Source organism: Stenotrophomonas sp. TWI377, assembly GCF_039674525.1.
In the GTDB taxonomy this organism is placed as follows: Bacteria; Pseudomonadota; Gammaproteobacteria; order Xanthomonadales; family Xanthomonadaceae; genus Stenotrophomonas.
In genome coordinates this window covers 112577-170247 of sequence record NZ_JBDJNT010000003.1, presented here as the reverse complement: position 1 = coordinate 170247, position 57671 = coordinate 112577, and the positions used below count along the sequence as shown (strand labels likewise).

Sequence of the window (57671 nt, the reverse complement as noted above, 5' to 3'; positions counted from 1 at the left end):
CGGCCAAGGCCAGCGCCAGCAACCAGCGCCGTCGGCGCGGACGCAGGGCGGGGGAGGAAAACGATGTCACTGCACGGCGCGCAATCGGGTCTGGCATGGTCGGTCTCCGATCAGGTGGGCGCATGCCGCCGGGATGGCGGCATGCGTGCAGCAGGTCCGGGCGCCGGTGAGAGAGGCCGGCAACGACATGGGGGACGGACAGCACCGGGCGCTGGGGCCAGGTGGTGATAACGTTGTCATGTAATCCCGGCGCAATCCGTGAACCAGCGCATGGTTCGGGTGTGAACGCACCTTGCCGCCTCCCAGGCAGGCCGATCCCCAGGGCCGGGCCGCGGCGGCCGACTTGGGTACAATAGTGGGCCCCGTTCCCAACCACGGTTCCCCGGACATGATGGTCCTCGAGGGCGCATCCGCCCTTTCGCCGTTCCGCCGCGAACGTCTTGAATCCCGCCTGCAGTCCCTGGCAGCCGATCTGCGCATCACCGGTGCCTGGCATGTCTACTTCATCCAGACCGAGGGCGATGCGGCCCCGGACCCGGTGATCCTGAGCCGGATCCTGGAGGCCCAGCCGACCCTGGCCGGGCGTGAGGACGGGGCGGTATCGCGCTTCGTGGTGCCGCGATTGGGCACGCTGTCGCCGTGGTCGAGCAAGGCCACCGAGCTGGTCCGCGGTGCCGGGCAACCGATCCGCCGGGTCGAACGTGGCCTGCGCATCGATCTGGCCGGCTGGCCGGCCGACGCGGCCGCGCAGGAAGCGGTGATCCGCGCGCTGCACGACCCGATGACCCAGTCCGTGCTGGCCGAGACCGCCCAGGCGCAGGCGCTGTTCAGCGCCCCGGCGCGCGGTGAGCTGGAACGGATCGCCCTGGAGGATCTGGAGGCAGCCAACAGCCGCCTCGGCCTGGCCATGGCCCAGGACGAGATCGACTACCTGCGCCAGCGCTTCGGCGAACTGGGCCGCAAGCCGTCGGACGTGGAACTGATGATGTTCGCGCAGGCCAACTCCGAGCACTGCCGCCACAAGATCTTCAATGCCAGCTGGACCATCGACGGTGCCGACCAGTCGCACTCGCTGTTCCGCATGATCAAGAACACCCACCAGCAGACCCCGCAGCACACGTTGAGCGCCTACAGCGACAACGCCGCGGTGGTCGCCGGTTTCCCGGCCGCGCGCTACCGCCCGGACCCGGCCACCGGTCAGTACCGCAGCGAAGCCGTGGTCGATTCGGCGTTCTGCATCAAGGTGGAAACACATAACCACCCGACCGCGATCGCCCCGTTCCCGGGTGCGGCCACCGGTGCCGGCGGTGAAATCCGCGATGAAGGTGCGACCGGACGCGGCGGCAAGCCCAAGGCCGGCCTGACCGGTTTCTCGGTCTCGCACCTGCGCATCCCGACCCTGCCGCAGCCGTGGGAGGCCCCGCGCGCGCTGAACCCGCGCATGGCGCCGGCGCTGGACATCATGCTGGACGGCCCGCTCGGCGGCGCCGCGTTCAACAACGAGTTCGGCCGCCCGAACCTGCTTGGCTACTTCCGCAGCTTCGAACTGCCCGAAGGCGAGGGCCTGACCCGCGCCTACGACAAGCCGATCATGCTGGCCGGTGGCCTCGGCGCGATCGACCAGAACCAGGTCGAGAAGCTGCGCCTGCAGCCCGGCGACGCCGTCATCGTGCTGGGTGGCCCGGCGATGCTGATCGGTCTGGGCGGCGGCGCCGCCAGCTCGGTGGCCTCCGGTGAAAGCGCCGAAGACCTCGATTTCGCCAGCGTGCAGCGCGACAACCCGGAAATGGAGCGTCGTTGCCAGGAAGTGATCGACCGCTGCGTCGCGCTCGGCCTGGACAACCCGATCCGCTGGTTCCATGACGTGGGCGCCGGTGGCCTGTCCAACGCGATTCCCGAGTTGCTGCATGACTCCGGCGTGGGCGGTGTGATCGATCTGGGCAAGGTGCCCGCCGATGACCCGTCGCTGTCGCCGATGCAGTTGTGGTGCAACGAATCGCAGGAACGCTACGTGCTCGGTGTGCCGCAGGCGCGCCTGGCCGAGTTCGCCGCGCTGTGCGCGCGCGAACGTTGCCCGTTCGCCGCCGTTGGCGTCGCAACCGCTGAAGAGCGGCTCGTCGTGGCGTACGGCGCCACCGTGGGCAATACCCCGGTGGATGCCCCGATCGATCTGCCGATGGACGTGCTGTTCGGCAAGGCGCCGAAGATGCACCGCGACACCGTGCACCCGTCGGCGCCGCGCTGGCCGGCGCTGAAGACCGCGGGGCTGGACCTGCACGAAGCGGGTCTGCGCGTGCTGGCCCATCCCTCGGTGGCCTCGAAGAACTTCCTGGTCACCATCGGTGACCGCAGCGTCGGTGGCCTGACCGCACGCGAACAGATGATCGGCCCGTGGCAGCTGCCGCTGGCCAACGTCGCCATCACCTTGGCCGGTTTCGACACCGTGGCCGGTGAAGCGATGTCGATCGGCGAGCGCACTCCGCTGGCGCTGCTGGATGCGGCCGCGTCGGCGCGCATGGCGGTCGGTGAAGCGATCACCAACCTGTGTGCGGCGCCGGTGGATGCACTGGAAACGGTGAAGCTGTCGGCCAACTGGATGGCCGCGGCGGGCCATCACGGCGAAGACGCGCTGCTGTATGACGCGGTGCGTGCGGTCGGCATGGAGCTGTGCCCGCAGCTGGACCTGAGCATTCCGGTCGGCAAGGACTCGCTCTCCATGCAGGCGCAGTGGCAGGACAACGGGCAGGCGCACAAGTCGGTGTCGCCGGTGTCGCTGGTGATCTCGGCGTTCGCGCCGGTTGCCGATGCGACCGGCCAGCTGACCCCGCTGCTGGACCGTGACGCCGACAGCGAGCTGTGGCTGATCGGCCTGGGCGCTGGCAAGCAGCGTCTGGGCGGCTCGATCCTGGCCCAGGTGCACGCCGACCATTCCGCGCTGCCGGCCTTCGCCGGTGCCGTGCCGGATCTGGACGATGCACAGCGCCTGCGCGCGTTCTTCGAACTGATCCGCGATGCGCGCCAGGCCGGCCTGCTGTTGGCATACCACGACCGCAGCGATGGCGGTGCGTTTGCCGCGCTGTGCGAGATGGCCTTCGCCTCGCGCCTGGGCCTGGACATCACCCTGGATGCCTGGGGCGATGATCCGTTCCGCAGCCTGTTCAATGAAGAGCTGGGTGCGGTGGTGCAGATCGCCAAGGAAGACCGCGCCGCGTTTGCTGATCTGGTCGAACGCCATGCACTGACCGAATGCGCGCAGCGCATCGCGCGTCCGACCACCGCCCCGGTGGTGCGTGTCTCGCTGCAGGGCGAAAGCCTGGTCGAGTGGCGCTGGGAAGCGCTGTTCGATGCCTGGTGGTCGGTCACCCACGCCATGCAGAAGCTGCGCGACAACCCGGACAACGCCGACCAGGAGCGTGCGATCGCGCGCAACTTCAACGCGCCGGGCCTGAAGCCCAAGCTGACCTTCGATATCAACGAAGATGTGGCGTCGCCTTTCATCAACACCGGCGCACGTCCGCGCGTGGCGGTGCTGCGCGAGCAGGGCGTCAACGGCCAGATTGAAATGGCGAACGTCTTCGAACGTGCCGGCTTCAGTTCGTTCGACGTGCATATGAGCGATCTGATCGAAGGCCGTGTTGCACTGTCCGATTTCACCGGTCTGGTGGCCTGTGGTGGCTTCAGCTACGGCGACGTGCTCGGTGCCGGCCGCGGCTGGGCCACCTCGGTGCTGGAGCGCGGCGCGCTGCGCGATGCCTTCGCGGCTTTCTTCGCCCGCGAGGACAGCTTCGCGCTGGGCGTGTGCAACGGCTGCCAGATGATGAGCCAGCTGAAGGACATCATTCCCGGTGCCGAGCACTGGCCGCAGTTCCGTCGCAACCGCAGCGAGCAGTTCGAAGCGCGCACCGCGTTGCTGGAAGTGGTGGAATCGCCGTCGATCCTGCTGCGTGGCATGGCCGGTTCACGCCTGCCGGTCGCGGTGGCGCATGGCGAAGGCCAGGCGGTGTTCGCCAACGCAATCGACCAGGCCGCGGCGCGCGTGTCGCTGCGTTACATCGATGGCGATGGCAACGTGGCCACCCAGTACCCGCTGAATCCGAATGGCTCGCCCGACGGCATCACCGGCCTGACCACCACCGATGGCCGCACCACGATCATGATGCCGCACCCGGAACGCACCCCGCGTGCGATCAACCACAGCTGGCATCCGGAGGACTGGAACGGTGATTCACCGTGGCTGCGGATGTTCCGCAACGCAAGAGTATGGTGCGGCTGATACTGCGCAACGCATCAAAATCGATGCAGTGAAAATCGCGTGAAGAAACCGCCGGCCTGTCCGGCGGTTTTCTTTTATGCGGTGCACAAACTCATCGGGAGCAATGAGTTACACGGCGTTACAACGTGAAAATCCGTTATATCGTTTGCTCACATGCAGCTAACAAAAATGCGCAATAACGCGGCGTTTTTGTGACGCGCGACACGGTCATATCAAAATCAACGTCAAAGTCTTGACGTCATTGAAACTGTACGTTAACACTGCATCCTCATTTCGACAGCGTTCAGTTCCACAGTAACCGCATGGATGGCGAGCACGCTGTAGGTATCTGCCAGCCATTGCGCACAACGCAGTAAATCAAGCGAAAAAACGCCCCCAGGGGACGTTGGACCACGCGGTCCGGCGTTGGCGTCGCTTTGCCTAAAACCAGCCTAATCAGGAGCCGCATCGATGAATCGGATTTATCGCAAGGTCTGGAACAAAGCACTGGGGCAGATGGTCGTCGCCTCGGAATTGGCCAGCAGCCAGTCCTCGGGTGTCGTCATCGATCAACGCCGAACCGCTGGCGGACGCAACACCGCACTGCTCTCGGCCGCCATCGCGCTGACGCTTGGATTGGGCGTGGCAGGCGCCACGCAGACAGCGCACGCGCAGTCGGTGGAAGTGGGCGGGAATGCGAACTGCGTGGTCTTGAACAGCAAGGTCATCGACAGCTGCGTGGTCGATGGCAACGCCACGGCCTCGGGCACCAACGCGGTCGCCATCGGCAGCAACAGCACCGCCTCCGGCGCCAACAGCGTGGCGCTCGGCGCCGGCTCGAAAACCAACCGCGCCAACACCGTGTCGGTCGGTGATGCCGGCAAGGAGCGCCAGGTCACCAACGTCGCCGCCGGCACCGCCGCTACGGATGCGGTGAACAAGGCGCAGCTGGACAAGGTTGCGGTCGCCGCCGAAGGCGCGACCCGCTATTTCAAGGCCGATGGTGACGGCACCGACGCCGATGCGGCGAAGATCGATGGCGAGGGTGCACTGGCCGCAGGTGCCAGCGCCAACGCCGATGGCGACGGCGCAACGGCCCTGGGCAACAGCAGTCAGGCCATCGGCAATGCCACCACTGCCGTTGGCAGCCAGGCACTCGCGGTTGGCCTCGGCGCAAGTTCGTTCGGCCAGGGCAGCATGGCCTTCGGTGATGCCAGCATCGCGCTCGGCCAGAGCGCCGCAGCGTTTGGTCTGGGCGATGTCGCCCTGGGCGCATCAGCGGTAGCGGCCAGTGAAAACGGTGCGGCAACGGCGATCGGTGGTCTGGCCGAAGCCAGCGCCGATGGTGCGACCGCGATCGGTGGTGGTGCACTGGCCATCGGGCCGGGCAGCACCTCGCTGGGCCGCGGTGCGGCCAGCGCGGGCGAAGCCTCGGTGGCGGTGGGTGCGTTCAGCGTCGCGGTCGCGGATTTCAGCGCGACGCTCGGCGCGAATTCGGCCGCGGTTGCAGTGGGTAGCGTGGCACTCGGTGCCGGCTCGTATGCCGATCGCGTCGACACGGTGTCGGTCGGCAATGCGGACAACGGCCTGCGTCGCCAGATCACCAACCTGGCCGATGGCACCGAAGACAGCGATGCGGTGAACAAGGCGCAGCTCGACGCCGTTGGCGCGGTTGCCGCCAACACAGACAAGTATTTCCAGGCCACCGGCAGCAGCGACAGCGATGCCGGTGCGTTTGCAGCAGGCGATAACGCGACCGCGATCGGCGAGGCGTCCAACGCGCTGGCCAACGGCGCGACCGCGCTCGGCAGCGGCGCCACCGTCACCGCGCAGAACGCGACGGCCGTCGGCTACAACGCCAGCGCTACCGGTCAGAACAGCGCAGCCTTCGGCACCAACGCGCAGGCCAACGGACCGGGCAGCGTGGCCGTGGGCGGGGCAGCGGTGGATGCCGATGGCAACCCGCTGATCACCAATGGGGGCGTGCCGGTCGATACCGGTGCAACCAGCGCCGGCGTGGGCGGCACGGCAGTGGGCGCGAGTGCGGAAGCCGCAGGCTTCGCGTCGTCGTCGTACGGCGTGGGTGCTTACGCATCCGGTGCACAGGCCTCGGCGTTCGGCGCGGTCTCCAATGCCACCGGCGACTACGCGACGGCGGTCGGTACGCAGAGCGTGGCGACCGGCAACAGCAGTACCGCCATTGGCGGTCCGGCGGATCTGCTGCCGGGGTTGGGCTTCTTCGTGCAGACCCAGGCCAGTGGCGAAGCCGCTACGGCGGTGGGTGCCGGCGCGATCGCCAGTGGTGATTACGCCGTGGCCAACGGCACGTTGAGCGAAGCCTCGGGCACGGAAGCCACGGCAGTGGGCTACTTTGCCTACGCGCCGGGCGAGGGCGCCACCGCACTCGGCGCGGAGACCTGGGCCAGCGGTGAGCTGAGCACCGCCGTCGGTTTCTACAGCACTGCGCGAGGCGCGAACAGCGTCGCGCTGGGTGCCAACTCCACCGCCATCCGGGACAACACGGTCTCGGTGGGTGACGTCGGCAATGAGCGCCAGATCACCAGCGTCGCGGCCGGTACCGAAGCCACAGACGCGGTCAACAAGGCGCAGCTCGATGCGGTTGCGACGTCGGCCTCGGCGACCTCGGCGCAGTTCAAGGCGAACGGTGCGGCCAGCGGTGCGGTCGGTGCATTCGCCGATGGCGAGGATGCGCTGGCGGCCGGTGAGGCCAGCAATGCGCTGGGCGCCGGGGCAACGGCGGTCGGTGGTGGTGCGACGGCGGTCGGCGATGACACCGTCGCGCTGGGCCGCAACAGCAGCGCCACCGGCAACGGCAGCGTGGCCATTGGTGGCCTCGGCCAGGCGTATGACGAGTACAACCAGCCGCTGGTGGATGACCAGGGCAATGCGATCCTGATCGGTGCCACCGCGGCGCCGGACAGCGTGGCGGTCGGTGCCGGTGCACAGGCCACCGGCACCACCAGCAACGCGTTCGGCAGTGGCGCACAGGCCACCGGCAGCAACAGCCTGGCCAGTGGCTACAAGGCACGCGCCACCGGCGATTACAGTGTGGCGCAGGGCGACAACGCCTTCGCCAGCGGTGAAGAAACCACGGCAACCGGCGCATATGCGTGGGCCACTGCGGATGGCGCCACCGCCTTCGGTTCCAGTGCGTGGGCCACCGAAGCCAACGCCACGGCGGTGGGTCAGTCGGCGTGGGCCAGCGGTACCGGATCCACCTCGATCGGCTACAACAGCTGGGCGCGCGGCAGCAGTTCCACCGCGCTTGGCCGCGGTGCCTTCGGCTACGGCGACAACAGCGTCGCCGTCGGCTTCCAGGCGCTCGGCAACAGCATCAACAGCATCGCCATCGGCACCAACGTGGTGGCCGGCGGTGAAAGCGCGATCGGTATCGGTGCGGGCAGCAATGCCAGCGCGTCCAATACCGTGGCGCTCGGCGCCGGTTCCGTCGCCGACCGTGCCTACACCGTCTCGGTTGGCAACGATGGCCGGCAGCGCCAGATCACCCAGGTTGCCGCCGGTACCGAGGGCAGCGATGCCGTCAATCTGGATCAGCTGACCGCCGCGACGGACCAGTTCCAGGCCAGCGGTGACGGTGTTGCCGTCGCAGGTGGCGAGGAGAGCGTGGCCGCTGGTGCGAACGCGGCGACCGATGGCGACTACGCGACGGCCATCGGCTCGAGCAGCTTCGCGGCCGGCAGCGGCGCATCGGCGATCGGTAGCGGTGCCTTCGCTCTGGCCGACAACGCCAGTGCAGTGGGCTTCAATGCCGTCGCCAGCGGTGCCAATGCAACCGCAACCGGTGCCAACGCGCAGTCGACCGCCGAGTACGCGACGGCGACGGGTGCAGAGAGTCTGGCCTCCGGCGAGCAGAGCACCGCGACGGGTGCGGCCAGCGTCGCCTCCGGCGCCGGCAGTCTGGCCGGTGGTGCGCTGTCCGATGCAACCGGTGAGGAATCGGTGGCGTTGGGTTACTTCAGCAGCGCCAGCGGTGATGGTGCGACCGCCGTCGGTGCGGAAAGCGTGGTCAGCGGGACGCTCTCGGCCGGTTACGGGTTCGCCTCCGAAGCGACCGCCAGCTACACCACCGCGATCGGCGGCTATGCCGTGGCCTCGGCCTTCAACGCGACCGCGCTGGGCAGCTTCGCCCAGGCGACCGGCTCCAACAGCGTGGCCCTCGGCGGCGATGCCGAAGCCTCCGGTGCCTACAGCACCGCGACCGGCCAGGGCAGCCTGGCCAGCGGTACCAACAGCGTGGCCGTCGGTGGTGCGCTGTTCGGCCTGCTGCCTACGGAAGCCTCGGGCAATTACTCCACGGCTGTCGGCGGCGGTGCATGGTCACCGGGCGTGAACAGCACCGCGCTCGGCAATGCGGCCACGTCCAGCGGTGCGAACAGCGTGGCGCTCGGTGCGGACTCGATCGCCGATCGCGATGACAGCGTCTCGGTCGGCAGTGCCGACGCGCAGCGCCAGATCACCAACGTCGCGGCCGGTACCGATGGCACCGATGCGGTGAACGTGAATCAGTTGAATGCAGTAGCCGATGCGGCTGCGACGACCAGCAAGTACTTCCAGGCCAGCGGCAGCGATGACAGCGACGCTGGTGCCTACGTGGAAGGCGAGAATGCGCTGGCTGCCGGTGAGGCTTCCAATGCCATCGGCAACGGCGCCAGCGCGCTGGGCAGTGGCGCCACCGCCATCGCCGACAACGCCACCGCAATTGGCTTCAACGCGTTGGCAAGCGCCGCAGGTGCCGCAGCAGTGGGCAGTGACGCGCAGGCCACCGGCGAAGACAGCGTCGCCATCGGCAATGGCGCCAGCGCCAGCGAGATCGGCGCCACTGCCACCGGTGCAGGCGCGCAGGCCGCAGGGGCCTACGCCACGGCCACCGGCAGCCAGTCCACGGCGAGCGGCCAGCAGGCGACCGCCAATGGCTTCCGCGCCAATGCGTCCGAAGCCGGCGCCTCGGCCTTCGGCAGCTACAGCGAAGCGACCGGCCAGCTCTCTTCCGCACTGGGCTATGGCGCGGTGGCCTCCAACGCTTACGCCGTCGCGGTCGGTGCGGCCTCGACCGCGTCCGGCTCGGGTGCGGTGGCGGTCGGTGAATACTCCGAAGCCACCGGCGATGAGAGCGTGGCGATCGGTGGCACGACCTTCTTCGGTCTGCTGCCGTCGCGTGCCTCGGGAACCGGTGCCTCGGCGTTCGGTGCAGGTGCCTGGGCGACCGATGACTACGCCACCGCGATCGGCTGGAACGCGTGGGCCGATGCAGGCAATGCCACCGCGCTGGGCGCCAGTGCCAGCGCAGAGGGCGTGAACAGCGTCGCGCTGGGTGCCGGGTCCGTCGCTGACCGCGACAATGCCGTCTCCGTCGGCACGGCCACCGCACAACGCCAGATCACCAACGTCGCCGCCGGTACCGAAGGCACTGACGCAGTGAATGTCGATCAGCTCAATGCGGTCGCCGATGTGGCCGAAACCACCAGCCGCTTCTTCCAGGCGTCGGGCAGCGGCAATGGCGACGACGTCGGCAGCTATGTCGACGGGGCGTATGCCACCGCCGCGGGTGAGGCCGCCAACGCGTTCGGCACCGGGGCCTCGGCCTATGGCAGCGGTTCGCTGGCCTCCGGCCGCAATGCCTCGGCATCGGGCTTCAACGCCTCGGCCACGGCCGACTCAGCGACCGCCATCGGTGGTGCGCTGTATTACGAAGATGAGAACGGCAACGTGCTGCTCGACAAGGCCACCAGCGCCAGCGCCGTCGGTGCCACCGCACTCGGTGCGGGGGCGCAGGCCGAAGGAAGCTTCAGCACCGCCACCGGTGCCGGTGCCACGGCGGCCGGGCTGCAGTCCGCGGCCTTCGGCTACAGCGCCGAAGCAGGCAGTGACTACAGCACGGCGGTCGGTACCTTCAGCGCGGCCAGTGGGGTACGCACCACGGCGCTGGGCTATGGGGCCGAGGCCAGTGGTGATTACGCCTCCGCACTGGGCTGGGGCAGTGCCGCGTCGGGCAGCTACGCCAATGCGATCGGCTACGCATCGCAGGCCAGTGGCGACAACAGCGTCGCGGCCGGTTCCAACGCCTGGGCCACCGCCGCACGCACCACCGCGGTGGGGCAGTTGGCATGGGCAACCTCGCAGGGCGCGACGGCCATCGGCCAGGACAGCTACGCCTACAGCGGCCTGAACGCCACGGCGGTCGGTACCAGTTCGTCGGCCAGTGGCGCAGGCAGCGTCGCGCTCGGCGCCGGTGCCCGCACCAGCGAGGCCAATGTGGTCTCGGTCGGCGGCGGCAATGGCACCACCGGCCCGGCCACGCGCCGCATCACCAATGTCGGTGACGCGATCAATGCGAGTGACGCGGTGACCAAGTCGCAGCTCGATTCGGTCGCAGCCACCGCCGATGCGGTCGGCAAGCACTTCCAGGCCAGCGGCAGCGGGGTGGCCACGGCCAGCGGCAGTGATGCACTCGCCGCCGGTTCCGGTGCCACCGCCAGTGCGACACGCAGCAGTGCGCTGGGTACCGCGGCCGTCGCCTCGGCGACCGGGGCCACCGCGGTCGGTGCCGATGCCTCGGCACGCGGTGCCAACAGCACCGTGCTGGGCCGGCAGGCCTCGACCAATGCGACCAATGGCGTGGCGATCGGCAACGGTGCATTCGCCAGCAACGGGGCCAACAGCATCGCGATCGGTTCAGCGGCAGGTGTCTCCGGTGCCAACGCGGTGGCGCTGGGGTCCGGTTCGCGCGCGGTCGAAGCCAATGTGGTGTCGGTCGGTGGCGGCAACGGCACGGATGGCCCGGCCACGCGCCGCATCGTCAACGTCGGAGCTGGCCGCATTGCCGCGGGCAGCACCGATGCCGTGACCGGCGGCCAGCTCAACACCACCAACCAGCGCGTCGGCGCGGTGGAAACCCAGGTGGGTGATATCGACACCCGCATCGGCTCGGTCGAGAACGTCACCGCCAATGCGCTGACCTACGATGACAGCAGCCGCGACACGCTGACCCTGTCGGGTCTGCAGGGCACCACGCTGGACAACGTCGGCAGCGGTTCGATCGCGTCCGGCAGCCGCCAGGCGATCAACGGTGGGCAGTTGTTCCAATCGCTCACCGATGTCGCCACCTTCCTCGGTGGCGGTGCCAGCGTGGGCATGCAGGGCGTGTTCGTTGCGCCGAACTATGTGATCCAGGGCGCGACGTACAGCAACGTGGGCGATGCACTGGGCGCGCTCGACCGCAAGGTCAGCGATCTCGATCAGCGCGTGGCCGGTGGCAGCAGTAGCGGTGCACGGGCACGTACCGCCGCGCTCGCTACGGCCAGCGTCGCACCGGAGGCCAGTGTGATGAGCGCCACCAGCGACGACGCCATCGCGTCGGTGCAGGGCACGCCCACCGCCGCCAGCGTGGGCGGCAGCCAGCCGCTCAGCGCACCGGCCGCGGCACCGGCGGCAGTCAATGCGGTGGTGATGGGCGACGGTGCCGTGGCCAGCGGGGCCTCGGCCACGGCCATCGGCCAGGGCGCGACCGCCTCGGCCGCCAACTCGGTGGCACTGGGCCAGGGCTCGGTCGCCGATCGGGCCGATACGGTCTCGGTCGGCAGCGTCGGCAACGAACGCCAGGTCGCCAACGTGGCGGCTGGCACGCAGGCCACCGATGCGGTCAACAAGGGCCAGCTGGACGGCGGCATCGCGACCGCCAACAGCTATACCGACCAGCGCTTCACCTCGATGGCCGACAGCTTCGACATCTACAAGGGCGAGATCGACCAGCGCCTGCGTCACCAGGACCGTCGCATTGATCGCCAGGGGGCGATGAGCGCGGCCATGCTCAACATGGCCACCAGCGCCGCCGGCGTGCGTACCCAGAACCGCGTCGGTGTCGGCGTCGGTTTCCAGGGCGGCGAATCGGCGCTGTCGCTGGGCTACCAGCGCGCGCTCAGCGAGCGCGCCACGGTGACCCTGGGCGGTGCCTTCAGCAGTGATGACAGCTCGGTCGGCGTGGGCGCCGGCTTTGGCTGGTAAGCCGTTGGTTTCAATGCGGGGCCGTGCGCGGCCCCGTTGCAACGCAATGCAAGGCCTGAGGGGGCGGGTCACGGGAACCCTGGCCAGGGCCGGCCAGGGAGCTCGCATGGAGTGTTGGCCTGAACAGTCGTTTGATCCATGACCTTGAAGAGGACGTCAACGTGACCAGTAAGCAGAACCTTCGCATCAATGTGCTGGCAGCCGCCGTGCTGTCGTTGTCCGCAGGCGCCAGCGCCTATGCAGCGGGCCTGCCGGCCAAGGAGCCGGTGCGCCAGCCGGCTGCCGCCCAGGGCGCAGAGCGCATCATCGTCAAGTACCGCGCCGGCACCGCTGCGGCCACGGATCGTTCGGCCAAGCTGACGGCCGTGCAGTCGGCGGTCGCCCGCGCCAGTGTCGGTGGCTCCGCCGCCGGCCGTGCCAGTGCCGTGAACCCGCAGATCGTGCGCAAGCTCGGTGTCGGTGCCGATCTGATCCGCCTGCAGGGCCGCTTGAGCCCGGCCGAACTGCAGAAGGTGCTGGCCGAGATCAAGGCCGATCCCTCCGTGCAGTACGCCGAAGTGGACGTGAAGCTGCAGCGCACCGATGTGCGCCCGCGCCACGCGACCCCGCAGCTGGTGCCGAACGATCCGTACTACGCGCAGTACCAGTGGCATCTGAACAGCGCTACCGGCGGCATCAATGCGCCGGCAGCGTGGGACATCGCCCAGGGCGAAGGCGTGGTGGTGGCGGTGCTCGATACCGGCATCCTGCCGCAGCACCCGGATTTCTCCGGCAATCTGCTGGCCGGTTACGACTTCATCAGCGATGCGGAAACCTCGCGCCGACCGACCGACGAGCGCGTGCCGGGTGCGCTGGATTACGGTGATTGGGTAGAAAACGACAACGAGTGCTATGCCGGCTCGCTGGCCGATGACAGCTCCTGGCACGGTACCCACGTCGCGGGCACCATCGCCGAGTCCACCAACAACGGTGTGGGCATGGCGGGCGTTGCGTACAAGGCGCGCGTCCTGCCGGTCCGCGTCCTCGGCAAGTGCGGTGGCTACCTGTCCGACATCGCCGATGCGATCACCTGGGCCTCCGGTGGTACGGTGGCCGGGATCCCGGCCAACGCCAATCCGGCCGAGGTCATCAACATGAGCCTGGGCGGCGGCGGCGCGTGTGATGCGCTGTACCAGGATGCGATCAATGGCGCCGTGTCGCGCGGCACCACCGTGGTGGTCGCCGCCGGCAACTCGGCCTCCAACGCGTCCAATTTCCGTCCGGCCAGCTGCGCCAACGTGGTGGCGGTCGGCGCCACCCGCATCACCGGTGGGATCGCCTACTACTCCAACTTCGGCACCGTGGTGGACCTGTCCGGCCCGGGCGGCGGTGGCAGCGTGGACGGCAATCCGGGCGGCTACGTGTGGCAGTCCGGTTACAACGGCCTGACCACGCCGACCTCCGGTGCCTACAGCTACGTGGGCATGGCCGGCACCTCGATGGCCTCCCCGCATGTCGCGGCGGTGGCAGCGCTGGTGCAGGGCGCGGTCGCGGCGGCCGGCAAGGATCCACTCACTCCGGCTGCGCTGGAAGCCCTGCTCAAGCAGACCGCACGGGCCTTCCCGGTCACCATCCCGACCGCCACCCCGATCGGCACCGGCATCGTCGATGCCAAGGCCGCCCTGGACAAGGCGCTGGAAGAAGAGTGCACCGAGAACTGCGGCCCGGTGGCCACGCCGCTGACCAACAAGGTCGCCGTCGGTGGCCTGAGCGGCGCCGGTGGCAGCGAAGTGCTGTACAGCTTCGAGGCGCAGGCCGGCAAGGTGCTGAGCCTGCTCACCTACGGTGGCAGCGGCAATGTGTCGGTGTACGTGAGCCAGGGCAAGGAGCCGACCGCGACCGCGTTCGATGCCAAGTCCACGCGTCCGGGCAACAGTGAAACCGTGCGCTTCACCGCGCCGGTGGCCGGCACGTATTACATCAAGGTGGTCGGTGAGTCCGCGTTCAGCGGTGTGAGCATCCTCGCCAACCAGTAAGACCGGTAAAACCCCAACGGGAGTCCGTCATGTGACGGGCTCCCGTTTTTACATCTGGACCGTGTGCAATCCCGCGTACGATCGCGGTGAACTGCTAAAGTCGCAGCGGTTGCCAGGAGAAAGTGCTTGAACGCGGTTGCCCAGGATCCCACTGCAGAAGCCACCGCCGAATCCCGCATCGTCGGGGTATTGCTGGAGAAAGGTCGGCTCAAGGACAGCGACCTGGCCCGCGCGCGTCCGCTGCACCGTGAGTCCGGCGGCAGCCTGCTCGGTCTGCTGGTGCGGCTGGGGCTGGTCTCCGAGCGGGACCATGCACAGACCTGTGCCGAGGTGCTCGGCCTGCCGTTGCTCGACGCCAAGGCCGTGCCGGAAGCGCCACCCGAAGCGCTGCTCGATGGCTTGCCGCTGACGCTGCGTTTCCTCAAACAATTCCATGTCTGTCCGCTGGTCCTCCAGGACGGCGTGCTCGACCTGTGGCTGTCCGATCCGCAGGACCCGTATGCGGCCGATGCGGTGCAGTTGGCGATGGGCCTGCCGGTGCGCCTGCACGTGGGCCTGCGCTCGGAGATCGACGATCTGATCGAGCGCTGGTTTGGCCAGGGCCGCAGCGCGATGGGCGCGATCATCGAGACCGCCGACGGGGAGGGCGCTGCGGTCGACGACATCGAACACCTGCGCGATCTGGCTTCCGAAGCGCCGGTGATCCGGCTGGTCAACCTGGTCATCCAGCGGGCGGTGGAACTGCGCGCCTCGGATATCCATATCGAACCGTTCGAGAATCGCCTGAAAGTGCGTTACCGCGTGGATGGCGTGCTGATCGAAGGGGAAAGCCCGCCGGTCAATCTCACGGCCGCGGTGATCAGCCGTATCAAGATCATGGCGCGGCTCAACATCGCCGAACGTCGCCTGCCGCAGGACGGCCGCATCATGTTGCGCGTGCAGGGCAAGGAGCTCGATCTGCGTGTCAGCAGCGTGCCCACCGCGCATGGCGAAAGCGTGGTGATGCGCCTGCTCGACCGCGATACGGTGGTGTTCGATTTCCATCGGCTGGGTTTCACCGAGGCATTCCTGCCGCAGTTCCGCAAGGTGCTCGAGCAGCCGCATGGCATCCTGCTGGTGACCGGCCCCACCGGCTCGGGCAAGACCACCACGCTGTACACCGCGCTGAGCCAGCTCAATACCGCCGACGTCAAGATCATCACTGTCGAAGATCCGGTCGAATACCAGATCGAAGGCATCAACCAGATCCAGGCCAAACCGCAGATCGGGTTGGATTTCGCCAATGCGCTGCGCAGCATCGTGCGCCAGGATCCGGACATCATCATGATTGGCGAAATGCGCGATCTGGAAACCGCCCGCATCGCGATCCAGTCCGCGCTCACCGGCCACCTGGTGCTCTCCACCCTGCACACCAACAATGCCGCCGGCGGCATCACCCGCCTGCTGGACATGGGCGTGGAAGATTATCTGCTGACCTCCACGATCAACGGCATCCTCGCCCAGCGCCTGGTGCGCCGGCTGGAGCCGCAGCATGCGCAGCGCTACCGTGCCTCACCGGAAGAGATCGACAAATTCGGCCTGCGCCGCCTGCAGCCGGAGGGGGAGATTTTCCTCTACCGTGCACAGCCCTCGGCGATCGCGCCCACCGGGTATCTCGGCCGCACCACCATCGTCGAGTTCCTGGTGATGAACGATGCGCTGCGCAGCGCGGTGATGCGTCGCGCCGGCATGGGCGAGATCGAACAGATCGCGCGCGCGGCCGGCATGCGCACCATGTATGAGGATGGCCTGTCCAAGGCCCTGCAGGGCCATACCACGCTGGAAGAAGTACTGCGCGTGACGGAGGAATCCTGATGCGTGCATGCGGTCGGCACCCGGTGGGCGGCTGAGCATGGCCCAGTACCGCTACAAGGCGCTCAACGCGCATGGCGAACTGTTCGAGGGCCAGATGGACGCGGCCAGCGAAGCCGAGGTGGCCGCGCGCCTGCAGGACCAGGGTCACATGCCGATGGAGGCGCGCTTGGCCAGCGAAGGTGTCGCGGGGGCGTCATCCTGGGCGGCGCTGCTGCGTCGCAAACCGTTCGACGGCGGTGGGCTGGTGCAGTTCACCCAGCAACTGGCGACGCTGCTCGGTGCCGGGCAGCCACTGGACCGTGCGCTCAGCATCCTGCTGGAACTGCCTGAAGACGAGCGCACGCGCCGGGTGGTCACCGACATCCGCGACATCGTGCGCGGCGGTGCGCCGCTCTCCACCGCGCTGGAGCGCCAGCACGGGCTGTTCTCGCGGCTGTACATCAACATGGTGCGCGCCGGTGAAGCCGGTGGCAGCCTGCACGACACCCTGCAGCGGCTGTCGGATTATCTGGAGCGCAGCGCTGAGCTGAAAGGCCGCGTCATCAACGCGCTGATCTACCCGGCGATCCTGCTGGCGGTGGTCGGCGGTGCGCTGCTGTTCCTGCTGGGCTACGTGGTGCCGCAGTTCGCGCTGATGTACGAAAGCCTCGATGTCGCGCTGCCGTGGTTCACCCAGTGGGTGCTCACCGCCGGCCTGGTCGTGCGCGAAGGCTGGATCATCATGATCGTGGTACCGGCCGTGATCGCGCTGGTGGTGGAGCGGCGGCTGCGGCAACCGGCCACGCGCCTGGCCATGGATGGCTGGCTGCTGCAACGCAACGGCATCGGCCCGCTGCTGGCCAAGCTGGAAACCGCGCGCCTGGCCCGCACCCTGGGCACGTTGCTGCGCAACGGCGTGCCGCTGCTGTCCGGCCTGGGCATCGCGCGCAACGTGCTGAGCAACCGCGCGCTGGCCGCCGATGTCGATGCAGCCAGTGACGAGGTCAAGAACGGCAACGGCCTGTCGGCATCGTTGGCGCGCGGCAAACGCTTTCCGCGGTTGGCGCTGCAGATGATCCAGGTCGGCGAGGAATCCGGCGCGCTGGATACGATGCTGCTCAAGACCGCCGATACGTTCGAACAGGAAAGCGCGCGCGCGATCGACCGGTTGCTGTCGGCGCTGGTGCCGGTGATCACCCTGGTGCTGGCTTCGGTGGTCGGCCTGGTGATCGTGGCCGTGCTGGTGCCGTTGTACGACCTGACCAATGCCATCGGCTGACCGGCCGCTGGTGAATACCCCAACGATTCGATGCAAGGAGCCTGCCATATGCAACGCCGTCGCCTGACCCGCTTTTCTTCCGCGCGCCACCAGTCCGGCATGAGCCTGCTGGAGATCATCATCGTGATCGTGCTGATCGGTGCGGTGCTGACCCTGGTCGGCAGCCGCGTGCTCGGCGGCGCCGATCGTGGCAAGGCCAACATCGCCAAGGCACAGGTGCAGACCATGGCCGGCAAGATCGACAACTATCAGCTCGATACCGGCAAGCTGCCGGCCAAACTGGATGATCTGGTCACCCAGCCCAGCGGCAGCGCGGGTTGGCTCGGGCCGTACGCCAAGCCGGCCGACCTCAATGACCCGTGGGGTCATGCGTTGGAGTACCGCGTGCCGGGCGAAAGCCAGCCGTACGACCTGATCAGCCTGGGCAAGGACGGCAAGGTCGGTGGCAGCAGTTACGACGCGGACATCCGGTACGAGTAATCGGCAGTGGGAGCGCTGTGGCCCCTGCCGAGCAGACCGCCGCATCGCGTGCCCACGGGCACCCGTGCGCGCGGTCTGTCGTTGCTGGAGATGCTGCTGGTCGTGGCGCTGATCGCCATCATCGGTGTGGTGACCGCCACCGCGATGAACGGTGGCATCGACGGCATGCGCCTGCGCAACGCCGGCAAGGAAATCGCCACCCAGCTGCGCTACACGCGCACGCAGGCCATCGCCACCGGCCAGACCCAGCGCTTCGTGATCGACCCGCGTGCCAGGACGTGGCAGGCCGCCAATGGGCGCCACGGGCAGATTCCCGCCGCGCTGGACGTCCAGTTCCGCGGGGCGAGCCAGCTCAGCACCGCGCCGGGGCAGGGCAGCATCGCCTTCTTCGCCGACGGCGCGGCCAGTGGCGGCAGCATCGACCTGAGCACGCGCGGCGCGGTGTGGGAGATCCACGTCGGCTGGATCACCGGCGAAGTCCGTGCCGGTCCGCGCCGGGAGGGCGGATGAAGCGTCAGCGCGGCTATTCATTGCTGGAGGTGATCATCGCCTTCGCGCTGCTGGCGTTGGCGTTGACCCTGCTGCTGGGCAGCCTGTCCGGTGCGGCGCGTCAGGTCGGTCAGGCCGACGTGCGCAGCCGGGCCACGCTGTATGCGCAGTCGCTGCTGGCCAGTACCGGCGTGGAGGCTCCGCTGCAGGAGGGCAGCACACAGGGCGAGTGGGAGCAGGGCAAGTACCGTTGGCGATTGCAGGTGGAACCGTACGCGGAGCCACGCACGACCACCGCGCCGGTGGCCACCGATGTTGGCGGCCCGACCCTGGCGCAGATCACCCTGCAGGTGCGCTGGGGCGAAGGCAACGGCGAGCAGTTGCAATGGCGCAGCCTGCGCGTGTTGCCGCCGGTACCGGGCACCCCGCGATGACGCTGCGCGCGCGCCGTGCCCGCGGCTTCACCCTGATCGAAATCCTGCTGGCGACCGCGCTGCTGGTCGGCGGCCTGGCGCTGGCCTTCGCCACCGTGCGCTCGGCCATGGCGATCAGCCAGCGCGGCGAGCGCATGGCCGCCCAGAACGAGCGCATGCGCGCGGTCGAAGGCTTTCTGCGGCGTCGCCTGTCGACCGCGCTGGTCATCGCGACCTCGCCGCCGGATCCCACCCGCGACCCGGTGTACTTCGTTGGCGAGCCGCAGCGGATGCTGTTTGTCTCCGATCTGCCTGGCTACCTCGGCCGGGGCGGGCCGTATGCGCATGAGCTGCAGGTCCGTCGTGCGGGTGGGCAGGAGCAGCTGGAGGTCGGGCTGACCCTGCTGCAGAACGGCGAGGCGATCGAAGAAGATCCACCGCGGCCGCCGGAAATGCTGGCCGATCAGCTGCGCGACGTGCGCTTCCGCTATCGCGGTACCGATCCGCGCACCGGCCAGCTGACCGAATGGCTGGACCGCTGGGAGGACACCCGCCGCCTGCCGCTGCTGGTCTCGATCGAGATCGCGCCGCTGCAGGGGCCGGCGTGGCCACCGATGATCGCGGCGCTCCCGCCACCGCGCGGAGATCGCCGATGAGGCCGGCGCGCGGTGCCGCGCTGGTGCTGGTGCTGTGGTTGATCGCGCTGCTCACGGCGGTGATCGGCGCATTCGCGCTTAGCGCACGCGTGGAGCACATGCAGCAGCGCGTGATTGGCGATGATGCCATCGGCCAGGAATACGCGCGCGCGGGGCTCGAATATGCCCTGCATCGTCTGCAGCCCCGCGCCAGTCAGCCGGCATGGGTGGCCGATGGCCGCCGCTACCGGTGGAGCTTCGATGACCGCCGGATCGATCTGGCGATCCTGGATGAGAACGGCAAAGTGAACCTGAATCTGGCCGATGCCAGCTTCCTCACCGCCTTCCTTCGTGCAATGGGAGAGGAACCTGGCCGCGCCCAGCAGCTGGCCGGTGCCATCGTCGATTGGCGCGACGCCGACAGCCTCAAACAGCCTGGCGGTGGCGCGGAGACGCCGGATTACGTCGCGGCCGGCCTGCCGTATGGCGCACGCAACGCGCGCTTCGAGACCGTGGGCGAGCTGCAGCGCGTGCTGGGCATGGAGGCGGACCTGTATGCGCGGATCGAGCCGATGCTGACGCTGTACAGCCGCCAGGCGCGGCCCGATCCGCGCTTCGCGGCTGGCCCGGTGTTGACCGCGCTGGGGCTGGACGCCGAACGCCTGCTGGCCGAGCGCGAGCGTGCGGCGGCGGCAGATGACGCGGGATTACCGACCGCACCGCTTGCAGGTGGCAGCGGCACCTATAGTATCGAGAGTCGCGCCACGGACGAACGCGGCCGGATATCGGTACTGCGCGCCGTGGTGAGGATGGGGTCGGCAGGCACGCCGGGAACGGCATACACAGTACTTCGCTGGGAACAGGGAATGGCAGCAAGATGACGGCATGGCGTGACAGTCTGGTGCGGGCCCGCGGGCGCTTGTCGCCTGGCGTGGGCAGCAGCCTGCGCTGGTGGCGGCAATCGTTGCTGGCCTGGCTGCCGGTGCGGTGGCAATGGGCGATGGGCTGGTCGCGCTCGCGGCTGCTGTTGCAGCGCGATGGTGAGGTGTTGCGCCTGCAGCGCCAGACGGGCGAGCAGATCGAGGCGATCGCCGAACTGCCCTGGCCGGTATCGCCGGCCACCCTGGATAACGTGCTGGACGCGCGCCTGCGCAGCTTGCCGCGGCATTGGTTGCTGCCCGCCGGCAGCGTGTTGCGGCGCCCGCTGCGGCTGCCCGCAGCGGCCGCGGAGCGGCTGCGCGATGTGGTCGGTTTTGAAATTGATCGGCAGACGCCCTTCGATGCCAGCCAGGTCAGCTACGACGTGCGCGAGCTGGGCGCGCTGCCGGATGGCCAGTTGCAGGTCGAGCTGGTGGTGATCCCGCGCGTGCAGCTGGAGCAGTGGGCGCAGCAGGCCGGGCCGTGGGCGCAGGCCGTGGCCGGCGTCGATGCGGTGGATGCCACTGGCCAGCCGCTGGACGTCAATCTGCTGCCGGTCGCGCAGCGGCAGCCGTATCGCGACCCGATGGCGCGCTGGAACTGGCTGCTGGCCGTGGGCGCGGTCGTGCTGCTTGCGCTGGCCGGCCATCAGTTGATCGACAATCGCCAGGCCGCGGCAGACCAGTTGCGTGAGCAGGTCGATGCCGCCGCGCGTGATGCGCGGCGGGTTGCCGCCGAACGGCAGCAACTGCAGAGTCTGGTGGAGGGCGCCGCGTTCCTGGAGGGCAAGCGTGCCGAGCATGCGAGCACCGTGGAGATATGGAATGAACTTACCCGCCTGCTGCCCGATGGCACCTATCTGGAAAAAATGTCGATCGAGGGCACCACGCTGCAGTTGATCGGGCTCAGCCGCGAAGCCTCGCAACTGGTGCCGCTGCTGCAGGACTCGCCGCTGTGGCGCAAGGTCAACCTGACCGGCGTGCTGCAGGCCGATGGGGCGACCAGCGGCCGCGACCGTTTCACGCTGACTGCCGAGCTGCAGCCGTTGCCCGGCGCGATGCCGCCTGCCAAGGAGGTTGCCGATGGCAGCACAACCGACGCGCCGTGATCGCTGGCTGGCGCTGGGCCTGCTGCTGGCGGTGATCGCGGTGGCCTACCTGCTGCTGGTGCATCCGTGGTTGACCCGCCCGCTGCTGGCGATCCATGCCGACATCGCAACGGTGCAGGAGCGTCAGCAGCGTGTGCAGGCGCAGCTGGCGCAGCGCGGCCAGATCGCTACCCAACTGAGCGAGGTGCAGACGGCGCTCGAGGGCCGCCCCGGCTTCCTGCGCGAAGCCACGGCCGAATCGGCGGCTGCCGCGCTCTCCAGCCGCCTGCAGGATGCGGTGGCCTCCGCCAGCCCGGGCAATCGCAGCTGCACGATCAGCAATCGCACGCCACTGCCGGATGCCAGTCGCGAACCGGCCTTCCCGCGCGTGGCCCTGCAGGTGCGCCTGCGGTGCGGCGTGCCGGAGATGGCCGCGGTGCTGCACACGCTGGAGACCGGCACGCCGCGCCTGTTCGTGGACAACCTCAATCTGCTGGCGCAGCGCTTCCAGCAATCGCCAAGTGAAACCGGCACCGGCCTGGACGTGTCGTTCGAACTGGTCGGCTATCTGCGCCCGGGCGCCGCGCTGGAGCCTGGTGCGCCGGTGCCGCCCCCCCTTCCGCTGCCGGCGGGACAGGACGCTGGGCAGAACGCTGACCCAGGTGCGGCCCTGCCCAGCGATGCGGCCGAGCCCGCGCCGGCACCGGACGCTGCCGAGGAGGTCGAGCATGAAGCTTGAAGCAGCCGGCCTGCGCACCTGGTGGCTGGGGGGCATCGCGCTGTGGGCACTGGCGATCTGGATCGCCACGCTGTTCGGGCTGGGCAGCCGTATCGCGCCGGCCACGGATGGCGATATCGGCCCCGGGCCGTTGCCGCAGCTGGCACCGGCCGCACCGGAGCGCATGGCCTCGGCCAGCACGTACGCACAGATCGGTGCGCGGCCGCTGTTCGCCGAAGACCGGCAGCCGCGCCCGTATCTGCTCGGCGGCACCGAGCAGGGCACCGCCAGCAGCGTTTCGCTGACCGGCGTACTGCTCACGCCTGACTTCGCCATGGCCATCCTGACCACCGATCAGCGCCAGTCGCTGCGGTTGCGCTTGAACGGTGAGGCGGTGAACGGTTGGCAGCTGCTGGCGCTGGAACCACGCCGGGCCACGGTCAGCGGGCCGGGTGGCACCCAGACGCTGGAACTGCCGGTGTTCAACGGGCAGGGCGGCGAGCCCCCCACCGTGCTGGGCGCCACGCCGCTCACGAGCGTTCCTCCGGCCGGTACCGGCGCCCGACCGATCAACGGCGCGGCGGCGCCGATGCCCGCGCCCCCACCGGCCGCAGCCCCTGCGGCGCAGGCAGGGACGCCCTCGAATGCGGCGGCCCCCGCGCAGAACGCGCAGGGCCCCAGCGAAGACCAGATGAAGGCGATCCGCGAACGCATCCAGGCGCGCCGCCAGCAATTGCAGCAACAACAGCAACAGCAGTCGCAGCAACCGCCCGCGGGCGACTCCGGCCACAACCCTTAGAGTGACAGCATGACCCTGCGCCTTTTCCCCGTGTCTTTCCTTGTCGCCCTGCTGGTGGGCTGCACCACCGTGCCCGCGCCGGAGGTGCGCCGCGATGCGGTCCTCGACAGCCACCAGGTGGTCGCCGGTGATGGATCCCACGCAGGCGTCGATGCCGAGCCACTGGGAACCAGCAGTGCACCGCAGGCGGTGATCCGCCGCGGCACCGGCACGATGATCAACCGCAGCGCCGCCGCGGCGCCGCAGCCGTCGCTGGGCAATGCCTCTACCGGCAATGCGACCTTCAACTTCGAAGGCGAATCGGTGCACGCCGTGGTCAAGGCGATCCTCGGCGACTTCCTCGGCCAGAACTATGTGATCGCGCCGGGCGTGCAGGGCACCGTGACCCTGGCCACGCCCAAGCCGGTCTCCTCGGCGCAGGCCTTGAACCTGCTGGAAATGGTGCTGGGCTGGAACAACGCACGCATGGTCTACAGCGCAGGCCGCTACAACATCGTGGCCGCCGACCAGGCGCTGGCGGGCACCGTATCCCCCAGCACCGCCTCGCCGGCCAATGCGCGTGGCTTCGAAGTGCGCGTGGTGCCACTGCAGTACATCTCCGCCACCGAGATGAAGAAAGTGCTGGAGCCGTACGCGCGCCCGAACGCGATCGTCAACGTCGACAACGGCCGCAACGTGATCACCCTCGGCGGTACCCGCAGCGAACTGGAGAACTACCTGCGCACGGTCGAGATTTTTGACGTGGACTGGCTCTCGGGCATGTCCGTGGGCGTGTTCCCGATCCAGTCCGGCAAGGCCGAGCAGGTCGCCGCCGATCTGGAGAAGGTGTTCGGCGAGGAAAGTAAAACTCCCAGCGCCGGCATGTTCCGCTTCCTGCCGCTGGAGAATGCCAACGCGGTGCTGGTGATCACCCCGCAGGCGCGCTATCTCGACCAGATCCAGCAGTGGCTGGACCGCATCGATACCGCCGGTGGCAGCGCGCGGCTGTTCTCCTATGAGCTGCGCTACGTCAAGGCCAAGGACCTGGCCGAGCGTCTGGCCGAGGCCTTCGCCAATGAGAACGGCCGCGGCGGCCGCGGCAGCAGTTCGCTGGCGCCGGGCGCGTCGCCGATGGACATCGGCAGCCGCGATGGCAACAGCAACAGCAATTTCTCCAACACCGGCAGCAGCAACGGCAGCAGCCGCGGTGGGCTGGGCGAGGGCACGATGAGCCTGCCGCAGCGCCAGTCCGGCAACGCCAGCTTCAGCCTGGAGGTGCAGGGCGATACGGTCGGTGTCTCGGCAGTGGAGGAAACCAACACGTTGCTGGTGCGCTCCACCCCGCAGGCGTGGCGCTCGATCCGCGAGGTGATCGAAAAGCTCGACGTGATGCCGATGCAGGTCCACATCGAAGCGCAGGTGGCCGAGGTCGCGCTGACCGGCGATCTCAGCTACGGCGTGAACTGGTTCTTCGAGCAGGCCGTGGCCACCGGCAAGACCGAGAGCGGCATCGACCTGCCCAGCGCGCTTGGCCGTTCGATCTGGGGCAGCATTTCCGGCTCGGTCGGCAGTGACGGGGTCGGCTGGACCTTCCTCGGCAAGAACGCCGCCGCGGTGGTCAGCGCGCTGGACAAGGTCAGCAACCTGCGTCTGCTGCAGACCCCGTCGCTGTTCGTGCGCAACAACGCCGAAGCCACCCTCAACGTGGGCACCCAGATCCCGATCAACTCGGTGTCGGTCAATACCGGCGTGGGCGGCGACAACACCTACAGCCAGGTCCAGTACCTGGATACCGGCGTGATCCTCAAAGTGCGCCCGCGCATCACCCGCGATGGCGTGGTGTTCCTGGACATCGTGCAGGAGGTCAGTTCGGCCGGCGCGATCCCGAGCGGCTGCGACCCCACCCGCACCACCTGCAACCCGCCGATCAATACCCGCAAGATTTCCACCGAAGCGGCGGTGCAGAGCGGTGACACCATCATGCTCGCCGGCCTGATCACCGATTCCGGCGAAGACGGCTCCAGTGGCGTTCCGGGCCTGAGCAAGCTGCCGGTGATCGGTGCGCTGTTTGGCCGGAAGACGTTGAAGTCCGAACGCTCCGAAGTGATCGTGCTGCTGACCCCGACCATCGTGCGCAACGCACAGGAGTCGCGGAACCTGACCGACGAGTACAGCAGCCGCTTCCGTGCGATGGAGCCGTTTCCCGAGCGCAAGGGCAAGCGCTGAGCGATGCCAGGCCCCTGCTGTCACCGCAGGGGCCGATCTTGTTACGCTGGCCGCGCCCAAGGGAGCCTGCGATGACACAGCGACACGGCGAAGACGGCAGCACGCAGAGGTCGGCATGAGCACGGTCATCCTGTTGCCGATCGGGGTCGACGATGCCGCGCTGGACCGCTGCCTGGCCGCGCTCGATGCCGGCACCGCGCCCGGTACCGCGATCTGGTTGGCCGACGATGGCCAGGCCGGCCCGCGCGCCCAGGCCGTGATCGAACACTGGTTGGCACAGACGCCGCTGCAGGCCGAGTACACCCGCCGTGCCCGGGCGATCGGCGAAGTCGCCCATCTGGATGAAATGCTCGCCGCGTGTACCGGCGCCGACGTGGTGGTGCTCGCCCCGGATGCGATCCCGGCACCGGGCTGGCTGCAGCAGCTGGAGGCCTGCCTGGCCCGCGATGCCTCGATCGGCTCGGCCACGCCGTGGTGCAATGCCGGTGAGACGGCCGCCTGGCCGCGCCTGGGCGAGATCAATCCGCTGCCGGACGATCTGGACCTGGCGCCGTTGGCCCAGGCCTGCGCGGCGATGCCGCCACTGCATCCCGAGTTGCCTTCGGCGGTGACCCACGCTGTGTTGTTGCGCGGCAATGCCCGGCGCAAGGCCGGCGAGCTGGACATGCACAGCTACGCGTCGTGGAACGCGGCGCTGATCGACCTCAGCCTGCGCATGGCCGGGCTCGGCTGGCGCAACGCGCTGTGCGAGACCGCCTTCGTCGCCCGCGTGGCCGAAGGCGTGACCGGCGAGGGCGACATGGAGGCGTTGGCGACGCGCTGGCCGGCCTGGCCGCCGCGGCTGGCCGGCTTTCTGATGGCTGATCCGTTGCAGCAGGCACGCCACGACCTGCAGCAACACCACCGGCAGGCGATAATGCCCAAGGCGCAGGGCGATCTGTTCGCGCCGCCTGTCATTGCCGCCCCGGAGCCGCCCGTTTGAGCCCTGCCATCGCCGCCATCATCGTCAGCTACCAGAGCGCCAGCACGCTGGACGCCTGCCTGCTGCGCCTGCGCGAGGCGCGCGACATCGCTGAAATCCGCGTGGTCGACAACGATTCCACCGACGGCACCCTGGAGATCGTGCAGCGCCATGCCAGCGCCGATCCGCGGGTGCGCTTCATCGCCAATCCGGACAACCCCGGATTTGCGGCGGCCAACAACCAGGGCGTGGCCGACAGCCAGGCACCCTGGCTGGCCTTCATCAACCCGGACCTGATGGTCGGTCCCGATACCCTGGCCCTGCTGCGCGAACGCGCGCTGCCGCTGGGTGACTGCCTGCTGGGCGTGGAACAGGTCGACGAAGACGGCCGCCCGGACGATGCGGTGCGCCGCCGAGACCCGGATTTCGCCGCGATGCTGCGCAACCCCGGGCAGGGCGGCAAGCTGGCGATCCCGGTTGACCGCAGCCAGCCGCTGCAGGTCGTGCCGGCCCTGTCCGGCGCCCTGCTGTTGATGCCGCGCGCGCTGTTCGACCGGATCGGCGGCTGGGATGCGGGCTATCGCCTGCACGCCGAGGATCTGGACCTGTGCCGGCGCGCACGCGAGGCCGGCGCGGTGATCGCGATCGCCAACGACCTGCAGGTCACCCATGTACGCGGTGTCTCCAGCCGCTCACGGCCGTTCTTCGTGGAATGGCACAAGCACCGGGGGCTGTGGCGCTACTTCCGGAAATTCGAGGCGCCGCAACGCGCCTGGCCGGTGCGCTGTGCCGTGTGGGGCGCGATCTGGGCGCATGCGCTGGCGCAGGTGCCGCGTCTGCTCCGCCGCCGGTAGAGGCTCGCGCACTCGCTTCGGCACCGGGGCGATACCTGCCGTGAACGCATTCCACGCTGCGGGCACCGGCCGTTGGTCGTACCCGGTGGCGGGCGCATAATCCCCAGCATGATCATCCAGTCCCTGCTCGACACCGACCTGTACAAATTCACCATGATGCAGGCGGTGCTGCATCAGTACCCCGGCGCGCAGGTGCAGTACCGGTTCAAGTGCCGGACCCCGGGCATCGACCTGGCGCAGTTCATCGACCAGATCAACGCCGAGATCGACCACCTGTGCAGCTTGCGATTCAGTGCCGAAGAGCTGGACTACGTGCGCGGCCTGCGCTTCGTCAAACCGGATTTCGCCGATTTCCTCGGCCTGTTCCACCTGGACCGCAAGTACATCGCGCTGCGCCCCTCGACCACCGTACCCGGTGAGATCGATCTGGACATCACCGGGCCGTGGCTGCACACCATCCTGTTCGAAGTTCCGCTGCTGGCGATCATCAACGAGGTCTGGTTCCGCAACACCACCGACTCGGATTTCAGCGAGGGCGAGCGCCGCCTGCAGGCCAAGACCGCGCTGCTGCGCGATACCCCCGGCTTCGAGCTGTGCCGGATCGCCGACTACGGCAGCCGCCGCCGTTACTCGCGCGAGTGGCACGGGCGGATGCTGCCCATGCTGCGCGACGCGCTCGGCGCGCAGTTCGTGGGCACCAGCAACGTGCATTTCGCCCGGCTGTACGGCATGACCCCGCACGGCACGATGGCCCATGAGTACCTGCAGGCGTTCCAGGCGCTCGGCCCGCGCCTGCGCGATTCGCAGGTGGCGGCGCTGGAATCCTGGGCGCGCGAGTACCGCGGCGACCTGGGCATCGCGCTGTCGGACGTCGTCGGGCTGGACGCCTTCCTGCGCGACTTCGACATGTACTTCTGCAAGCTGTTCGACGGCGTCCGCCATGATTCCGGCGACCCCTTCACCTGGGGCGACCGCATGCTGGCCCACTTTGAGAGCCGCCGGGTGGACCCACGCAGCAAGGTGCTGGTTTTCAGCGACGGGTTGAACATCGAAAAGGTGATGCAGCTGTTCGATTACTTCCGCGGCCGCTGCCAGGTGGCCTTCGGGGTCGGCACACACCTGACCAATGACCTGGGCCCGACCCCGCTCAACATCGTCATCAAGATGGTCCGCTGCAACGGCCAGCCGGTCGCCAAGCTGAGCGATTCTCCCGGCAAGAGCATGTGTGATGACCCGGGGTATCTGGCGTATCTGCGCCAGGTGTTCGAGTTGCCGGCCGAGGGTTGAGCGTTGCGGCCGGGCGGTGGATACGCCGCGGCGTCACACTTTTTCGCCCGCCCTGCCGGGGAGGGGCGACGCCACGGGGTGCCGTCACGGCCGCCCGGGACCTCGGGCATTCCACGTTTCCGTTCAGCCCACTGGCCGCGGGTGACGCGGCGCGTCAGGAAGCGACGCAGCGCGCTCGCTATGCAGGAAAGCCAGATGTGCCACAATATTGTGAGGCGTAGTTCACACTTTTGACCGACATCGATGCCGGTAATTGCCCGTATACCGCCTCTGCATCGTGGTTCGTCTAGGCTTTCCAGATGAATTCATCAGCATTGCTTGATTACTACCGTGCCCATTCGTGCTCTCCTCAGTGGCGCGGCTTCCTGCTTGCGCTCTGCGAAGAGTTCGACAGTGCGTTGCCCGATGCCGAGCTGTCCCGGCTGATGGCGCGTATCGGTGAGCGCTTCGGCCGTGACCATGCGCTGCCGGCGGTGGCGACGCTGGAGGAACTGCAGCATGCGGCCAACGCCGTGTGGTCGTCGACGGAGTGGGGGCTGGTCGTATTCGAGGAAGCGCCCGAACAGGTGCGCATCCATCACGCCGCCTCGCCGTTGTCGGCGGTGCTCGGCGCCCGCGCCGGGTGGGACACCGGGTTTCTCGAAGGTGTGTACCGGCAGTGGTTCCGCGCCGCCGGGATGATGTCGGTGCTGGATGTGCGCTATCTGCAGAGCGATCATCCTGATGTAGCCACGTACACGCTGTCGCGTGTGTTCTGAATCCCTCCCCCTTTCGATGGTGCCATGAGCAAGCTTCAGCAACCTGCCGATTCAGAGAGCCACGACGACGTGGCCGGTCTCTTCAACCGTCTGGGGGACCGCGATGACACGCGTGCTTACCGGGATTTCTCTCATAGCCAGTCCCGCGTCAGCGCGGTGGCCAAGCCGCGCGACGAGGCGCCGCCGCCGATTCCGGCCGTGGTCCTGCCGCCGGTGGCCAGTGCCGCAGCGGTGATCGCGCCGGCCCAGGCTGCACCGGTGGAGACACCGGCCAGTGCCGCACCGGCACAGAAAACACCGTTGGAACAGGTGTTCCAGCGCCTGGCGGGCGCGCGCAGCGCGACGCCGGGGCACAGCCCGTTGAGCCGGTTGCGCCAGGGTTGAAACGTAGCCGGTGATCGTCCGTCACGCCCTTTCGGGGCGGGGCGACGGGCCGGCTGATGCAAGGGGATGCCGCTGCCTGCGGCCGTGTTGGGGAACATCATGAGCAAGTCTTCCACCCCGAGAGGGGATGCCGTTCTGGCCCGTCTGGCGCTGCTTGCGCTGGCGGTCGGCGGCGCCATGCTGCTGGCCTTCGTGGTCACCGTTCCGATGGAGATCGGCCAGCAGTTCCTGTTCTCGGCGGTGGTGTTCCTGATCGCCCTGTGCCTGCGCAACCGCGAGAACCGGTTGATCCCGCTGATACTGATGGGCCTGTCGCTGGTGATGTCCACGCGCTACATGTACTGGCGTCTGACCGACACCATGGGCATGAGCAGCTTCGTCGATCTGACCCTGGGTCTGGGCCTGGTCGCCGCCGAGGTCTACTCGTTCATCGTGCTGGTGCTGGGCTACTTCCAGGTGGCGTGGCCGCTGCACCGCAAGCCGATGCCGCTGCCCGAAGATCAGTCGCTGTGGCCCAGCGTGGATGTGTTCATCCCCACCTACAACGAACCGCTCTCGGTGGTGCGCACCACGGTGCTGGCGGCGACGGTACTGGACTGGCCGGCCGACAAGCTCAACATCTACCTGCTCGATGACGGCCGCCGTGAGGAATTCCGTGAATTCTGCGACGAGGTCGGGGTGCAGTACATCACCCGGACCAACAACAGCCACGCCAAGGCCGGCAACATCAATGCGGCGCTGAAGAAGACCACCGGCGAATACGTGGCCATCTTCGACTGCGACCACATGCCGACCCGCTCGTTCCTGCAGATGTCGATGGGCTGGTTCCTGCACGACGAAAAGATGGCGGTGGTGCAGACCCCGCACTATTTCTTCTCTGCCGATCCGTTCGAACGCAACCTGGGCAACTTCGGCCGCGTGCCCAACGAAGGCGAGCTGTTCTACGGCCTGCTGCAGGATGGCAACGACCAGTGGAACGCGACCTTCTTCTGCGGCTCCTGCGCGGTGATCAAGCGCGGCCCGCTGGAGGAAGTCGGCGGGGTGGCGATCGAGACCGTCACCGAGGATGCGCACACCGCCATCCGCCTGCACCGCGCCGGTTACCGCAGCGCCTACATCCCGGTGCCGCAGGCCGCTGGCCTGGCCACCGAAAGCCTCTCGGCGCACGTCGGCCAGCGCATCCGCTGGGCCCGTGGCATGGCGCAGATCCTGCGGGTGGACAACCCGATGTTCGGCAAGGGCCTGAGCTTCGTGCAGCGGCTCTGCTACACCAACGCGATGCTGCACTTCTTCTATGGCCTGCCACGGATCATCTTCCTGACCGCGCCGCTGGCCTTCCTGTTCTTCGGCGCCCATGTCATCCACGCCTCGGCGCTGATGATCCTGGCCTACGCGCTGCCGCACATCGTGATGGCCAACCTGACCAACCTGCGTGTGCAGGGCAAGCATCGCCATCTGCTGTGGAACGAGGTGTACGAGACCACGCTGGCCTGGTACATCCTGCGCCCGACCCTGATGGCGGTGATCAACCCCAAGCTGGGCAAGTTCAACGTCACCGCCAAGGGCGGCCTGGTCCAGCGCAGCTACTTCGATGCGCAGATCGCCCGCCCGTACCTGTTGCTGCTGCTGTTGAACCTGGCCGGCGTGATCGCCGGCATCGTGCGGATGGTGATGGCCGAGACCAGCGGCGAGGTCAATACGATCTGGTTGAACCTGGGCTGGACCGTCTACAACATGATCATGCTTGGCGCGGTCATCGCCACCTCCAGCGAACAGCGCCAGATCCGCCGCGCGCACCGCGTGCCGCTGAACATGCGCGCCGTGCTGCATCTGCCTGATGGCCAGGCGCTGCCGTGCCGCACGCTGAACTTCTCCACCGGTGGCATGGCGATCCGCCTGGACCAGGTGCAGCCGGTACAGCCGGGCACCCGCGTCGAGGTCGAGCTGGCCCATCGCCAGCGCAGCCAGCGGTTGCCGGCCGAAGTGCGGCATGACCGCGACGACCAGGGCATCAGCATCCAGTTCGGTGAGCTCACCCTGGAACAGGAGCGCTGGCTGGTCACCTCCACCTTCGCCCGCGCCGATATCTGGGTAAAGCTGTGGGGTCGCCATGACCGCGATACCTTCCTGCGTTCCACCACCGACGTCCTCAAGGCCAGCATGCGCGGCTTCCACCGCCTGGGAAGTTTCGTTCTTGCGGGAGGCCGCAAGGATGGCCCCACCCCGCCGCGCACCGGAGATTCCGCATGACCCGTCGTGACCGTTCCCTGTTCCGCCCGGTGCGCGTGCCGCGTCCGTCCGCCGCAGCGGTGGCGTTCACCCTGACCCTGCTGTGTGGCGCGGTCTACGCGCAGGATCCTGCGGTACCCGCAACGGCCACGCCCGTCGCTGCACCCGCCGATGCCGCCCCGGCAGTGCCGGTGCCGCCTGCCGCGCCAGCGGCTGGTTCGCGGCAGAGCCGCGCCACGCTCAAGCAGCTCGGCATCGATTACGAGATCACCCTGCGCGGCATCCAGGGCACCGCTGGCGTGCCGTTCTCGATCCGCAACGATCAGGTCGTCGATCGCGCCTCGCTGCACCTCAAGTACAGCTATTCCCCGGCGCTGCTGCCCGACCTGTCGCACCTGAAGGTGACCGTCAATGACGTCACCGTGGCGACCCTGCCGACGCCGGTCGACCAGGCCGGGCGGATGATCGAGCGCGATATCGATATCGATCCGCGCATGATCATCGACTACAACCGGATCAACCTGCAGTTGATCGGCCACTACACGCGCGAGTGCGAGGATCCCGACCACACCAGCCTGTGGGCCAATATCGACCGCGCCAGCTACCTGGAGCTGGGCTGGGCGCCGCTGCAGCTGACCAATGACCTGTCGCTGCTGCCGGTGCCGTTCTTCGATGCGCGCGATACCAACCGGCTGGAGCTGCCGTTCGTGTTCACCGGGCAGCCGGGGCAGGGCCTGCTGCAGTCGGCCGGTATCGTCTCCTCCTGGTTTGGCGCGCTGGCCGGCTACCGCGGCGCGTTGTTCCCCGCTTCGATCGATACCGTCCCGCTGGAGGGCAACGCGGTGGTCGTGGCGACCCCGCGCAACCCGCCCGCCGGCCTGGTCCTGCCCGACATCAGTGGGCCGACCCTGGCTGTGATCGCCAACCCCAACGATGCCAACGGCAAGCTGCTGCTGGTGCTCGGCCGCGACGATGGCGAACTGCGCATCGCCGCCACCGCATTGACCCTGGGCGCGCCGCTGTCCGGCCCGACCGCGAGCATTGGCGACTTCAAGGAGATCGCGCCGCGCAAGCCGTACGATGCACCGAACTGGATCCCGAGTGACCGCCCGGTACGCGTTTCCGAGCTGGTCCAGCAGACCAGCGAGTTGAACGTCGTCGGCTACCATCCGGACCTGATCCGGATCGGCCTGCAGTTGCCGCCGGATCTGTTCGTGTGGCGTCGCGACGGCATTCCGTTGGACCTGCGCTACCGCTACACGCTGCCCGAAGGCGCGGACAAGTCCGCGCTGAACATCAGCATCAACGATGCCTTCGTCACCACGCTGCCGTTGAACGGTCGCCCGGCACCGCGCTCGGTGTCGGACATGCTGTGGAACAAGCTCAAGGCGCCGGGCGCGATGCCGATCCAGCAGAAGGTGATGCTGCCGACCGGACCGTTCTCGTCCAACAGCCAGCTGCGCTTCCACTTCTTCTTCGATCGCCCGCAGGCGGCCGAGTGCAAGAACACCTTCCCGGATGTTTCCGCGGCGATCGATGGGGATACCAGCATCGATCTGAGCGGCTTCGACCACTACATGGCGATGCCCAACCTGGCCGCCTTCGGCAATGCCGGCTATCCGTTCACGCGGCTGGCCGACCTCTCCGAGACCGTGCTGGTGCTGCCGGACAACCCCAATGCCGATGACGTCGGCAACGTGTTGACCCTGCTTGGCCGCATGGGTGCCTCGACCGGTTACCCGGCGCTGCGCAACCGCATCATCGCCGCGCGCCAGGTCGGCGAGCATGCCGACCAGGATCTGGTGGTGCTCGGTTCGCGCCGCAGCCAGCCGCTGTTCGGCGAATGGGCCGCGCACCTGCCGATCGGCGAGGCGGGGCAGTCGCGCCGCGTGCAGCTCTCGGACTGGGTGTTCGAACGCATGCCCTCGTTCCTGTCGCCGGATGCCCGCCGCACCGATCTGCCGACCACCGCCGAAGTCTCGGTGCGTCCGGATGCGGGCGACGTCGTGCTGATGGGCTTCGAATCGCCGTTGCGCAAGGGCCGCAGCGTGGTGGCGGTGATGGCCGACGACCCCGCCCAGGTCAACCGCCTGTTCGAAGCGTGGTTCGATCCGGACCGCCTGCGTGATTTCCAGGGCAGCGTGGTGCTGCTGCAGAAAGACAAGGTGCGCAGCCTGGCCGGTAACCAGAGTTACTACGTCGGCCACCTGCCGCCGCTGACCTGGCTGCGTTGGTACTTCTCGCAGAGCCCGCTGCTGCTGGCCGCCTTCGTGGGCCTGGGCTGCCTGTTGCTGGCGCTGATCGCGCGCTGGCTGCTCAAGCGCAACGCCAAGGCACGTATCGGGATGTCCGGCTGAGCATGCGCGACACGTCCGACCCCGCGCCGGCGCCGCCGCGCCGTCGCTTCCTGCAGGCGCTGGCGGCCGCCGGTGTTGCCGCCGCGCTGCCGCTCGATGCCCTCGCGCAGGCCTGTGGTACGCCGTGGCGTGAGTGGCGGGCGTTCGTCGATCGGCATATCGAGGCCGATGGCCGCGTGGTCGACCATCTCAATACCGATCTGCGCAGTACGTCCGAATCGCAGTCCTACGGACTGTTCTTCGCACTGGTGGACAACGATCCGATCCTGTTCGATCGGATCCTGGCCTGGACCCGCCGCCACCTCTGCCGAGGCCGCGCGGATCTCAATCTGCCGGCATGGCTGTGGGGCCGGGCCGCTGATGGCCAGTTCCGCGTGCTCGACAACAACACCGCCTCCGATGGTGAGGTGTGGATCGCCTACGCGTTGCTTGAAGCCGGCCGCTTGTGGAAGCGCCCCGGCCTGGTCGAGGCCGGCCGGCAGACGCTGGCGCTGATGCGCACGGCCGAAGTCGTCGAGTTGCCGGGCTTCGGGCCGATGCTGCTGCCGGGCAACCGCGGCTTCGTGCAGGCCGACCGCTGGACGCTCAACCCCAGTTACCTGCCGCTGTTCGTCCTGCGCCGCTTCGCCGCCGTCGATGCACGCGGTCCGTGGGCGCGGCTGGCCGAGCGCAGCGTGGCGATGGTGCGCGCCAGTGCACCGGTCGGCTTCGCGCCGGACTGGATCGCCTGGAACGGCAAGGCCTTCGTGGTCGACCCGGCCAAGGGCGCGACCGGCAGCTACGATGCCATCCGCTGCTATCTCTGGGCGGGCATGACCGACCCGGCCGATCCGCTGCGACGCACCCTGCTCGATGGCCTGTCCGGCCCGGTATCGCTGCTGCGCGCGCAGGCCGGCTTCGCCGAGAAAATCGAGACGCGTCGTGGCGTTGGCACCGGCGCACCGTCGCCGGGCTTTGCCGCAGCGCTGCTGCCGTATCTCAGTGCCCTCGGCCAGCCCGCGCTGGCCAAGGTGCAGCTGGCGCGGATTCCCGCGGCCGGCACCCTCAACTATTACGATCGTGCCCTGGTGCTGTTCGGCAAGGGCTGGATGGATCGCCGCTACCGTTTTTCTGCCGATGGGCGACTGCTGCCCGCGTGGAGTTCGCCATGTTCCGCAAGACCCTGACACCCCTTTGCCTGGTCGGCCTGTGCGTGTTGACCGTGCCGGCCTTTGCGCAGAACGCGTCATCGACGCAGCAACTGGTCAGCCAGGGCAACTACTGGCAGGACCAGGGCCGCGAGGACCTGGCGGCCGATGCGTGGCGCAAGCTGCTGGCGACCGATCCCAACCAGGCCGATGCGCTGCTCGGCCTGGGCCTGATCGACCTCAACCAGGGCCGCCGTGCCGAAGCGCAGAAGCGTCTGCAGCAGCTGCAGGCACGTCATCCCTCCTCGGCGCAGACCACGCGCCTGCGCATGGCGCTCGGCGGCGGTGGAGGTGGCAACCAGCTGCAGACCGCCCGTCGCGCGGCGGCAGCCGGTCGCTATGTCGAAGCGGTGCGCGCCTATGACGAAGCGTTCGGTGCCGGCGGCCCGCCCAATGATCTGGCGCTGGAGTACTACCAGGTGCTCGCCGGTACGCCCGAAGGCTGGACGCGTGCCCGCGACGGCCTGCGCCGTATCGCCACCGGCAACAACAACCCGGCCAAGCTCGCGCTGGCCCAGGTGCTGACCTATCGCGAGCCGACCCGGCGCGAAGGTATCGCCCAGCTGCGCGCACTGAGCCAGGCCAACGATACCGCCGGTCCTGCGCGCGCGGCCTGGCGCCAGGCGTTGCTGTGGCTCAACGCCACCAACGCCGATGCGCCGCTGTACCAGGCCTTCCTGGAGGTGGTGCCGAACGATCGCGAGGTGGCCGCCAAGCAGGCGCAGCTGCGTGAGCAGGCCATCGCCAACCGTCCCGCGCCGCAGGACCCGAACCAGCGCCTGCTCGGCGAGGGCTTCCGCGCGTTGGACAGCAACAACCTGCCCCAGGCCGAAGCCCGCTTCGCGCAGGTGCTGCGCGCGCGGCCGCGTGATGCCGAGGCGCTCGGCGGGCTGGGCTCGGTGCGCCTGCGCCAGGAGCGCTTTGGTGAAGCCAATGAACTGCTGCGCCCGGCCGCCGCGATCAACGGCAAGTGGCGCAGTGCCGCCGATGCCGCGCGCTACTGGCTGACCCTGCAGGAGGTGCGTCGCCAGCCCAGCGGCGATGCCATCACCCGCGTGCAGCAGGTCATCGCGCTGCAGCCCAAGGAGCCCGCCGGCTACGTCGCGCTGGCCGACCTGCAGAGCGGCAGTGATCCGGTCGCGGCCGAACGCAGCTACCGCAAGGCACTGGAACTGGAGGCCGGCAACGCCGGTGCGCTGCAGGGCCTGGTCGGTCTGCTGGGTCGCCTGGGCCGCGCCGATGAAGCGGCCGCGTTGTTCGACCGGCTGACCCCGGCCCAGCAGGAAAGCGCCGGTGGCCAGTCCGTCCTGCGTGCCAACCTGGCCCGCGCCCGCGCACAGCAGGCGCTGGCCGAGGGCAGTATCGAGATGGCGCAGATCGAATTGGAAGATGCGCTGCTGGTACAGCCGCGCGATCCGTGGCTGCGGCTGGAACTGGCGCGCCTGTACAAGCGTGCCGGCCGCCCCGACCAGGCCAACGGCGTGATCGAGGGGCTGCGCGCGCTGGATGACAGCTCGGCGACCTCGTTGTATGCCCAGGCGCTGTTCGCCCAGGAAAACAGTGACTGGCCGCGCGCGTATGCGTTGCTCGAACGCATTCCCACCGCCTCGCGTGATTCGGAAATGACCGCGCTGCACGACACCGCGTGGGTGCAGGTGCAGGCCGCCCAGGCGCGCTCACTCATGCAGCGCCAGCGCAGCGGCGAAGCGCAGTTGCTGCTGGCCCGCGCCGAAGCTGCACTCGGCGACCGGGTCAAGAATCCGTCCATCGTGGCCGCGTTGGCCGGTGCCTACGCCGACATCGGCAGCCAGCAGCGCGCCCTCGTGCTCGCGCAGCGCCTGATTGAAGGCGGTTCGCCCAGCGTCGACAACCGTCTGGAATATGCCTCGGTGCTGCTGCGCGCCGGTCGCGACGGCGAAGTCGCCGCGATCCTGCGCCAGCTCGCCGACGTGCCGCTCTCGGCGAGCCAGCAGACCCGTTTGAACGATCTGCGCAGCGGCTACGTGTTGCGCCAGGTCGATGCGCTGCGCGAACTCGGCAATCTTGAAGGCGCGTACGCGGTGTTGGCCCCGGCGCTGGCCGAGCGCCCGCAGGATCCGCGCAACATCGCTGCGCTGGCACGCCTGTATGCCGCTGCGGGCGACAACGGCCAGGCCCTGGCGCTGTATCAGCAGCAGTTGCAGCTGGCCCCGGGCGATCTGGATGCGATGGTCGCCGCCGCCGGCAGTGCTGCGGCGATGCGCGACATGGATCTGGCCGAACAGTATCTGGAGCGCGCGCTGAAGCAGGCGCCGGAATCGCCGGATGTGTTGGCGGCCGCAGGCCGTGTGTACCGCGCCGCCGGCAAGAACCGCCGCGCTGAAAGCTACTTCCGCGCGTCGCTGGCGGCTGCCGCAAAGGGCAGTGGCCAGCTCGACAACGGCTACCCGCAGGCGAGCACGGCGATGCTGGCAAGCGGTGGCAGCTTCAATCCGTTCGCCGGCCTCAACCGTGGCGGTGGCACCCGTACCGCAGCGCTGCGCGATGGGGGGCTGCCATTGCCGGCGGCGACCGCCCGTCTGGCCGCCGAACCGCTGCCGATGGACGCCGGTCCGTCGATGGGCCTGAGCCTGGGCCCGGCGAGCGTCACCCCGGTGATCGATGCCGATGGTCTGCCGGAACCGGTCATGGCCACGGCCGCGGCCAGTGGCGGTGTCGGCCTGCCGTTGCCGGTGCCCGGCTCGCGCCAGGTGCCCAGCCAGGCAAGTGTGCCGCGCGCCTCGCGCAACACCGCGCTTGGCCCGCTGCCGGCGGCCACCACCGGCAACGGCGTGCTCGATGAACTGCGCGCACTCAAGGCCGAAAACAGCAGCAGCCTGGCGGTCGGTGCGGCGTACCGCACCCGCGCCGGCGAAGCCGGCATGGGCCAGCTCGATGACCTGCAGGTGCCGCTGGAAGGGCAGTTTGCGGTCGGCGATGGCAAGCTCAAGGTGGCCATCACCCCGACCGTGCTCGATGCCGGCCGCCCCGATCCGGAATACACCAGTGCCAGCCGCTTCGGCGGTGGCCCGCAGGCCGCCCTCGCGGGCGCCCTGGCCGCTGACCGCACGCCGGTGGATGATCTGGTCGGTTCGTCGCTGTACCAGACCCTGTTGACCCGTGGCGAGAGCATCGTCACCCGCAATCTCATCTACGAACGCGCACTGGACAATGGCCGCTACCAGGAGCTGTTCAACCAGACCGACAGCGCGCTGACCCAGGCCGAGCGCGTCGCCGCGACCCGCGAACTGCTGTTCGCCGATCCACTGCCCAGCTACATCCTCAGCCGCGATCTGGCCAACACACCGATCAGCGATATCGCCACGCAGGTACTGGGCAACGCCAGTCTCGTGCGCGGGTTGAGCGCGGCCGAGCAGGCCCAGCTCAAGACGCTGGCACAGGGCGGCGGTGGCTCGCAGACCCCGCAGGCATTCCAGGACACCTTGTATGCGATGGTGGCCAACGCGGCAGGCTCGCGCCGGATGAGCTCGCAGGACGCCAGCGGTGCCGGCGTCTCGGTGGGGTACGAGCGCGGTGGTTTCCGCGCCGACGTCGGCAGCACGCCGCTGGGCTTCGATGACACCCAGATCGTCGGCGGCATCGGCTACCGCGGTCAGATCGGCGATGCGCTGACCTGGTCCGGCGAAGCCTCGCGCCGCGCGGTGACCGACAGCCTGCTGTCCTTCGCCGGTGTGGAAGACGGGCGCAACGGGCTGCGCTGGGGCGGGGTGACCGCCAGCGGCGCCAAGCTCGCCGCGACCGTCGACAACGGACAGTTGGGCGGCTACGCCAGCGCGTCCTGGCACCGCCTGGAAGGCGAGAACGTGGCCGACAACGACCGCCAGGAAGTCGGCGTGGGCGTATATGTGCACGCGCTGGAAACCGACAACCAATCGCTGACCGCTGGCCTGAACCTCACGGCGATGCAGTACGACCGCAACCTGAGCGGCTTCACCTACGGCCACGGCGGCTACTTCAGCCCGCAGCGCTATGTGGATGTCGGCTTCCCGGTGCACTGGAACGGCCGTACCGCCAGCGGCCGCGTGGCGTGGCAGCTGGATACCAGCGTCGGCGTACAGCACTTCAAGGAAGACGCTGCGCCCTACTTCCCGACCGACCCGGCGATGCAGCAGGCTGCCTACGAGGCCGCCTCGATGGCCGCGCTGCTGGGCCTGACCACGGAGTATGTCGATCCGGTCTACACCGGCCAGACCAAGAGCGGTGTGTCCTACAACCTCAGCGCCGCGGCCGAATGGCAGCTGTCTTCGCAGTTGTTCCTGGGCGGGCGCATGGAGTTCAACAACGCGCGTGACTACCGGCAGTTCGGCACCAGCCTGTACCTGCGCTTCCTGCTCGACCGCCTCGGCGCCGGGCTGGGCAAGCAGCCGCAGCCGCTGCGCTCGCCGTACGCCTCGGGTGAATGATCGCCGTCATGCGCAGACGACCGGCCCGCTGCCAGGCTTTACCTGGCCGCGGGCGTCCCGCAGGCTTGGCTGGTTCCTGCTGCGAAGAGGCTGATGTCCCGTGACTGATTCCCCATCGTTCCACCCGATGCGCCGCCGCCTGCTGCAGGCGCTGGCCGTGACCCCGCTGCTGGCCTGCTCGGCCAACGGCCCGGCGCGTGGCCCCGGCCCGTGGACGGCATGGCAGGTGATGCGTGCTTCCAGCGTGACCCCGGACGGCCGCATGGTCGACCACAACAACGCCGACCAGCGCTCGACCTCCGAGGGCCAGTCCTACGCGCTGTTCTTCGCGCTGGTGGACAACGATCAGCCGCTGTTCGACCGCCTGCTGCGCTGGACCGAGGACAACCTCGCCGGTGGCAGCATGACGCAACGCCTGCCGGCCTGGTTGTGGGGGCGCGATGCCGCCGCCAATGCGTGGAAGGTGCTCGACGACAATCCCGCCAGCGACTCGGACGTGTGGCTGGCCTACACCCTGCACGAAGCCGCGCGGCTGTGGAAACGCCCGGCGCTGCGGCAGACCGCCGAGGCGATGCTGGCCGCGATCCAGGTGCAGGAACTGGTGGATGTGCCGGGCCTGGGCACGATGCTGCTGCCGGGGCCGAATGGGTTTGCGACCGAAGATACCTGGCGCTTCAATCCCAGCTACGTACCGTTGCCGCTGCTGCGCCGGTTCGCCGCACTGGACCCGACCGGGCCGTGGACGACCGTGATCGGCAACAGCGTTCGATTGCTGCGCGATACCGCGCCGCACGGCTTTGCGCCGGACTGGACCGCGTGGCGCGACGGCGGTTTCATCGCCGATCCGGACAAGGGCCCGCTGGGCAGTTACGACGCGATCCGCTGTTATCTGTGGGCGGGCATGACCGCGGTCAACGATCCCAGCTTCCGTCCGGTGCTGGAGGCCCTGCATGGCCCGCTGACGGTACTGCGCGATGGCCAACCCATACCCGAGAAGGTCAACACGCTCACCGGCGTGCGCGAGGGCACCGGCAACTACGGCTTCCATGCCGCCTTGGTGCCCTACCTGCAGGCGCAGGGCGAAGCAGACCGCGCAAAGGCGATGGTGGCCGGCCTGCCAACGCCGGAGCAGCAACGCGCCGCGCCGCCGCGCTATTACGAGCAGGTGCTCAGCCTGTTTGCCCTGGGCTGGTACGAAGGCCGTTATCGCTTCGCCGCCGATGGCCAATTGCGGCCGTCCTGGGCGTGATCCGCCGCCTACCGACCGCAGCTCGGTAGGCGCACCCTCATTCCAGCGCGTAACGCAGCACGAACAACCCGGCCACCAGCCATACCGCCGGGTGCACCTCGCGCCAGCGCCCGGTGCCGGCCTTGAGCACCGCATACGCGATGAAGCCGAAGGCCAGGCCATTGGCGATGGAGTAGGTGAACGGCATCGCCAACGCGCACAGCGCGGCCGGCACCGATTCGGTCAGGTCGCCCCAGTCCACATCGACCAGCTCACGCAGCATCAGCCCGGCCACGAACAGCAGGGCAGGGGCGGTGGCGTAGCCGGGCACCATCGCCGCCAGCGGCGAAAACAGCAGCGCGGCCAGGAACAGCGCGGCCACCACCAACGCGGTCAACCCGGTGCGGCCACCGGCCTGCACGCCCGAAGCGCTTTCAGCGAAGGCGGTGGTGCTGCTGGTCCCGAGCAGCGAGCCGGCCACGATCGCGGTGCTGTCGGCCAGCAACGCGCGGCCGAAGCGCTTCTGTGCGCCCGGTAGTTTCAGCAGCCCCGCGCGACCGACCACGCCGTACAGCGTGCCGGTGGCATCGAACACTTCCACCAGCACGAACACCAGCACCACCTGCAGCAACACCGCGATCGGCGCGCCGCCGTTGTGGTGCAGCAACCCGGGCAGGTCCAGCTGCAGGAAGGTGGGGGCCAGGCTGGGCGGCAGCGACACCAGCCCATGGAACTGCACGTCACCGAGCAGCCACGCCGCGCCGGTGATGGCCAGAATGCCGATCAGGATCGCGCCACGCACCTTGCGCGCCTCCAGGATCGCGATCAGCAGGAAGCCAGCCAGTGCCAGCAGCGGCGGCGCGGTGTTGAGCGGACCGAGTGCGACCAGCGTGTCGGTGTTGGCGATGATCACCCCGGATTTCTGCAGCGCGATGATCGCCAGGAACAGCCCGATGCCGGCCACGATCGCCGCACGCAGCGAGGGCGGGATGCCCGCCACCAGCCAGGCCCGCACGCCGGTGAGCGACAGCGCCAGGAACACCAGTCCGGATATGAAGACGGCGGCCAACGCCTGCTGCCAGGGCAGGCCGGCCGCGCCGACCACGGTGAAGGCGAAGAAGGCGTTCAGGCCCATGCCCGGGGCCATGCCGACCGGGAAGTTGGCGGCGAACGCCATCACCAGCGAACCCAGTGCCGCAGCCAGGCAGGTGGCCACGAACACCGCGCCCGGGTCCATCCCGGTGGTGGCCAGGATGTCCGGATTGACGAAGACGATGTAGGACATCGTCAGGAAGGTGGTCAGCCCGGCCAGCACCTCGGTACGCACGGAGGTGCCGTGCTGCTGGAGCTGGAAGACGCGTTCGAACAGGGACATCGCAGATCTCTCGTGCCGGGGGCGCACTGCCTCGCCCAGGCGGACCTGCGGGTGCGTCGTGTGGCGGGTTAGAAGTGGTAATTCATCTTCAGCGTAACGCTGCTGTAGTCGGTATGGAAGCTGCGGCGGGCCGCATCGGGGTAGTTCGGATCGTGCAGCCGCACCGGGCTGGAGCCCAGGTTGGTGTAGCGGTACTCCACGCCGGCGGACAGGCGCTCGTTGAACCGCACCAGCACGCCTGCACCGACATTGACGCCGGTGGAAACATGGCGGGCGCCGGTCTCGAATTCCGCCACGCGGCAGCCGTTGGTTTTCTCGACCAGCGATGTGTCGCAGCCCAGCGTGTATTCCTGGCGGGCCACGGTCACGCCGGTGGTCAGGTAGGGCAGCACCGGGCCGACCGCATAGCCGAGCATCAGGTTGACCGACCCCGACCGGGTCACCGCGTCCTTGCCGTAGTACGGGCTGTGCGGGTGGTGTTCGCGGTCCTTCCAGTCGCGGTCGATGCTGCCGATAGCGAGGCTGCCTTCGATGCCCGTCACCACGTTGCTGTCGAAATGCCAGGTGCGGCCGGCCTGCACGCCGCCGGTGAACCCGCGCGGGCTTTTTTCAGAGGCGTTGGCGTTGCTGCGGTCCTGGCTCTTGCCTTCTGCATGGCTCGCCTGGACGCCCATGTAGCGGCCTTCCCAGTTCGCCGGCGCCGCCGCGGCGGTGCCCGACAGCAGCAGGGCTGCCGTACTCATGACCAGTGCTTTCATTGGTGGTTTCCTACGTTGACCGCGATTGCAGGGTGCAATTGCGTGGGGTGCGTAGGAGACCTGAAGTCGTTATCTATGGATATGCAATTAATTGCATTCTGGTGCCTATGGCCAGCGGTGGGTACCGACCGGAATGTAAAACGGCCGCGCAGTGCGCGGCCGTCGGTGAAGCGTCACGACCAACGGTCGTGATCTGCCAGGTTACTTCAGCGCCTTGAAGCGCAGGCGCTTCGGTGCGGCGTCGTCGCCCATGCGGCGGCGCTTGTCTTCTTCGTACTCGCGGTAGTTGCCCTGGAAGAACTCCACGTGCGAGTCGCCTTCGAACGCCAGGATGTGGGTCGCGATGCGATCCAGGAACCAGCGGTCATGCGAAATCACGAAGGTGTTGCCCGGGAACTCCAGCAGCGCATCTTCCAGCGCACGCAGGGTTTCGATGTCCAGATCGTTGGACGGTTCATCGAGCAGCAGCACGTTGCCACCCTGCAGCAGGGTCTTGGCCATGTGCAGGCGGCCACGCTCACCACCGGACAGCGAGCCGACCAGCTTCTGCTGGTCCTGGCCCTTGAAGTTGAAGCGGCCGATGTAGGCGCGCGACTGGATCTCCACGCCATTGATGTTGAGGATGTCCAGGCCGCCCGCGATTTCCTGGAAGACGTTGTGGTTGCCTTCCAGCGCGTCGCGGCTCTGGTCCACGTAGGACAGCTTGACGGTCGGGCCGACCACGATCTCGCCGGTGTCCGGTTTTTCCTGGCCGGTGATCATCTTGAACAGGGTCGACTTACCGGCACCGTTGGGGCCGATGATGCCGACGATCGCGCCACCCGGCACCAGGAAGTTGAGGTTGTCGAACAGCAGGCGATCACCGAACTTCTTGGAGACGTTCTTGAACTCCATCACCGCATTGCCCAGGCGCTCGCCCGGCGGAATGAAGATTTCGTTGGTCTCGTTGCGCTTCTGGTAATCCACCGACTGCAGCTCTTCCAGGCGGGCCAGACGGGCCTTGCCCTTGGTGCGGCCACCCTTGGCGTTCTGGCGCGACCACTCCAGTTCCTTCTGGATCGCCTTCTGGCGGGACTTTTCCTGGTTGTCTTCCTGACGCAGGCGGTCGTCCTTCTGGGTCAGCCAGTCGGTGTAGTTGCCCTTCCACGGAATGCCGCGGCCGCGATCCAGTTCCAGGATCCACTCGGCGGCGTTGTCCAGGAAGTAGCGATCATGGGTGACGGCCACGACGGTGCCGGTGTAGCGGGCCAGGAACTGCTCCAGCCATTCCACGGACTCGGCGTCCAGATGGTTGGTCGGTTCATCGAGCAGCAGCATGTCCGGCTTCTGCAGCAGCAGGCGGCACAGCGCCACACGACGCTTTTCACCACCGGACAGGGTGCCCACGATGGCTTCCCACGGCGGCAGGCGCAGCGCATCGGCGGCCACGTCCAGCTGGTTTTCCAGGGTGTGTGCATCGCCGGCGGCCAGGATCGCCTCCAGGCGCTCCTGTTCCTTGGCCAGCTTGTCGAAGTCCGCGCCTTCCTCGGCATAGGCCAGGTAGACGGCGTCCAGCTGGGCCTGGGCCTGCAGCACTTCGCCCACGCCTTCCTCGACCGATTCACGCACGGTCTTGGTCGGGTCCAGCTCCGGTTCCTGGGCCAGGTAGCCGACCTTGATGCCGGCCTGCGGGCGGGCTTCGCCCTCGAAATCGGTGTCCACGCCGGCCATGATCTTGAGCACCGTCGACTTGCCGGAGCCGTTCAGGCCCAGCAGGCCGATCTTGGCACCCGGGAAGAACGACAGCGAGATGTCCTTGATGATCTGCCGCTTGGGCGGGACCACCTTGCTGACGCGGTTCATGGTGTAGATGTATTGCGAGGACATGAGGTCTCCGAAGGCGCAACCCTGCGCCCGTTCCGGACGGAACAGGAACAGATGGAAGAAAAGGATGCCCCGATTATAGCCGGAAGCGATCAGTGCCGCCGGGAGCCACGAGCCCCGGGGCTTGCCGCCGCCTGAATGCGGGGTCAAAGCGCTTGAATGGGAAACCGTTTCCAGCCGGAGACCGTTCAGACGGCGTGCGCATGATGGAGCCATCAACCCACCAAGCGAGGCCAATCATGCGCATGAATCGATTTGTGGTCGGGGCCGTCGCCTCGCTGCTGGCCTTGGGCACCGTGGCCCCGGCCTTCGCCGATGACCATCGTGGCCGCGGTCACGACCGCCGGGAGTGGCGTGATGACCGCCGCGACAACCGCCACGATCGCCATGACCGGCACGATCGTCATGATCGTCGCGAGGTCCGCCACGACCGCCGTTACGACCCTCGCTACGACAACCGGGGTTACTACCGTCCGGGCCCGCCGCCGCCGCGCGTGGTCTATCGCCCGGCCCCGGGCTACGGCTCCTACGGCTGGGCGCGCGGCCACCGTTACCGCGAGTACTACGGCGGCCCGGTGTACGTGGTGAACGATTACAGCCGCTACTCGGTGCGCCGCCCGCCGCGTGACCACCACTGGATCCGCGATGATCGCGGCAACCTGCTGCTGGTCGCCATCGCCACCGGGATCATTGCCGACTACGTGATCAACCGGTAAGCCCGCCGGCAGGCGCGCTTGACGGCCTGGACGGCGCCCTTCGGGGCGCCGTTCCGCGTTCCGGGGCCGCGCGCCGGGATTGGTCACCCCGCGCCGCGGGGACTACAATCCAGAGCTCGCGCTGTACCCCCTCTGCCTGCCTGGAGTAACCGATGTTCCCGCGTGACGTCCGCATCGAAACCTACGATCCCGAACTGGCCAAGGCCATCGCCGCCGAAACCCAGCGCCAGGAAGACCACGTCGAGCTGATCGCCAGCGAGAACTACACCAGCCCGGCGGTGATGGAAGCCCAGGGCAGCCAGCTGACCAACAAGTACGCCGAGGGCTACCCGGGCAAGCGTTACTACGGTGGCTGCGAGTACGTGGACATCGCCGAACAGCTGGCCATCGACCGCCTCAAGCAGCTGTTCGATGCCGACTACGCCAACGTGCAGCCGCACAGCGGCTCGCAGGCCAACCAGGCCGTGTACTTCGCGCTGCTGCAGCCGGGCGACACCATCCTGGGCATGAGCCTGGCCCATGGTGGCCACCTGACCCACGGTGCCAAGGTCAATGCCTCGGGCAAGCTGTTCAACGCCGTCCAGTACGGTGTCGACGAAGCCGGCCTGATCGACTATGACGAGGTCGAGCGTCTGGCCCTGGAGCACAAGCCGAAGATGGTCGTCGCCGGTTTCTCGGCGTACTCGCAGGTGGTGGACTGGGCGCGCTTCCGCGCCATCGCCGACAAGGTCGGTGCCTACCTGTTCGTGGACATGGCGCACGTGGCGGGTCTGGTTGCCGCTGGCGTCTACCCGAGCCCGCTGCCGCACGCCCACGTGGTCACCTCCACCACCCACAAGACCCTGCGCGGCCCGCGCGGCGGCATCATCATCGCCAACGGAGCCAGCGAAGAACTGCAGAAGAAGCTGCAGTCCATCGTGTTCCCGGGCATCCAGGGCGGTCCGCTGATGCATGTCATCGCCGGAAAGGCCGTGGCCTTCAAGGAAGCGCTGGAGCCGGGCTTCAAGGCCTACCAGCAGCAGGTGGTCAAGAACGCCCAGGCGATGGCCAACACGCTGATCGCGCGCGGCTACAAGATCGTTTCCGGCGGCACCCAGAACCACCTGATGCTGGTCGACATGATCGGCAAGGATGTCTCGGGCAAGGATGCGGAAGCCGCGCTCGGCCTGGCCCACATCACCGTCAACAAGAACTCGGTACCGAACGACCCGCGTTCGCCGTTCGTGACCTCGGGCCTGCGCCTGGGTACTCCGGCGGTCACCACGCGCGGTTACGTGGAGCAGGACTGCGTGGATCTGGCCAACTGGATCGCCGACGTGCTCGACGCCCCGGCCGATGAGGCCGTGATCGCCCGCGTCCGCGACGCGGTCAGCGCGCAGTGCCGCAAGTACCCGGTTTACGGCTGATATGGGCGAGGGCCGGCAACGGCGTACCTACGCCGTGCTGGCCCTTGTCTGCGGCATCGTGGGGATGGCCGGCGGCGGCACGTTCGCCGCCATCGGGGTCTGGGTCGCGTTCCTCGAACCGACCTATCTTGATCGCGCCTCGCGCCTGTTGATCGGGGGCTGGGGAAGTGCGGGCCTGATCGGGGTATTCGGCTGGCTATGGTTGAGCAGCCGCTATCTTCGAGCGGGACGCACCGGCCTGCGTGACAGCGGGGCCTGGCCATGGGCTGCATTGGGCCTTGGGGGGATGGCCGCCGTGGCAGTCGTCGGCATGGCGTTCTGGCAGGCCGCCGCCAGTCCAACGGCGCTGGTCCTGCTGCTGGCGGGGCCGCCGCTGCTGCTGCCGGCGGTCATGCTGGTGCGGCTGCGGCGAACCCAGGGCACCTGACCGGATGGAGATCCATCGCAGACAGCGGCGAGGGATGCTGCTGCACGTGGGCGTGTTTGGACTGCCCCATGCGGTGGCGGTGTTCATCGGGGTGGGGCTCTGCCTGCGTGACGTGCTCCACCAGTACGGCGGGCCGGGCGACGCGCCGGGCTGGGCAGCGGCATGGTTCGGCATGGCAAGTCTCATCGTCCTGATCTGGCTCATCCTTGCCCGGCGCTGGTGGCAGGGCGGCCCGGTCGCCCTTCGGGCCGCCTCGACGGCATGGTGGGCGGGTCTGGTGGCCGCCCTCGTCGCAACGGGCATTGTCTGGGCCGGTCTGCTGCGGTCGATCTTCCACGTTCATCTCTTCGATGGCGCCTTGCCCGCGGCTGTCGTGCTCCTGATGGCGGGCCTCCCGCTGTTCTCCTGTGCGGCGCACCTGCTGTGGTTGCGTCGGCGGGCCACCTAGACAGGGCTGGACTCTCCCCCTGTCCATTTGCTGTAGCCGGTCCCTCTCAGGTACCGTTGCGACGCTGCCGTGACCACGGCATGACGTTTTCCTGATGCAAGGCGTTCCATGTATTGTCCGTTCTGCCAGCATGCCGACACCCGTGTGATTGATTCGCGCGTCTCTGAAGACGGCGCGACGATCCGGCGTCGCCGCGAGTGCGAGGCCTGCAACGAGCGCTTCAGCACCTTGGAAACCATCGAACTGAAGTTGCCGGCGATCGTGAAAAGCGATGGCAGCCGTGAGGCCTTCGACGCCCGCAAGGTGCGCAGTGGCTTCGACCGCGCGCTGCAGAAGCGCCCGGTGCCCGAAGACAAGATCGAGTTGGCGGTGCGCGCGGTGATGCAGCAGGCCCGCATCTGCGGCGAGCGCGAGATTCCGTCGATCACGGTCGGCGAGTTCGTGATGAACGAACTGCGCAAGCTCGACCATGTCGGCTACGTACGTTTCGCCTCGGTGTACCGCAGCTTCGAAGACGTCGCCGATTTCCGCGAAGAAATCGAGAAGCTGGAGCGCGAGCTGCCCTCCAGCACGGAGCAGCTGCAACTGCTCGGCGATGTGATCGCGCTGACCAAGAAAAAGAAAGGCTGAGACTGGGCCGCATCGCGGCCACCACGGCTGAGCTACCATCGCGGCTGCCTGCCGCCGGACGCTTATCGCCATGACTGAATTCACTGCTCTCGACCACCAGCACATGGCGCATGCGCTGCGCCTGGCCGAGCGCGCCGCGTATACCGCGCGGCCCAATCCGATGGTGGGTTGCGTCATCGCACGCGACGAGGTGGTGGTCGGCGAGGGCTGGCACCAGCGTACCGGTGGTCCGCACGCGGAAGTCTTCGCGCTGCGCCAGGCCGGTGAACAGGCCCGCGGTGCCACGGCCTACGTCACCCTGGAACCGTGCGCGCACCATGGCCGTACACCGCCGTGCGCCCTGGCCCTGATCGGCGCGGGCGTGAGCCGTGTGGTCGCGGCGATGCGCGATCCCTTCCCGAAGGTCGATGGCGGTGGCTTCGTGCTGCTGCGCGAGGCCGGCATCGAGGTCGCCGAAGGGTTGATGGCTGCGCAGGCGCGCGAGCTCAACCACGGGTTCCTCTCGCGCATCGAGCGCAGCCGGCCCTGGGTGCGGGTGAAGCTCGCGGCGAGTCTGGACGGCCGTACCGCGATGGCCGATGGCAGCTCCAAGTGGATCACCGGTGCGGCCGCCCGCGAAGATGTGCAGCACTGGCGTGCGCGTGCGGGTGCGATTCTCACCGGCGCGGCGACCGTGTTGGCCGATGACCCGATGTTGACCGTGCGGCTGGCCGAAACCGAGGTGCTGCCGCCGTTGCGGGTGGTGCTCGATGCGCGGCTGCGCTCGCTGGAATGTGCGCGGGTGCGCGAGGGCGGGGCGCCGACCTTGTACGTGCATGACGCCGCGGTCAGCCCGCCGGATGCCGCCGATGCCGAGTTCGCCAGCGTACCCAGCCATGACGGTCGGCTGGATCTGGGCGCAGTGCTGGCCCTGCTGGCCGAGCGCGGCATCAATGAAGTGCATACCGAGGCCGGCGCGACCTTGGCCGGCGCGCTGCTGGCCGGTGGCTGGGTCGACGAACTGCTGCTCTATCAGGCCCCGACGCTGCTCGGTGAGCAAGGCCTGCCGCTGCTGTCCGGGCTGGGTATCCATGCGATGGACCAGCAGCGGCGGATGCGCGTGGTGGACCAGCGCCTGGTAGGCAGCGACCTGCGGTTGCTGCTGCGCCCATAAAAAACGGGCCCCTTGCGGGACCCGTTCGATCAGGGCGCGGCGAGGACGCCGCAGCCCGATCAGTAAGCGATGCAGCTGCCCCAACGTTCATCGGCAGCGAGCTGAGCGGTTGAGCTTAACACTTATTTAACTTAAAGCCCCCAGTCAGGGTGCCCTGTTACACTAGCCGGGCCGGTTCGCCGGTACACAAACGTCTTCAGGGCGGGGTGCGATTCCCCACCGGCGGTAGGTGCGCAAGCACGAGCCCGCGAGCGCTTCCCGGTCCCCGGGAAGGTCAGCAGATCCGGTCCGATGCCGGAGCCGACGGTATAGTCCGGATGAAAGAAGACGGTGCGGCCGGGCCTTGCGCTCGGCGTGCACCTATATGCCTTGCGGCGTTTTTCGCTCACTTTCCGCGGAGAACGTTCCTTGTTTACTGGAATCATCGAAGGCGTCGGCCGTTTGGCCGCACGCGACACCCTTGGCGGCGATGTCCGCTTTACCTTTGACGTAGGCACCCTGCCGTTCGAGAACGTGCAGATGGGCGAGAGCATCGCCATCAACGGGGTCTGCCTAACCGTCATCGCCTATGACGCCACCCGCTTCCAGGCCGACGCCTCCACCGAGACGCTGGGCCTGACCACGCTGGGTCAGCTGACCGACGGCGCCGTCATCAATCTTGAACGCGCGATGCGCCCGACCGATCGCCTGGGTGGCCATCTGGTCAGCGGCCATGTCGATGGCCTGGGCCAGGTGTTGTCGGTGCATGACGACGCCCGCGCCCAGCGCTGGCGCTTCGCCGCGCCGGCGGCGCTGCTGCGCTACATCGCCAAGAAGGGCTCGATCTGCGTGGACGGGGTCAGCCTGACCGTCAACGAGGTGGACGAGCAGGGCTTCGAAGTCGCCCTCATCCCGCATACCGTCGCCAACACCGCCTTCGCCGCGACGGCCGTGGGCAGTGCGGTCAATCTTGAAATCGATCTGGTCGCCCGTTACGTCGAACGTTTGTTGGGTGCAGGAGCACGCGCATGAATTTCGCCCCCATTCCCGAGATTCTCGAGGACATCCGCCTCGGCCGCATGGTCGTCATCGTCGATGACGAAGACCGCGAGAACGAAGGCGACCTGATCATGGCCGCCGAGCTGGTCAAGCCCTCGGACATCAACTTCATGGTCACCCATGGCCGTGGCCTGGTGTGCCTGCCGCTGACCCGCGAACGCGCCGCCGATCTGGGCCTGGCGCCGATGGTGCAGGCCAATACCGCGCAGTTCCAGACCAACTTCACGGTCAGCATCGAGGCTGCCGAAGGCGTCACCACCGGCATCTCGGCCTACGACCGCGCGCACACCATCCGCACGGCGGTGAAGCCTGATGCCAAGCCGGCCGACCTGCATCAGCCGGGCCACATCTTCCCGCTGATCGCCCAGCCGGGCGGCGTGCTGACCCGCGCCGGGCATACCGAGGCCGGTGTCGATCTGGCCATGCTGGCGGGCCTGGAGCCGGCCGGCGTGCTGGTGGAGATCCTCAATCCGGACGGCAGCATGGCGCGCCGTCCGGAGCTGGAGGTGTTCGCCCGCGAGCACGGCCTGAAGATGGGCTCGATCGCCGACCTGATCGCCTACCGCCTGGCCACCGAAAAGACGGTCGAACGGGTCGACGAACGCGAGATCGAGACCGAGTTCGGTCCGTTCACGCTGGTCACCTACCGAGACCGGATCGCCCACGACCTGCACTTCGCACTGGTCCGCGGCACCCCGGACGCCGAGCCGACCCTGGTCCGCGTGCAGGTGGAGAACCCGCTGGCCGACCTGCTGCATTGGCGTCGCGACGATTTCGGCGTGGCCTCCACCGACGCCCTGCGCGCCATTGCCGCCGCCGACCGCGGCGTGATGGTGGTGCTGTCCGCGCCGCGCGATACCAACAGCCTGCTGGCCCGCCTGCGTCAGCAACCGCAGCCGGTCGTGCCGGGCAAGGACAAGGACGTAAGCCAGTGGCGCCGCAACGGCGCCGGTGCGCAGATCCTGTCCGATCTGGGCCTGGGCAAGCTGCGCGTGCTGGGCACGCCACGCCGTCAGGTCGGTCTGGCCGGGTACGGCCTGGAAGTGGTCGAGACGGTGGGGAACACGTCATCGCAGGCGCGCTGACGCCCCGCCGCTTCGCGGCAGCCCCCTGACTCAGGGGGCTTTTGCACCCGACGCGTCCCGAAACGCGCAGCGGCCCGGCTACACGCGGCCATGCGCTAGAATATTCACCTATTAAATGGACCCCACGCCGAACATGAGCCATTACGAAGGCGACCTCCGTACTCCGGAAAAGGCCCGTTTCGCCATCCTTGCCAGCCGCTGGAATGCCCGCATCACCGACGTGCTGGTGGCTGGCGCGCGCAAGAGCCTGGCCGGCAACGGGATCGACGAGTCCGCCATCGATGTGATCCGCGTGCCAGGCGCGTGGGAACTGCCGCTGGTCGCTGCGCGTCTGGCGGCCGCCCATCAGCATGCCGCGATCATCACCCTGGGCTGCGTGATCCGGGGTGACACCCGCCATTACGAACACGTGGCCGACCGTTGCGCCGAGGGCCTGATGCGCGTGCAGCTGGATTTCGGCGTGCCGGTGCTCAATGGCGTGCTGGCGGTGGAGCGTGTCGAGGATGCCGACGCCCGCGCGGGTGGCAGCCACGGCAACAAGGGTGAGGAAGCCGCACTGACGGCGTTGGAAATGGTCAATCTTCTGGAGCAGCTGCCATGAACAAGTCAAACCAGGGCAAGCCCTCCGGTAAACCCGTCCGCCGTGATGGTGTCGACCCCGTGCTGCGTTCGCGCGCGCGCCGTCGTGCCCTGCAGGCGATCTACGCGTGGCAGATCTCGGGCGGCAACGCGCAGAGCGTGGTGGCACAGTTCGCCCACGAACAGGCGCGTGAAATCGCCGATCTGGCGTACTTCGAGGCGCTGGTGAACGGTGTGCTCGACAACCGCAAGGATCTGGACGCGGCGCTGGACCCGTACCTGGATCGCGGCATTGAAGAAGTGGACGCGATCGAACGCGCTGCGCTGCGCGTGGCGGCCTATGAAATGCGGTATCGCCTGGACGTGCCGTATCGCGTGGTGATCAATGAAGCGATCGAGTCGGCCAAGCGGTTCGGCTCAGAGCATGGTCACACGTACGTGAATGGCGTGCTGGACCGTGCTGCCGTGGAATGGCGCAAGGTCGAAAACGGGGGCTGATCCGCCCCATGTCCCTTGCAGAATTTGCGTTGATCGACCGCATCCGTGCGCGTACCACCGCGCGCGCCGATGTCGTGCTCGGCATCGGCGATGACGCTGCACTGCTGCAGCCACGCCCGAACGAACAGCTTGTGGTCACCGCCGACACCCTCAACAGCGGCGTGCATTTCCCGGCCGAAACCCCGGCGTTCGACATCGGCTGGAAGACGCTGGCCGTCAACCTGTCCGACCTCGCTGCGATGGGCGCGCGCCCGGCGTGGTGCACGTTGGCGCTGTCATTGCCCGATGCGAGCGAGGATTGGATCGAGGCCTTCGCCGACGGTTTCTTCGCCTTGGCCGACCAGCACGACATCGCGCTGATCGGGGGCGACACCACGCGTGGTCCGCTGTCGCTGTCGGTCACCGCGATGGGGCAGGTGTCACGCGGCCAGGCGCTGCGTCGTGATCGCGCACAGGTGGGCGATGACATTTGGGTCAGCGGCACCCTCGGCGATGCTGCCGGTGCGCTGCGCCTGTGGCAGCAGGGGGCATTGAACGTGGCCGCCGCCACGCTGCTGGCCGACTACGAAACCCTGCGTCTGCGCCTGCTGCGTCCCACCCCGCGCGTCACCCTCGGCCTGCGCCTGCGTGCCTTCGCGCATGCCGCTGTGGATATCTCCGATGGGTTGCTGGCCGACCTTGGCCATATCGCGGCACGCAGCGGCGTGCGCGCCGAAGTCGATGCCGACGCGTTGCCGATGTCGGCGGCGCTGCGCGAACTGCTGGGCCGCGATGCTGCCCGTGAGTGCGCGCTGCACGGCGGCGACGATTACGAACTGTGCTTCACTACCGCCGCCGACCAGCGCGATGCGCTGCACTTCGTTGCCGAATCGCTGGATCTGCCGATCACCCGCATCGGCCGCATCATGGAAGGGCAGGGCGTGCACACCGAAGGCCACGACGGCCCGAGCGGGTACGAGCACTTCGCCGGCTGAGCGCGCGGAGTCATGCCTGCTGCTGCGCGGCAACCTGGCGTTCGATGCTTGCCGCAATCAACGCGACAGCCTCAATGACTGTCGCCTTCGACATCGCATCTGTCTCACCCGTACTGCGCAGGGCCTGCTCGGCCTGTTGGCAGCTGCGCGCCGCCCGGGTTTCTCCCAGGAATGCCAACGCGCCGGCAAAGCTGTGCAGCAGATCGATCATGGCCGGTGCATCGGCGCTGTCCAGCGCTTGGGTCAGTGTCGTGTAATCACGATGCGCGGTCTCCAGGAACGCCTCGCGCATCTGCCGCTGAACCGCCTCGCTCACCACCGGAGGTAACGGTGGCCGGGCCGAGCGATCGAGGTCGAGTCCATGCAACGCGGCCTCCAGCGACGGCAGGTCGAGCGGCTTCAGCAGCAGCGTGGACATGCCCGCCTCGCGTACGCGCTGCCCGTCCTCGGGCATTGCATTGGCGGTGAGCGCCACGATGGGAATGGAAGGGTTGTCCGCACGCAGCTTCCGGGCAAGCCCGTATCCGTCCAGGCCCGGCATGTTCAGATCGGTCAATACGATGTCGAACCGACCCTCGCGCCAGCGCTGCCACGCCTCATCGCCGTCGGCCGCGAGGGTGACCTGCCAACCGAGTGCGTGCAGCTGCCCCAGCGTCACGTCACGGCTGATCACGCTGTCATCCACCAGCAATGCGTGACCGCGCGAGGCATGCATGTGCTCGACAGGCGCCCGCTGTGGCGGCGCGTCTGCCACGGTCGTGGTCCGGCGTGCCGGAATATCCAAGTGGAAAATGCTGCCGGTCCCCGGCGTGCTGCGTACGCCGAGGGTCCCGCCCAGCAGTTCGGCAAAGCGCTGGCACAAGGCCAGCCCCAGGCCGCTGCCGCCGTGCTGCCGTGCCGAGCCGGCACCGACCTGCACGAACGGCTTGAACAGCTTGTCCTGCGCCTCGGCATCGATGCCCGGGCCCGTATCGCGCACCTCCACGTGCAGCCATTCCCTGCCATCAGGCCGCACCGAGGCATCAACGCTGACCGCCACCATTCCCGATGCCGTGAACTTCACCGCGTTGCCCACCAGGTTGTTGATCACCTGCGCCAAGCGGCCTGCGTCGGTCACGTAGGCCGGTCCCAGCGCCTCGTCCGTGTGCAGCTCCAGGCGCAGCCCTTTCGCGTTGGCCTGTGGTTCGAACAGTGTCGCCGTCTGCTGCAGCAGCGCACGCGGATCGAAAGGCGCCTGCTCCAGCGTCATCAGCCCCGCTTCGATGCGGGAGAGGTCCAGGGTGTCGTTCACCAGCCCCTGCAGCACATCGGCCGCGCTGCGCGCACGCGTGACATGCGTGTGCAATGCCGCCGGCATGGTCTGGTGCGCAAGCAGTTCAAGATGGCCGAGCACGCCGCTCAAGGGGGTGCGGATTTCATGGCTGATCATCGCCACGAAGGCGGTCTTGGCCTGGTCCGCAGCCTCGGCATCGTGCTGGGCCTGTTCGGCATGCCGCCGTGCATCCAGCAGCCGCTGCTGGGTTTCCTTCTGTGCGGTCACATCGGTCACCGCGCAGACCCAGATCGCCCGCCGCTGATAGCGCGAGGCGGCCACGATGGGCTGCAGGTAGCGCGCGGGACCCTGCTCGTCCGAGGAGGGTACCGCGAACAGCTGGCCGTGTACCTGGCCGTCAACGCGTTGCACCAGGCGGCCGACCAGCACGTCCATCAGGTTGCCGGCGGTGTCGCCAATCAGCTGCTCCAGTGCCTGGTTGTGCAGGATCACCTGCCCGCTCTGCTGGTCGAGCAGGCACAGGCCCACCGGCGACGTTTCGATCAGTGTGCGGCTCAGTGCTTCGCTTTCATGGACCCGTGCGGCTTCCTCCAGTGCCGGCCGCAGTACCCGCCGGTCCACCAGCAGCAACAGCGTCCACAGCGCGGTCAGCAGGCCGGCCAGGGCCAGCCCGCCGCCGAGCAGATAGGACTGCTGCGCCGCCCAGATGTCGGTCCAGCGGTAGAGCCGCAGCAGCGTCCAGTCGATGCCATGCAATGGTGTGGATACCACGAAGGCGCGGCCGTCAGGCAGTGCCAGCGTCGTGGGCCGGGGCGAGGGCACGGCGTGCAGCGCAGGTCCGGAAATCGCAGCGTCCACAGCGCTGCGCAGAACATCGTTTCGCTGGCGGTCCAGCACCACCCACATCCCCGGACTGGCCTCCTCCAACCGCTCGCGCAGGCCTTGAAGAGGTTCAAACGTCAGCCGGTTGATGAAGGAGGTACCGTTGCTGCGCAGGCGCATCTGGGTAACCAGTGCATCCTCGCCGGTGAAAGGATTGCGGCCGAAGTAGGCGCGCAGCCGGCCGCTATCCAGTTGAAGCTCGGAGTCCGCCCCCGCCGCCCGCCAGCCCGCATCGGCGCTCTGGGCCAGCACGGCCAGTGCCTGTTCACGGGTCTGCACTTTCATGAGCTGCAGCAGCTGCGCTTCATCATGCAGTCCGGCAATCGCAAACAGGCGCCCTTCCGGTTCGAAGGCGAAGGAGATCAGTGAGGTGGGCGAATCCTGCGCTGCGACGGTTGCGGCCATGTACGCCGAATAGGTCTGCACCATGCCCAGGTACGCCGCCTCCGCCTGGGGCGGAAGACGGCCGTCGCGCGGGGACAGCGCCAGCCAGGGGACGGACAGGGCGCCTGGCGCCATGACTCCTGCGGCGCCCTCCTGTGCCGAAAAGCGCTCACTGATAGACATGCCTCCGGCCACCAGCGCGGGCTGCTGGGTGGCCCACAACGTGGCGTTGGTGTTCAAGCTGGCCACGTAGGCCCGCCTGCGCTCGCCGATGTAGCGATCCACCGTCTGCTGGCCGCGCTGCAGGGCCTCGCGCTCGTTGAGATGTACGGTTTCCAACCGCAGCCACAGCGCCGCGCCGCCTGCTGCCAGAAGCAGCAGGGTCAGGATGGCGCCGCCACCGAACAGCAGTCGACGCTGCAGTCGTTGCAGGGTGGCAAGCACGGAGCCCGGGGGTGACGCCATGGCGCGAACCTGCGTTGTGAGGCTGTGGCCTGCAGCGTGACGCGCATGCCTCTCTCATTGCAAGTCGTTGGTGGCGCGCGAGGGCCGCACCGATTGAAATGCATGCGGGCAGGCGCTGGACGAGCACGTGGCCTCGGTGATGATTCTGGCGCGCCACCTCCTGTAGAGCCGAGCCCATGCCCGGTTTTGCAGCAGGCCGGGTCTATGCCGCGCGCAGCTGCACATCCACATACTCGGCCAGCCCGCGGCATGCCAGCAGCGACCCCTCGCGTGCGTCATCGCCTACCTGCTGGCTGACCTCGCCATCCACGCGCACGCGTTCTGTAGCGTGCAGCAACTCCAACAGAAACGTCAGCCCGGCATTGGCGCGGTCGATGCGTGCCAGTGTCAGCCGCTGCCCGGGCGTGCGGCCTTTACCCGGCCACGGCTGCCCATCGGCGGCGTCGCCCTGGCGGATGTGCTGCAGGCAGTGCAGCAGCGTGATGGTGCCGGGGGCTTCGCCTTCCTGCAGTGCGGCGAAGGTGCTTTCCAGCGTACGCGCCAGATCGTCGGGCAGGCGCGTGGCGGCCTCGCCCAAGGTGGCAAACAGGTGGGGGTAGTGCGACGTGGTCATGGCGGCGTCCTTGTGTGCGAAGCAAGGGGCCACCCCGCTTGACAGCGAGGGTGGCGGACGGTGCGTGGTTGCAATACCGGTGACCGATGTAGAAACGCCGGCGGGCACGAGGCCCCCGCGCACCGCCCGCCATGTAGGCATAGACGGATTGCCTGCCGACGCCGTCCAAGCACAGGGGAAGGAGACGACGCCGACAGGCAAGCGTAAACAACATCGATCAAACGGGATTGCAAGCCCGTGCCACCCGTTGT

General features: G+C 68.2%; 41 protein-coding genes and 1 riboswitch (1 of these 42 cut by a window edge). Of the genes, 35 read left to right on the top strand and 6 right to left on the bottom strand.

The window, feature by feature from the left end; translation table 11 throughout:
- Positions 1 to 97, bottom strand: the beginning of a protein-coding gene (locus tag ABE546_RS05320) for a glycosyl hydrolase family 18 protein (RefSeq protein ID WP_313209234.1). It extends 2012 nt beyond the left edge of the window; the window shows 97 of its 2109 coding nt (coding positions 1-97); it begins with the start codon at positions 95 to 97; its stop codon lies beyond the left edge, outside the window.
- Between the two features lie 291 nt (positions 98 to 388).
- Here ABE546_RS05320 and purL point away from each other — a divergent pair, with 291 nt between their 5' ends.
- The 24 genes from purL to bcsZ (ABE546_RS05200) all read left to right on the top strand — a co-directional run bounded on the left by purL (position 389) and on the right by bcsZ (ABE546_RS05200) (position 40874).
- Positions 389 to 4273, top strand: a complete 3885-nt coding sequence (gene purL, locus ABE546_RS05315; protein WP_313220010.1) for a phosphoribosylformylglycinamidine synthase — start codon at positions 389 to 391, stop codon at positions 4271 to 4273.
- 450 nt (positions 4274 to 4723) lie between these two features.
- On the top strand, positions 4724 to 12295 hold the full coding sequence (locus ABE546_RS05310) for an ESPR-type extended signal peptide-containing protein (RefSeq protein ID WP_346462887.1): 7572 nt from the start codon (positions 4724 to 4726) through the stop codon (positions 12293 to 12295).
- Between the two features lie 161 nt (positions 12296 to 12456).
- A complete protein-coding gene (locus tag ABE546_RS05305) occupies positions 12457 to 14310 on the top strand; it encodes a S8 family peptidase (protein WP_346462886.1) in 1854 nt (617 codons plus the stop codon).
- Between the two features lie 126 nt (positions 14311 to 14436).
- Positions 14437 to 16164, top strand: a complete 1728-nt coding sequence (gene gspE / locus ABE546_RS05300; protein WP_313209242.1) for a type II secretion system ATPase GspE — start codon at positions 14437 to 14439, stop codon at positions 16162 to 16164.
- 37 nt (positions 16165 to 16201) lie between these two features.
- Positions 16202 to 17422: a type II secretion system F family protein gene (locus ABE546_RS05295; RefSeq protein WP_313220133.1), complete on the top strand. Its 1221-nt coding sequence runs from the start codon at positions 16202 to 16204 to the stop codon at positions 17420 to 17422.
- A gap of 48 nt (positions 17423 to 17470) precedes the next feature.
- Positions 17471 to 17902 (top strand): type II secretion system major pseudopilin GspG, encoded by a 432-nt coding sequence (gspG, locus tag ABE546_RS05290; RefSeq protein ID WP_313209244.1) that lies wholly within the window; start codon positions 17471 to 17473, stop codon positions 17900 to 17902.
- 90 nt (positions 17903 to 17992) lie between these two features.
- On the top strand, positions 17993 to 18412 hold the full coding sequence (locus tag ABE546_RS05285) for a GspH/FimT family pseudopilin (protein WP_313209325.1): 420 nt from the start codon (positions 17993 to 17995) through the stop codon (positions 18410 to 18412).
- Positions 18409 to 18825, top strand: a complete 417-nt coding sequence (locus ABE546_RS05280) for a prepilin-type N-terminal cleavage/methylation domain-containing protein (protein WP_313209247.1) — start codon at positions 18409 to 18411, stop codon at positions 18823 to 18825. The genes ABE546_RS05285 and ABE546_RS05280 overlap by 4 nt, the downstream gene beginning before the upstream one ends.
- Positions 18822 to 19460, top strand: a complete 639-nt coding sequence (locus ABE546_RS05275) for a type II secretion system protein J (RefSeq protein WP_346462914.1) — start codon at positions 18822 to 18824, stop codon at positions 19458 to 19460. Before ABE546_RS05280 ends, ABE546_RS05275 begins: the two co-directional genes overlap by 4 nt.
- Positions 19457 to 20320 carry a type II secretion system protein GspK gene (locus tag ABE546_RS05270; protein WP_313209251.1) on the top strand — a complete coding sequence of 288 codons (864 nt, stop codon included), beginning with the start codon at positions 19457 to 19459 and terminating at the stop codon, positions 20318 to 20320. The genes ABE546_RS05275 and ABE546_RS05270 overlap by 4 nt, the downstream gene beginning before the upstream one ends.
- On the top strand, positions 20317 to 21465 hold the full coding sequence (locus ABE546_RS05265; protein ID WP_346462885.1) for a PilN domain-containing protein: 1149 nt from the start codon (positions 20317 to 20319) through the stop codon (positions 21463 to 21465). The genes ABE546_RS05270 and ABE546_RS05265 overlap by 4 nt, the downstream gene beginning before the upstream one ends.
- A complete protein-coding gene (gene gspM / locus ABE546_RS05260; RefSeq protein WP_346462884.1) occupies positions 21434 to 22183 on the top strand; it encodes a type II secretion system protein GspM in 750 nt (249 codons plus the stop codon). The genes ABE546_RS05265 and gspM overlap by 32 nt, the downstream gene beginning before the upstream one ends.
- Entirely contained in the window at positions 22173 to 22961 is a 789-nt protein-coding gene (locus tag ABE546_RS05255; RefSeq protein ID WP_346462883.1) for a hypothetical protein, read from the top strand. Before gspM ends, ABE546_RS05255 begins: the two co-directional genes overlap by 11 nt.
- A 9-nt stretch (positions 22962 to 22970) precedes the next feature.
- Positions 22971 to 25166, top strand: a complete 2196-nt coding sequence (gene gspD / locus ABE546_RS05250) for a type II secretion system secretin GspD (RefSeq protein ID WP_313209259.1) — start codon at positions 22971 to 22973, stop codon at positions 25164 to 25166.
- Positions 25167 to 25281: 115 nt separating this feature from the next.
- Positions 25282 to 26148, top strand: coding sequence for a glycosyltransferase (locus ABE546_RS05245; RefSeq protein ID WP_346462882.1), 867 nt, complete (start codon positions 25282 to 25284; stop codon positions 26146 to 26148).
- Complete coding sequence (locus tag ABE546_RS05240) at positions 26145 to 26981, top strand: glycosyltransferase family 2 protein (protein WP_313209263.1); 837 nt, start codon at positions 26145 to 26147, stop codon at positions 26979 to 26981. The genes ABE546_RS05245 and ABE546_RS05240 overlap by 4 nt, the downstream gene beginning before the upstream one ends.
- A 108-nt stretch (positions 26982 to 27089) precedes the next feature.
- A complete protein-coding gene (gene pncB / locus ABE546_RS05235) occupies positions 27090 to 28268 on the top strand; it encodes a nicotinate phosphoribosyltransferase (protein ID WP_346462881.1) in 1179 nt (392 codons plus the stop codon).
- Positions 28269 to 28567: 299 nt separating this feature from the next.
- A complete protein-coding gene (bcsD, locus tag ABE546_RS05230) occupies positions 28568 to 29026 on the top strand; it encodes a cellulose biosynthesis protein BcsD (protein ID WP_313209267.1) in 459 nt (152 codons plus the stop codon).
- Between the two features lie 24 nt (positions 29027 to 29050).
- Positions 29051 to 29410, top strand: a complete 360-nt coding sequence (locus tag ABE546_RS05225) for a hypothetical protein (RefSeq protein ID WP_346462880.1) — start codon at positions 29051 to 29053, stop codon at positions 29408 to 29410.
- Positions 29411 to 29509: 99 nt separating this feature from the next.
- Entirely contained in the window at positions 29510 to 31660 is a 2151-nt protein-coding gene (bcsA, locus tag ABE546_RS05220) for a UDP-forming cellulose synthase catalytic subunit (protein ID WP_313209271.1), read from the top strand.
- On the top strand, positions 31657 to 33996 hold the full coding sequence (gene bcsB, locus ABE546_RS05215) for a cellulose biosynthesis cyclic di-GMP-binding regulatory protein BcsB (RefSeq protein ID WP_313220001.1): 2340 nt from the start codon (positions 31657 to 31659) through the stop codon (positions 33994 to 33996). The genes bcsA and bcsB overlap by 4 nt, the downstream gene beginning before the upstream one ends.
- A gap of 2 nt (positions 33997 to 33998) precedes the next feature.
- On the top strand, positions 33999 to 35162 hold the full coding sequence (gene bcsZ, locus ABE546_RS05210) for a cellulose synthase complex periplasmic endoglucanase BcsZ (RefSeq protein WP_346462879.1): 1164 nt from the start codon (positions 33999 to 34001) through the stop codon (positions 35160 to 35162).
- Complete coding sequence (locus ABE546_RS05205) at positions 35144 to 39625, top strand: cellulose synthase subunit BcsC-related outer membrane protein (RefSeq protein ID WP_346462878.1); 4482 nt, start codon at positions 35144 to 35146, stop codon at positions 39623 to 39625. The genes bcsZ (ABE546_RS05210) and ABE546_RS05205 overlap by 19 nt, the downstream gene beginning before the upstream one ends.
- A 100-nt stretch (positions 39626 to 39725) precedes the next feature.
- Positions 39726 to 40874, top strand: a complete 1149-nt coding sequence (bcsZ, locus tag ABE546_RS05200) for a cellulose synthase complex periplasmic endoglucanase BcsZ (protein ID WP_313209279.1) — start codon at positions 39726 to 39728, stop codon at positions 40872 to 40874.
- A gap of 37 nt (positions 40875 to 40911) precedes the next feature.
- On the opposite strand, the gene ABE546_RS05195 is transcribed toward bcsZ (ABE546_RS05200), so the two are convergent.
- From ABE546_RS05195 to ettA, 3 genes are all read right to left on the bottom strand, one after another.
- Positions 40912 to 42228, bottom strand: coding sequence for an NCS2 family permease (locus tag ABE546_RS05195; protein WP_313209281.1), 1317 nt, complete (start codon positions 42226 to 42228; stop codon positions 40912 to 40914).
- A gap of 68 nt (positions 42229 to 42296) precedes the next feature.
- Positions 42297 to 42986, bottom strand: coding sequence for an outer membrane beta-barrel protein (locus tag ABE546_RS05190; protein ID WP_346462877.1), 690 nt, complete (start codon positions 42984 to 42986; stop codon positions 42297 to 42299).
- Between the two features lie 201 nt (positions 42987 to 43187).
- Positions 43188 to 44852 (bottom strand): energy-dependent translational throttle protein EttA, encoded by a 1665-nt coding sequence (gene ettA, locus ABE546_RS05185; protein ID WP_121042662.1) that lies wholly within the window; start codon positions 44850 to 44852, stop codon positions 43188 to 43190.
- A gap of 236 nt (positions 44853 to 45088) precedes the next feature.
- Between ettA and ABE546_RS05180 the strand changes: the two genes are divergently transcribed.
- The 11 genes from ABE546_RS05180 (at position 45089) to thiL (ending at position 53803) form a co-directional block, all read left to right on the top strand.
- A complete protein-coding gene (locus ABE546_RS05180) occupies positions 45089 to 45565 on the top strand; it encodes an RcnB family protein (protein ID WP_265309649.1) in 477 nt (158 codons plus the stop codon).
- Between the two features lie 152 nt (positions 45566 to 45717).
- Positions 45718 to 46971 carry a serine hydroxymethyltransferase gene (gene glyA / locus ABE546_RS05175; RefSeq protein WP_346462876.1) on the top strand — a complete coding sequence of 418 codons (1254 nt, stop codon included), beginning with the start codon at positions 45718 to 45720 and terminating at the stop codon, positions 46969 to 46971.
- A gap of 34 nt (positions 46972 to 47005) precedes the next feature.
- Positions 47006 to 47398, top strand: a complete 393-nt coding sequence (locus ABE546_RS05170) for a hypothetical protein (protein ID WP_313209289.1) — start codon at positions 47006 to 47008, stop codon at positions 47396 to 47398.
- A gap of 34 nt (positions 47399 to 47432) precedes the next feature.
- Positions 47433 to 47846, top strand: a complete 414-nt coding sequence (locus tag ABE546_RS05165; RefSeq protein WP_346462875.1) for a hypothetical protein — start codon at positions 47433 to 47435, stop codon at positions 47844 to 47846.
- A 108-nt stretch (positions 47847 to 47954) separates the two neighbouring features.
- The gene (gene nrdR, locus ABE546_RS05160; RefSeq protein ID WP_346462874.1) at positions 47955 to 48476 is read left to right on the top strand and encodes a transcriptional regulator NrdR; all 522 of its coding nucleotides are present in this window, start codon (positions 47955 to 47957) and stop codon (positions 48474 to 48476) included.
- A gap of 70 nt (positions 48477 to 48546) precedes the next feature.
- Positions 48547 to 49629, top strand: a complete 1083-nt coding sequence (gene ribD / locus ABE546_RS05155) for a bifunctional diaminohydroxyphosphoribosylaminopyrimidine deaminase/5-amino-6-(5-phosphoribosylamino)uracil reductase RibD (protein ID WP_346462873.1) — start codon at positions 48547 to 48549, stop codon at positions 49627 to 49629.
- A 188-nt stretch (positions 49630 to 49817) separates the two neighbouring features.
- A riboswitch (FMN riboswitch) is annotated at positions 49818 to 49962 on the top strand.
- Between the two features lie 75 nt (positions 49963 to 50037).
- Positions 50038 to 50640 (top strand): riboflavin synthase, encoded by a 603-nt coding sequence (locus ABE546_RS05150; protein WP_346462872.1) that lies wholly within the window; start codon positions 50038 to 50040, stop codon positions 50638 to 50640.
- Positions 50637 to 51752 (top strand): 3,4-dihydroxy-2-butanone-4-phosphate synthase, encoded by a 1116-nt coding sequence (ribB, locus tag ABE546_RS05145; RefSeq protein ID WP_346462871.1) that lies wholly within the window; start codon positions 50637 to 50639, stop codon positions 51750 to 51752. The genes ABE546_RS05150 and ribB overlap by 4 nt, the downstream gene beginning before the upstream one ends.
- Positions 51753 to 51885: 133 nt before the next feature.
- Positions 51886 to 52353 (top strand): 6,7-dimethyl-8-ribityllumazine synthase, encoded by a 468-nt coding sequence (gene ribH / locus ABE546_RS05140; RefSeq protein WP_346462870.1) that lies wholly within the window; start codon positions 51886 to 51888, stop codon positions 52351 to 52353.
- Complete coding sequence (nusB, locus tag ABE546_RS05135) at positions 52350 to 52829, top strand: transcription antitermination factor NusB (RefSeq protein WP_346462869.1); 480 nt, start codon at positions 52350 to 52352, stop codon at positions 52827 to 52829. The genes ribH and nusB overlap by 4 nt, the downstream gene beginning before the upstream one ends.
- 8 nt (positions 52830 to 52837) lie before the next feature.
- Positions 52838 to 53803: a thiamine-phosphate kinase gene (gene thiL, locus ABE546_RS05130; RefSeq protein ID WP_346462868.1), complete on the top strand. Its 966-nt coding sequence runs from the start codon at positions 52838 to 52840 to the stop codon at positions 53801 to 53803.
- Between the two features lie 10 nt (positions 53804 to 53813).
- Here thiL and ABE546_RS05125 read toward each other — a convergent pair whose 3' ends face one another.
- Positions 53814 to 56807 carry an ATP-binding protein gene (locus tag ABE546_RS05125; protein WP_346462867.1) on the bottom strand — a complete coding sequence of 998 codons (2994 nt, stop codon included), beginning with the start codon at positions 56805 to 56807 and terminating at the stop codon, positions 53814 to 53816.
- Between the two features lie 202 nt (positions 56808 to 57009).
- A complete protein-coding gene (locus ABE546_RS05120) occupies positions 57010 to 57420 on the bottom strand; it encodes a hypothetical protein (protein ID WP_346462866.1) in 411 nt (136 codons plus the stop codon).
- Positions 57421 to 57671: the final 251 nt, after the last annotated feature.

Coding starts and splice junctions, on each gene's coding strand:
- ABE546_RS05285 (WP_313209325.1), top strand. CDS start 17,993: ATGCTGCTGGTCGTGGCGCTGATCGCCATCATCGGTGTGGTGACCGCC.
- bcsB (WP_313220001.1), top strand. CDS start 31,657: ATGACCCGTCGTGACCGTTCCCTGTTCCGCCCGGTGCGCGTGCCGCGT.
- bcsD (WP_313209267.1), top strand. CDS start 28,568: ATGAATTCATCAGCATTGCTTGATTACTACCGTGCCCATTCGTGCTCT.
- ribH (WP_346462870.1), top strand. CDS start 51,886: ATGAGCCATTACGAAGGCGACCTCCGTACTCCGGAAAAGGCCCGTTTC.
- ABE546_RS05265 (WP_346462885.1), top strand. CDS start 20,317: ATGACGGCATGGCGTGACAGTCTGGTGCGGGCCCGCGGGCGCTTGTCG.
- thiL (WP_346462868.1), top strand. CDS start 52,838: ATGTCCCTTGCAGAATTTGCGTTGATCGACCGCATCCGTGCGCGTACC.
- ABE546_RS05310 (WP_346462887.1), top strand. CDS start 4,724: ATGAATCGGATTTATCGCAAGGTCTGGAACAAAGCACTGGGGCAGATG.
- pncB (WP_346462881.1), top strand. CDS start 27,090: ATGATCATCCAGTCCCTGCTCGACACCGACCTGTACAAATTCACCATG.
- ABE546_RS05120 (WP_346462866.1), bottom strand. CDS start 57,420: ATGACCACGTCGCACTACCCCCACCTGTTTGCCACCTTGGGCGAGGCC.
- gspG (WP_313209244.1), top strand. CDS start 17,471: ATGCAACGCCGTCGCCTGACCCGCTTTTCTTCCGCGCGCCACCAGTCC.
- ABE546_RS05295 (WP_313220133.1), top strand. CDS start 16,202: ATGGCCCAGTACCGCTACAAGGCGCTCAACGCGCATGGCGAACTGTTC.
- ABE546_RS05225 (WP_346462880.1), top strand. CDS start 29,051: ATGAGCAAGCTTCAGCAACCTGCCGATTCAGAGAGCCACGACGACGTG.
- purL (WP_313220010.1), top strand. CDS start 389: ATGATGGTCCTCGAGGGCGCATCCGCCCTTTCGCCGTTCCGCCGCGAA.
- ettA (WP_121042662.1), bottom strand. CDS start 44,852: ATGTCCTCGCAATACATCTACACCATGAACCGCGTCAGCAAGGTGGTC.
- ABE546_RS05255 (WP_346462883.1), top strand. CDS start 22,173: ATGAAGCTTGAAGCAGCCGGCCTGCGCACCTGGTGGCTGGGGGGCATC.
- ABE546_RS05245 (WP_346462882.1), top strand. CDS start 25,282: ATGAGCACGGTCATCCTGTTGCCGATCGGGGTCGACGATGCCGCGCTG.
- nrdR (WP_346462874.1), top strand. CDS start 47,955: ATGTATTGTCCGTTCTGCCAGCATGCCGACACCCGTGTGATTGATTCG.
- ABE546_RS05190 (WP_346462877.1), bottom strand. CDS start 42,986: ATGAAAGCACTGGTCATGAGTACGGCAGCCCTGCTGCTGTCGGGCACC.
- ABE546_RS05205 (WP_346462878.1), top strand. CDS start 35,144: ATGTTCCGCAAGACCCTGACACCCCTTTGCCTGGTCGGCCTGTGCGTG.
- gspD (WP_313209259.1), top strand. CDS start 22,971: ATGACCCTGCGCCTTTTCCCCGTGTCTTTCCTTGTCGCCCTGCTGGTG.
- ABE546_RS05275 (WP_346462914.1), top strand. CDS start 18,822: ATGACGCTGCGCGCGCGCCGTGCCCGCGGCTTCACCCTGATCGAAATC.
- bcsA (WP_313209271.1), top strand. CDS start 29,510: ATGAGCAAGTCTTCCACCCCGAGAGGGGATGCCGTTCTGGCCCGTCTG.
- ABE546_RS05165 (WP_346462875.1), top strand. CDS start 47,433: ATGCTGCTGCACGTGGGCGTGTTTGGACTGCCCCATGCGGTGGCGGTG.
- ABE546_RS05125 (WP_346462867.1), bottom strand. CDS start 56,807: ATGGCGTCACCCCCGGGCTCCGTGCTTGCCACCCTGCAACGACTGCAG.
- ABE546_RS05195 (WP_313209281.1), bottom strand. CDS start 42,228: ATGTCCCTGTTCGAACGCGTCTTCCAGCTCCAGCAGCACGGCACCTCC.
- bcsZ (WP_346462879.1), top strand. CDS start 33,999: ATGCGCGACACGTCCGACCCCGCGCCGGCGCCGCCGCGCCGTCGCTTC.
- glyA (WP_346462876.1), top strand. CDS start 45,718: ATGTTCCCGCGTGACGTCCGCATCGAAACCTACGATCCCGAACTGGCC.
- ABE546_RS05270 (WP_313209251.1), top strand. CDS start 19,457: ATGAGGCCGGCGCGCGGTGCCGCGCTGGTGCTGGTGCTGTGGTTGATC.
- ABE546_RS05180 (WP_265309649.1), top strand. CDS start 45,089: ATGCGCATGAATCGATTTGTGGTCGGGGCCGTCGCCTCGCTGCTGGCC.
- ribD (WP_346462873.1), top strand. CDS start 48,547: ATGACTGAATTCACTGCTCTCGACCACCAGCACATGGCGCATGCGCTG.
- ribB (WP_346462871.1), top strand. CDS start 50,637: ATGAATTTCGCCCCCATTCCCGAGATTCTCGAGGACATCCGCCTCGGC.
- ABE546_RS05280 (WP_313209247.1), top strand. CDS start 18,409: ATGAAGCGTCAGCGCGGCTATTCATTGCTGGAGGTGATCATCGCCTTC.
- nusB (WP_346462869.1), top strand. CDS start 52,350: ATGAACAAGTCAAACCAGGGCAAGCCCTCCGGTAAACCCGTCCGCCGT.